Origin of the sequence: Rhodococcus sp. BP-261 (genome assembly GCF_019835205.1) — a bacterium.
GTDB classification, from domain to species: Bacteria; Actinomycetota; Actinomycetes; order Mycobacteriales; family Mycobacteriaceae; genus Rhodococcoides; species Rhodococcoides kyotonensis_B.
Window position 1 is genome coordinate 1 of record NZ_JABUCO010000030.1, and the last position, 55,105, is coordinate 55,105.

General features: G+C 63.5%; 52 protein-coding genes and 2 pseudogenes. 28 read left to right on the forward strand and 26 right to left on the reverse strand.

What is annotated here, in order from left to right; genetic code table 11:
- The 9 genes and pseudogenes from HQ354_RS22580 to HQ354_RS22620 all read right to left on the reverse strand — a co-directional run.
- A pseudogene (locus tag HQ354_RS22580) lies at positions 1-166 on the reverse strand (NAD(P)(+) transhydrogenase (Re/Si-specific) subunit alpha); the annotation flags it as partial.
- A gap of 162 nt (positions 167-328) precedes the next feature.
- Entirely contained in the window at positions 329-529 is a 201-nt protein-coding gene (locus tag HQ354_RS22585) for a hypothetical protein (protein ID WP_222635651.1), read from the reverse strand.
- Between the two features lie 76 nt (positions 530-605).
- Complete coding sequence (locus HQ354_RS22590) at positions 606-1,610, reverse strand: sugar phosphate isomerase/epimerase (protein ID WP_222635652.1); 1,005 nt, start codon at positions 1,608-1,610, stop codon at positions 606-608.
- The gene (locus HQ354_RS22595) at positions 1,607-2,746 is read right to left on the reverse strand and encodes a Gfo/Idh/MocA family protein (RefSeq protein ID WP_222635653.1); all 1,140 of its coding nucleotides are present in this window, start codon (positions 2,744-2,746) and stop codon (positions 1,607-1,609) included. The genes HQ354_RS22590 and HQ354_RS22595 overlap by 4 nt, the downstream gene beginning before the upstream one ends.
- 70 nt (positions 2,747-2,816) lie before the next feature.
- On the reverse strand, positions 2,817-3,821 hold the full coding sequence (gene iolC, locus HQ354_RS22600) for a 5-dehydro-2-deoxygluconokinase (RefSeq protein ID WP_222635655.1): 1,005 nt from the start codon (positions 3,819-3,821) through the stop codon (positions 2,817-2,819).
- Entirely contained in the window at positions 3,818-4,711 is an 894-nt protein-coding gene (locus HQ354_RS22605) for a hypothetical protein (protein ID WP_222635656.1), read from the reverse strand. Before HQ354_RS22605 ends, iolC begins: the two co-directional genes overlap by 4 nt.
- Positions 4,708-5,691 (reverse strand): cyclase family protein, encoded by a 984-nt coding sequence (locus HQ354_RS22610; RefSeq protein ID WP_222635657.1) that lies wholly within the window; start codon positions 5,689-5,691, stop codon positions 4,708-4,710. Before HQ354_RS22610 ends, HQ354_RS22605 begins: the two co-directional genes overlap by 4 nt.
- 106 nt (positions 5,692-5,797) lie before the next feature.
- Positions 5,798-6,673, reverse strand: coding sequence for a Gfo/Idh/MocA family protein (locus HQ354_RS22615; RefSeq protein ID WP_222635658.1), 876 nt, complete (start codon positions 6,671-6,673; stop codon positions 5,798-5,800).
- 85 nt (positions 6,674-6,758) lie between these two features.
- A complete protein-coding gene (locus HQ354_RS22620; protein ID WP_222635659.1) occupies positions 6,759-8,267 on the reverse strand; it encodes an APC family permease in 1,509 nt (502 codons plus the stop codon).
- Positions 8,268-8,517: 250 nt separating this feature from the next.
- Here HQ354_RS22620 and HQ354_RS22625 point away from each other — a divergent pair, with 250 nt between their 5' ends.
- The 8 genes from HQ354_RS22625 (at position 8,518) to hisD (ending at position 18,661) form a co-directional block, all read left to right on the forward strand.
- Complete coding sequence (locus HQ354_RS22625; protein ID WP_222635661.1) at positions 8,518-9,798, forward strand: FAD-dependent oxidoreductase; 1,281 nt, start codon at positions 8,518-8,520, stop codon at positions 9,796-9,798.
- A 64-nt stretch (positions 9,799-9,862) separates the two neighbouring features.
- Positions 9,863-11,521, forward strand: coding sequence for a cytochrome P450 (locus tag HQ354_RS22630; RefSeq protein WP_222635662.1), 1,659 nt, complete (start codon positions 9,863-9,865; stop codon positions 11,519-11,521).
- Positions 11,522-11,659: 138 nt separating this feature from the next.
- On the forward strand, positions 11,660-13,204 hold the full coding sequence (locus HQ354_RS22635) for an NAD-dependent succinate-semialdehyde dehydrogenase (protein ID WP_222635663.1): 1,545 nt from the start codon (positions 11,660-11,662) through the stop codon (positions 13,202-13,204).
- A gap of 97 nt (positions 13,205-13,301) precedes the next feature.
- On the forward strand, positions 13,302-14,003 hold the full coding sequence (locus HQ354_RS22640; RefSeq protein ID WP_308115275.1) for a TetR/AcrR family transcriptional regulator: 702 nt from the start codon (positions 13,302-13,304) through the stop codon (positions 14,001-14,003).
- A gap of 129 nt (positions 14,004-14,132) precedes the next feature.
- Complete coding sequence (locus HQ354_RS22645) at positions 14,133-14,657, forward strand: VOC family protein (protein ID WP_222635666.1); 525 nt, start codon at positions 14,133-14,135, stop codon at positions 14,655-14,657.
- Between the two features lie 142 nt (positions 14,658-14,799).
- On the forward strand, positions 14,800-15,999 hold the full coding sequence (locus HQ354_RS22650; protein ID WP_222635667.1) for an MFS transporter: 1,200 nt from the start codon (positions 14,800-14,802) through the stop codon (positions 15,997-15,999).
- Positions 16,000-16,097: 98 nt separating this feature from the next.
- Positions 16,098-17,237: an ROK family protein gene (locus HQ354_RS22655; RefSeq protein ID WP_222635668.1), complete on the forward strand. Its 1,140-nt coding sequence runs from the start codon at positions 16,098-16,100 to the stop codon at positions 17,235-17,237.
- Positions 17,238-17,296: 59 nt separating this feature from the next.
- The gene (gene hisD / locus HQ354_RS22660; protein WP_222635670.1) at positions 17,297-18,661 is read left to right on the forward strand and encodes a histidinol dehydrogenase; all 1,365 of its coding nucleotides are present in this window, start codon (positions 17,297-17,299) and stop codon (positions 18,659-18,661) included.
- 179 nt (positions 18,662-18,840) lie between these two features.
- On the opposite strand, the gene HQ354_RS25970 is transcribed toward hisD, so the two are convergent.
- Together HQ354_RS25970 and HQ354_RS22670 are read right to left on the reverse strand one after the other, a co-directional pair.
- Positions 18,841-19,188, reverse strand: coding sequence for a site-specific integrase (locus HQ354_RS25970; RefSeq protein WP_308115274.1), 348 nt, complete (start codon positions 19,186-19,188; stop codon positions 18,841-18,843).
- A gap of 1,391 nt (positions 19,189-20,579) precedes the next feature.
- The gene (locus HQ354_RS22670; protein ID WP_206030977.1) at positions 20,580-21,317 is read right to left on the reverse strand and encodes an IclR family transcriptional regulator; all 738 of its coding nucleotides are present in this window, start codon (positions 21,315-21,317) and stop codon (positions 20,580-20,582) included.
- 47 nt (positions 21,318-21,364) lie between these two features.
- On the opposite strand from HQ354_RS22670, the gene HQ354_RS22675 reads away from it, so the two are divergent.
- From HQ354_RS22675 to dmpG (HQ354_RS22685), 3 genes are read left to right on the forward strand one after another with little or no spacing between them, the layout of a single operon-like run.
- Positions 21,365-22,156, forward strand: a complete 792-nt coding sequence (locus HQ354_RS22675) for a 2-keto-4-pentenoate hydratase (protein ID WP_167677077.1) — start codon at positions 21,365-21,367, stop codon at positions 22,154-22,156.
- A gap of 38 nt (positions 22,157-22,194) precedes the next feature.
- Positions 22,195-23,139, forward strand: coding sequence for an acetaldehyde dehydrogenase (acetylating) (locus tag HQ354_RS22680; RefSeq protein ID WP_222635673.1), 945 nt, complete (start codon positions 22,195-22,197; stop codon positions 23,137-23,139).
- Complete coding sequence (gene dmpG / locus HQ354_RS22685) at positions 23,139-24,191, forward strand: 4-hydroxy-2-oxovalerate aldolase (protein ID WP_222635674.1); 1,053 nt, start codon at positions 23,139-23,141, stop codon at positions 24,189-24,191. The genes HQ354_RS22680 and dmpG (HQ354_RS22685) overlap by 1 nt, the downstream gene beginning before the upstream one ends.
- A 556-nt stretch (positions 24,192-24,747) precedes the next feature.
- Here the strand turns inward: dmpG (HQ354_RS22685) and HQ354_RS22690 are convergent.
- From HQ354_RS22690 to HQ354_RS22715, 6 genes are all read right to left on the reverse strand, one after another.
- The gene (locus HQ354_RS22690; protein WP_222635675.1) at positions 24,748-26,337 is read right to left on the reverse strand and encodes an ATP-dependent acyl-CoA ligase; all 1,590 of its coding nucleotides are present in this window, start codon (positions 26,335-26,337) and stop codon (positions 24,748-24,750) included.
- Between the two features lie 11 nt (positions 26,338-26,348).
- The gene (locus HQ354_RS22695; protein WP_222635677.1) at positions 26,349-26,657 is read right to left on the reverse strand and encodes a zinc ribbon domain-containing protein; all 309 of its coding nucleotides are present in this window, start codon (positions 26,655-26,657) and stop codon (positions 26,349-26,351) included.
- Position 26,658: 1 nt separating this feature from the next.
- Positions 26,659-27,807, reverse strand: a complete 1,149-nt coding sequence (locus HQ354_RS22700; protein ID WP_222635678.1) for a thiolase family protein — start codon at positions 27,805-27,807, stop codon at positions 26,659-26,661.
- Positions 27,804-29,144 carry an MFS transporter gene (locus HQ354_RS22705; protein ID WP_222635679.1) on the reverse strand — a complete coding sequence of 447 codons (1,341 nt, stop codon included), beginning with the start codon at positions 29,142-29,144 and terminating at the stop codon, positions 27,804-27,806. The genes HQ354_RS22700 and HQ354_RS22705 overlap by 4 nt, the downstream gene beginning before the upstream one ends.
- Before the next feature lie 107 nt (positions 29,145-29,251).
- Entirely contained in the window at positions 29,252-30,886 is a 1,635-nt protein-coding gene (locus tag HQ354_RS22710; protein ID WP_222635680.1) for a thiamine pyrophosphate-binding protein, read from the reverse strand.
- Between the two features lie 2 nt (positions 30,887-30,888).
- Positions 30,889-31,698, reverse strand: coding sequence for a cyclase family protein (locus HQ354_RS22715; protein WP_222635681.1), 810 nt, complete (start codon positions 31,696-31,698; stop codon positions 30,889-30,891).
- A 100-nt stretch (positions 31,699-31,798) separates the two neighbouring features.
- Here HQ354_RS22715 and HQ354_RS22720 point away from each other — a divergent pair, with 100 nt between their 5' ends.
- The 8 genes from HQ354_RS22720 to HQ354_RS22755 all read left to right on the forward strand — a co-directional run bounded on the left by HQ354_RS22720 (position 31,799) and on the right by HQ354_RS22755 (position 38,642).
- Positions 31,799-32,755 carry a LysR family transcriptional regulator gene (locus tag HQ354_RS22720; protein ID WP_167677094.1) on the forward strand — a complete coding sequence of 319 codons (957 nt, stop codon included), beginning with the start codon at positions 31,799-31,801 and terminating at the stop codon, positions 32,753-32,755.
- 134 nt (positions 32,756-32,889) lie between these two features.
- Positions 32,890-34,365 (forward strand): 2-hydroxymuconic semialdehyde dehydrogenase, encoded by a 1,476-nt coding sequence (locus tag HQ354_RS22725; protein ID WP_167677096.1) that lies wholly within the window; start codon positions 32,890-32,892, stop codon positions 34,363-34,365.
- 20 nt (positions 34,366-34,385) lie between these two features.
- Complete coding sequence (locus tag HQ354_RS22730; RefSeq protein ID WP_222635683.1) at positions 34,386-35,165, forward strand: 2-keto-4-pentenoate hydratase; 780 nt, start codon at positions 34,386-34,388, stop codon at positions 35,163-35,165.
- Entirely contained in the window at positions 35,162-35,620 is a 459-nt protein-coding gene (locus HQ354_RS22735; RefSeq protein ID WP_167677099.1) for a RidA family protein, read from the forward strand. Before HQ354_RS22730 ends, HQ354_RS22735 begins: the two co-directional genes overlap by 4 nt.
- A complete protein-coding gene (locus HQ354_RS22740) occupies positions 35,617-36,138 on the forward strand; it encodes a 3-hydroxyanthranilate 3,4-dioxygenase (RefSeq protein WP_222635685.1) in 522 nt (173 codons plus the stop codon). The genes HQ354_RS22735 and HQ354_RS22740 overlap by 4 nt, the downstream gene beginning before the upstream one ends.
- 1 nt (position 36,139) lies before the next feature.
- Positions 36,140-37,150, forward strand: a complete 1,011-nt coding sequence (locus tag HQ354_RS22745) for an amidohydrolase family protein (protein ID WP_222635687.1) — start codon at positions 36,140-36,142, stop codon at positions 37,148-37,150.
- Between the two features lie 449 nt (positions 37,151-37,599).
- Positions 37,600-38,067 (forward strand): nuclear transport factor 2 family protein, encoded by a 468-nt coding sequence (locus HQ354_RS22750; protein WP_222635688.1) that lies wholly within the window; start codon positions 37,600-37,602, stop codon positions 38,065-38,067.
- Positions 38,067-38,642: a TetR/AcrR family transcriptional regulator gene (locus HQ354_RS22755; RefSeq protein WP_222635689.1), complete on the forward strand. Its 576-nt coding sequence runs from the start codon at positions 38,067-38,069 to the stop codon at positions 38,640-38,642. Before HQ354_RS22750 ends, HQ354_RS22755 begins: the two co-directional genes overlap by 1 nt.
- On the opposite strand, the pseudogene HQ354_RS25780 reads toward HQ354_RS22755, so the two are convergent.
- Both HQ354_RS25780 and HQ354_RS22760 read right to left on the reverse strand, forming a co-directional pair.
- Positions 38,636-38,770: pseudogene (locus HQ354_RS25780) on the reverse strand (S-(hydroxymethyl)mycothiol dehydrogenase); the annotation flags it as partial. The gene HQ354_RS22755 and the pseudogene HQ354_RS25780 overlap by 7 nt on opposite strands.
- Positions 38,771-38,859: 89 nt before the next feature.
- Entirely contained in the window at positions 38,860-39,942 is a 1,083-nt protein-coding gene (locus HQ354_RS22760) for a VOC family protein (RefSeq protein WP_222635690.1), read from the reverse strand.
- A 200-nt stretch (positions 39,943-40,142) separates the two neighbouring features.
- Between HQ354_RS22760 and HQ354_RS22765 the strand changes: the two genes are divergently transcribed.
- The 5 genes from HQ354_RS22765 to HQ354_RS22785 are packed head-to-tail and all read left to right on the forward strand — an operon-like array spanning position 40,143 to position 44,665.
- On the forward strand, positions 40,143-41,021 hold the full coding sequence (locus HQ354_RS22765; protein WP_222635691.1) for an acetaldehyde dehydrogenase (acetylating): 879 nt from the start codon (positions 40,143-40,145) through the stop codon (positions 41,019-41,021).
- Positions 41,021-42,046 carry a 4-hydroxy-2-oxovalerate aldolase gene (gene dmpG / locus HQ354_RS22770; protein WP_167677115.1) on the forward strand — a complete coding sequence of 342 codons (1,026 nt, stop codon included), beginning with the start codon at positions 41,021-41,023 and terminating at the stop codon, positions 42,044-42,046. The genes HQ354_RS22765 and dmpG (HQ354_RS22770) overlap by 1 nt, the downstream gene beginning before the upstream one ends.
- Before the next feature lie 3 nt (positions 42,047-42,049).
- Positions 42,050-43,504, forward strand: a complete 1,455-nt coding sequence (locus HQ354_RS22775; RefSeq protein WP_222635692.1) for an aldehyde dehydrogenase — start codon at positions 42,050-42,052, stop codon at positions 43,502-43,504.
- The gene (locus HQ354_RS22780) at positions 43,505-44,251 is read left to right on the forward strand and encodes an SDR family NAD(P)-dependent oxidoreductase (RefSeq protein ID WP_222635693.1); all 747 of its coding nucleotides are present in this window, start codon (positions 43,505-43,507) and stop codon (positions 44,249-44,251) included. It abuts the gene before it with no gap.
- Positions 44,252-44,260: 9 nt separating this feature from the next.
- Positions 44,261-44,665, forward strand: coding sequence for a tautomerase family protein (locus tag HQ354_RS22785; protein ID WP_222635694.1), 405 nt, complete (start codon positions 44,261-44,263; stop codon positions 44,663-44,665).
- A gap of 54 nt (positions 44,666-44,719) precedes the next feature.
- Here HQ354_RS22785 and HQ354_RS22790 read toward each other — a convergent pair whose 3' ends face one another.
- Genes HQ354_RS22790 through HQ354_RS22805 form a run of 4 tightly spaced genes read right to left on the reverse strand, consistent with a single transcriptional unit; the run spans position 44,720 to position 47,328 of the window.
- The gene (locus HQ354_RS22790) at positions 44,720-44,905 is read right to left on the reverse strand and encodes a tautomerase family protein (protein ID WP_114332514.1); all 186 of its coding nucleotides are present in this window, start codon (positions 44,903-44,905) and stop codon (positions 44,720-44,722) included.
- A 1-nt stretch (position 44,906) separates the two neighbouring features.
- Positions 44,907-45,689, reverse strand: coding sequence for a 2-keto-4-pentenoate hydratase (locus tag HQ354_RS22795; RefSeq protein ID WP_222635695.1), 783 nt, complete (start codon positions 45,687-45,689; stop codon positions 44,907-44,909).
- Positions 45,686-46,504, reverse strand: a complete 819-nt coding sequence (locus HQ354_RS22800; RefSeq protein ID WP_222635702.1) for a 2-keto-4-pentenoate hydratase — start codon at positions 46,502-46,504, stop codon at positions 45,686-45,688. The genes HQ354_RS22795 and HQ354_RS22800 overlap by 4 nt, the downstream gene beginning before the upstream one ends.
- 5 nt (positions 46,505-46,509) lie before the next feature.
- Entirely contained in the window at positions 46,510-47,328 is an 819-nt protein-coding gene (locus HQ354_RS22805) for an IclR family transcriptional regulator (protein WP_222635696.1), read from the reverse strand.
- 63 nt (positions 47,329-47,391) lie between these two features.
- On the opposite strand from HQ354_RS22805, the gene HQ354_RS22810 reads away from it, so the two are divergent.
- The 3 genes from HQ354_RS22810 (at position 47,392) to HQ354_RS22820 (ending at position 50,797) form a co-directional block, all read left to right on the forward strand.
- Positions 47,392-48,384: a helix-turn-helix domain-containing protein gene (locus tag HQ354_RS22810; RefSeq protein ID WP_114332511.1), complete on the forward strand. Its 993-nt coding sequence runs from the start codon at positions 47,392-47,394 to the stop codon at positions 48,382-48,384.
- 168 nt (positions 48,385-48,552) lie between these two features.
- Positions 48,553-49,767, forward strand: a complete 1,215-nt coding sequence (locus HQ354_RS22815; RefSeq protein ID WP_222635697.1) for a cytochrome P450 — start codon at positions 48,553-48,555, stop codon at positions 49,765-49,767.
- A 1-nt stretch (position 49,768) separates the two neighbouring features.
- The gene (locus tag HQ354_RS22820) at positions 49,769-50,797 is read left to right on the forward strand and encodes a 2Fe-2S iron-sulfur cluster-binding protein (RefSeq protein ID WP_222635698.1); all 1,029 of its coding nucleotides are present in this window, start codon (positions 49,769-49,771) and stop codon (positions 50,795-50,797) included.
- A 62-nt stretch (positions 50,798-50,859) separates the two neighbouring features.
- Here HQ354_RS22820 and nphA read toward each other — a convergent pair whose 3' ends face one another.
- Both nphA and HQ354_RS22830 read right to left on the reverse strand, forming a co-directional pair.
- On the reverse strand, positions 50,860-51,342 hold the full coding sequence (nphA, locus tag HQ354_RS22825; protein ID WP_114332550.1) for an NADH-dependent flavin reductase: 483 nt from the start codon (positions 51,340-51,342) through the stop codon (positions 50,860-50,862).
- Positions 51,343-51,364: 22 nt separating this feature from the next.
- Complete coding sequence (locus HQ354_RS22830) at positions 51,365-52,927, reverse strand: 4-hydroxyphenylacetate 3-hydroxylase family protein (protein ID WP_222635699.1); 1,563 nt, start codon at positions 52,925-52,927, stop codon at positions 51,365-51,367.
- Positions 52,928-53,002: 75 nt separating this feature from the next.
- Here HQ354_RS22830 and HQ354_RS22835 point away from each other — a divergent pair, with 75 nt between their 5' ends.
- Positions 53,003-53,998 carry an AraC family transcriptional regulator gene (locus HQ354_RS22835; protein WP_222635700.1) on the forward strand — a complete coding sequence of 332 codons (996 nt, stop codon included), beginning with the start codon at positions 53,003-53,005 and terminating at the stop codon, positions 53,996-53,998.
- 475 nt (positions 53,999-54,473) lie between these two features.
- Here HQ354_RS22835 and HQ354_RS22840 read toward each other — a convergent pair.
- The coding region (locus HQ354_RS22840) for a biotin/lipoyl-containing protein (protein WP_222635701.1) at positions 54,474-55,105 on the reverse strand (632 nt) is incomplete at its 5' end.

Genomic DNA, 55,105 nt, shown 5'->3' on the forward strand with positions numbered 1-55,105 from the left:
ACAACTCGTCCGGAATCAGGGCCTGTACACCAGCGCCCGACTCGACGACGACGTGTACACCCTTGTTCACCAGCGAGGACACGACCTTCGGAACCAGCGCCACACGACGCTCGCCGTCACCCGACTCACGGACCACGCCGACGACGACGTGGACCTCTTCTTGCACATCCTTCACACGTAGATCTTTCTGTGGATAGTCCTATCCGAACCCGCCCGTAACGTGCGGGAACGGCTGCAGATACGACAGAGTGCGCGATCACCTTGTCCTGCAGGTGGTCGCGCACTCGACTCGATCGGCCCCTTAGGGCCTACTGTCGGTTCGTAGTTCTCAGTGGCGAGTTCCGAAGATGCGCCACAGCTTTCGTTTCGTCCGCGGATGTGGGCTTTCCAGCGAGAGCCACGATTCGAGTAGACGAATGTCGTCTTCGCTGGTGTCGGAGCAAGGGGAAACTCCCTCGGGCCGAGCACCTGCACCCTTTTCATCCAAAGCGCGCATCAGCCTGTTGATGACGATGTCTTCGTATGCCATCGAGGTCCACCTTTCCCCGTGCTCGGCACGTGCTCCGCAGCGCGACGTTATCGAAACGCTTTGCGGCAGAGCGGTTTCAGAGATTGGACAATTCGTTGTCGTAGTACTCGATACCTTCGCGGATCTCGCGGAGCGGGTCGATGGACATGTCGATTTCGGCGACGCCCCATCCGCTCCACTGCTTCGCCTCGAGGATTCGGGTCCATTCGTGCCAATCGACGACACCGCCGGATCCCATGACGCGGAAGTATTTGATCATCTCATCGTGGCGGACCATCGGCGGTCCGCTGAGTGTGTGCGGGGGGAGATGAACAGCGCAGTCTTTCCAGTGCAGCACCGGTGCGCGGTCCGCGTGTCCGCGCGCGACAGCCAGCGGGTCACCGCCGTCGAGGGCTATGTGCCCGGCGTCGATACACAGCTTGACGCGCGCTGGATCGGTCTGCGACATCAGTGCGTCGATGTCGGCAGTGCGTGAGGCGAGGGAATACGCATCGGTATGGATGGCCAGGTGCAGACCGGATCTCGCCACGACCTCGCCGATGCCGTTCAGCTCCGCGGAGACCTCCGCCATCAGCTCGGGATCGGTGGGTGCGTCGAAATCGGCTGCTGACGCGTCGATTCCTTGAATCTCAGAGAACTCGGCGCGGGGGATCGTGCTGGTGATCAGCGTCGGGCAGCCCACCTCACGGAGAAACTCGGCGTGCGCGGCGGTGTCGTCGTGAAGCTGTCGGCGGGCAGCTCGCTTGGCTGACTCGTCGGATGCATCCAGCACTGCTTTGAGGTGAACGGGTAGTGCGTAGCTGGACGAGAGCACAAGATTGCGCGTGTCGAGTTCTTTCTTGAATGCTGCTGCGGACCCGTAGGAGGTCAGGGCGTTCGCCCACCCACCAGGAGCTGGGGCGAGTTCGATACCGCTGAGGCCGGCGGTGGCTGCGCCGTCGAGCATGCGGTCGAAGAAGGGCTTGGGGTCGACGTCGACGCGTTTCTCCCACTCGGGGTAGGGGAGATCGGCGGGTAGATCCCAGTAGGTGGGGTTGAAGAAGGTGACGATGTCGGTGCTCCACCGCAGGTCCAGGCTCATGCGGTCACCTCGTCGATCGTGACCCACTGGTGGCTGTCGGCGGACTGCATGACCGCGGAGATGACGCGCTGGGTGCGGGTGGCGTCGGCGAAGCTGGGAGAGCCGGCCTGCTTGTCGACGATGGCGCGGACGAACTTCTGCAGCTGCAGTGCAGCGTCGTCGACGTAGCCCGACCCCATGCCGCCGAGCGGGTAGCGGTAGTCCTCGTGGCTTTCGTTCAGCGTGATCGTGCGGAAGCCCTGCTGGTCGGGGTTGTCACTGACCAGGCTGAGCTTGATGTGATCGGAGTGATTCCAGTCGAATTCGACGGTGCCGCCGGTGCATTCGAGCTCGAAGAACATGCGGTTCTTGCGCCCGGAGGCGTAGACGGTGCAGGCGAAAGACCCGATGGCGCCGTTGGTGAACTTAGCCATCCACAGGGCGGCGTCGTCGAGGTATTCACCCTGGCGGCGTTCGTCGTCGGGCAGCCACGCGGTGTTCTCTGCGGGATCTTTGGCGCCGATGATCGCGGTGACGGAGTCGATGTCCCCGACAAGGTAGGACGCGAGATCGATGATGTGCGAGCCGATGTCGCCGGTAACTCCGGAACCGCCTGCGCCCTTCTTCGCACGCCAACCGCTCAGGACGCGGCCGAGCGCGCCGACGTCCTGGGTGTAGTGGGCACGAAACTGCAAGGGGTGGCCGAGGGTGCCGTCGTCGAGCATGCGCTTGACGAACGTCATCGCTGCGGCGTGACGGTAGTTGAACCCGACCTGGCTGACGCCGGTGCTGGTCTCGGCGGCGGCTTGCATGAGGTCGGCTTCGGCGAGATCGTTGCTGATGGGCTTTTCGACGAAGACGTGTTTGCCCGCGGCGAGTGCGGCGATGGCGATCTCGGCGTGCACGGCTGGAGGAGTGACGATATCGATGATGTCGATGTCGTCGCGGGCGATGACTTCCCGCCAGTCCGTGGACCAGTCTTCCCAGTTGAGTCGCTCAGCCGCGGTCTTCGCGCGTTCTTCGTCAGCTTCGACGAGGACTGCCTTACGAATGGTGGCGCCGGTGTCAGCGGTGATCGGCGCCAGCGCCCACCCGAGGCTGTGGGCGTAACCCATGAAGCCGCCGCCACCGATGATGGCGACTTTCAGTTCGGTCATGTCGTTGCTCTCCTTCACGTGCACCTGCCCGAGCTGGACGCGGGCAGAACTGATTCAAGTCGGATCGGTACTACGGGGTTGCCGGCTCGGCGTGTACCGCTTGGGTCTGGGGTGATCGGGTTGTGCGCGAGGCGAATTCGTTCAGATCTGCCAACGTCGGCATGGCCAGCGAGCACTGAGGTCGAGTCGCGACGAGTGCGCCGGCCGCGTTCGCCAGATCCAGTGTCTGCTGTAGCGGCAAGCCGTGAAGCAGGCCGTGGCACAATGCTCCACCGAACGCGTCGCCTGCGCCGAGTCCGTTCACGACGTCGATCGAGATCGGTTCGGAGACTGCGCGTTCGGTGCGTGTGCGAGCCATCACCCCGCGCGGCCCCATCTTGACGATAGCGAGTTCGACGCCACGGTCGAGCAGAGCGTCTGCTGCACGGTCGGGATCAGATTCGCCGACCGCGACCCGGCATTCTTCGAGGTTGCCGACTGTGATGGTGACGTGGTCGAGCGCCTCGGACACGGCGGTGTGGGCGTGGTCTTCGTTGTCCCAGAACATGGGCCGGTAGTCGAGGTCGAGGACGGTATTCGACCTGCGTCTACGGGCCGCCCATGCGGTGTAGTGGGCAGAGCGGCTGGGTTCGCGGGACAAGCCGGTGGCGGTGGCCCAGAAGATGGGCGCCTGCTCGATCAGATCGAGGGGCAGGTCACTGTCTTCGATGTACATATCAGGGGCGGTGGGCTTGCGGTAGATGTAGAGCGGAAAGTCATCGGGAGGGAACACTTCGCAAAACGTGATCACCGACTGCAATCCTGGGACCGGGGTAATTCCGGTGTTGTCGACACCGAGGCGCCCGATCTCGGTGCGTGCGTATTCACCGAAGGGATCATCGCCTGTGCGCGTCACCAGACGCACCGAATTGCCCAGTTGGGCAACGGCGACGGCGACGTTGGTGGCGCTGCCTCCGATGGATTTGCTGAAGCTTTCGATATCGACGAGCCCGACGCCGAACTGCTCGGGATAGATGTCGATGCAGACGCGCCCTACAGCGACAACGTCGGGGATGGTGTTGTTCGGTGCGTTCATGCTTGGGTCGCCCAGACTCGGTCGGTGATCTTCTGCAGATTTTTCGCGGCATGGCCGTTCAGATAGTCGCCGGGATGCGGCGCTTTCGTGGCTTCGCTCCACACCGCGCGGCCAGCGAGGAAGCCGCTGGCTCCGCCAGTAACGGCAGACGCTGCGGCGTCGGGAAAATTTTCCCCGCTGACGCCGGAAGACAACACGACCCACGGGCAGTACAGCTGCTCGGAAATCGCGCGCGCGGTGGTCGTGGCGAGCTCGCGGTCCTGTTCGCCGGTGTAGACGACCTCGGTCTTGTACAGATCGGGCTGCGTCGCGGCGAGATCGGCCGCGGCGGTGATCAGGGCGTCGGCGAAACCCTGCGGCGAGACGGTGTCACCCTCGCGCGGGCGAACCACTCCTTCGAGGACACCGGGCAGACCGAGTTCACGGCAGCGCTCCATGAACGCGTGGGCGAGGTCGACAGCTTCGCTGCGTCGTGCAGGGTGCCAGGGCAGCAGGAACTTCAAGGCCTTGGCTCGGAACTGCTCGACGGTCTCTGCGGTGACGGCGTCGTCGAGGACGGCGATGTCGACGGGGCCGCCGACCTCGCTCGAGGACAGGATGTCTGCGGCGAGGATGACCGGGCAGCGTGAGCTTTGTGCGGCGGCGAGGCCGAAGTCGCTGTCGAGGAGTACACCGCTGGCGGCGTCGCCGACCGCGTCGATGACCTGGGCTTTGAATGCGGTCAGGTCGTCGTCGGTGACGGCCGCGTTTCCGCGGCCGGTGCTGAGCATGTGCCGCAATGATCCGCGTTGGTCGACGGCGACCATGGTGAACAGGCCGCGTGAGTCGCGGAAGACGTCGATAGGGTTGGCGGAGCTGGCTTTTGAAGTGGTTTGGGTTGGGCTGTTCATCGAATTACCACCGGGTTGACGGGGGCGCCGCTGGCGCCGGAAATCTTCAAGGGGGCTGCGGTGTAGAGGAAGCTCCACCGCTTGTCGGCTGCACAGGCGTCGGCGAGTGCATCGAGTTGGCAGAGCTCGGTGAACGTGACACCGAGGTTGCGCATGAGCGCGCAATGCAGCGGCAGCTGCAGTCCACCGGGGTAGAAGCTGAGTTCGTTGGCAATGGTGTCGGTGACGAGGTTCGGAATTTCCATTCGCTGGAACCAGTCGACGAGTTCGCGGCTGTATACCAGGCCTGGTTCGTTCCAGTCGCGGTAGAAGTCATCGCCGGAGCTGCGGTAGTAAGAGCCGATCCAGCCGGTGCGGATGATCAGTACGTCGCGCGGCTCGATCGTCGTGCCCTGAGCCTCGGCGGCCGCGAGCAAATCGTCGAGTGTGATCGGTTCGCCGCTGTCGAGGACCTCCTTGCCGCGCGCTCGGGCGATGTCGATGAGCACACCGCGCCCGACCACGCCGCGTTCGGCGATCGGAAGCACCGATGCCTTCTCGAGCTCACCGACGGTGCTGTCGGCGGGGTAGCCGTTCCACACCTGGTCGCCGTACCAGTAGTGCGCGAGTGCGTCGTACTGGGTCGAGCCTTGGGTGAACATTTCGATCTTGTCGTCTGCCCAGTGATGGCCGTCGCTGGGCTCGGGCTCCTCGCCGCGGGCGAAGAAACCTTCGTCCATGACAGCGGTGCGTACCGCCGGTTCGCGGCCGGGCCAGACAGGGTCGGGTCGCTCTGGATCGCCGATGGGCACCTGCAGGGTGAACACTTCGCCGCTGCTGACCGCAGCCATACCTCGAAGTACTTGTGCTGCATCGAGATAGTTGAGACTGCCCACCTCGTCGGCTGGGCCCCACTTGCCCCAGTTCTTCGGGCTGTCGGGGCCGAGGAGGGCTTCGATCGTGGTGGCGGCAGGGTTGTCCGACTCGGTTCGATCCGACACAGGATTGTCCTTTCGTGCTGTGGGACAACGACGATCGCGTGTAGTCGTTGTCCTCGGGCCGTGGCGCTCGGCTGTGGGGCCGAGCGCCACGGCGCTTGTGGCCTGGCTAGTTCTTCGGTGCGGCTTGTTCGAGCAGTCGCTGGATGTAGAGGGCGCGGTGGACGTCGACCTCGTGCGATTTGCCGGACTTGACGACCTCGGCGAATTCACGCCGAATGACGTTCGGCGCCTCGGGATCTCCGTCTTTGCCGACGAATTCGCAGGAAAGTTCGCCCTGCTCGGTATAGACCTTGACGCCGGCGACGTCCTCGACAACAGGGCTTGTCAGCGACAGCTGCGCCTGACTGATCACGCCGCCCTCGTGAGTGGCAGTGAGGATGTACCACCGCTTCAGATCACCCTCGCCGCGGACCTCGACGATCGGTCCGACTGCGGCATCGAGAGTGTCGAGGACGTGCGGACCGAGATCGAGCAAGTTTCCTTTCTCGAGTCGCCACGGCGTCGCGAACGTTCCGCCCGGCAGTGCGGCTTGGTTGATGTAGTAGCCGACCGCACCGATCGGGGTCTGCGCGCGAGCTTTGTCGAGGAAGTCGCGGATCTTCGGGCTGTAGCGGTTGGTGAACATGACCTGCGTGGGAACGCCGGCCTCGTCGATCGCCTGCACGAGTTTCTCTGCCTGTGCCAGGTCGATGCCGAGTGGCTTCTCGAGCAGCATCGGCTTGCCTGCGGCTGCAGCCTGTGCGGCGAGATCGGCCTGAATGAACGGCGGGACCGCGAACACCAGAGCGTCGACGGAGTCGAGCAGATCCTCGAACGACGGCGCGACCGTGCCGCCGAATTCGTCGGCAATTTCCTGTGCCGCTTCGGGTCTGCGTGCCCACGTGGCTGTCAATTCGGTTTCGGGGCCGCCGGTGATCATCGGTGCATGGAAGATCTTGGCCCACGGGCCCGCTCCGACCAGTCCTACTCGTACTGCTGACATCGTGTGTACCTCTTTCTCGTAGTGCAGTGGAACGTCTTGCTGGGTGGTGGTCTGATCGGAACAGGGCGTCGGCGGGTGGTCGAGATCAGTGCTGCTGAGCCTGCGCCTCGCCCGTGGGGTCGGTCGCGGCGATGTCGCCTTCGGCGCGGCCCAGGCGGGCGTACACCTCTGGCCGGTTGCGCTTCATGTATTGCGCAACAACGCATCCGACGGCGAGGAAGGCGACGAGGACGAGAAGCATCCAGAGATTTTCGCCGGGCTCACCGCCGACGAGCAGGTCGAACCGGACGACTGCGAAGATCACCACTGTGCCGAGGATGACCAGGGCGATCAGCGGTGCGATCGCCACTCGCCACAGGCTTTCCCCTGCGGGGCGGCCGGTTCGGGCGAAGTAGCGGAAGACTGCGAAGCTGACGAGAGCCATCAGAGTGAGCACACCGGCGGTGCCGATACCGCTCCCGCCGCCGATGATCTGATTTTCGTCGGGAATGGTCAATGCCGCGAGAACGAGCAACACACCTACGATGATTGCGTTCACGGCGGAGGCCCGGTACGGAGACTTGTGCTGGGGGTGCACTGCAGCGAGGAAGGGCGGCAGCGCCTGGTCGGCGCCGAGATTCTGCAGGTAGCGGGCGACGACATTGTGGGTGGACAACACCGCAGCCAGAGCAGAAGTCGCCACGAGCACGAGGGTGATGTTGGCCAGGCTAGGGCTGACGTAGGTGGCCATGGCGGTGTCGAACATCGACGTCGGTTCGGAGTTCGCACGATCCGCAGCGCCTGGGCCGTAGGCGACGATCAGCGAGTAAGCGGACACCGCATAGAAGCCACCGATCAAGACCACGGCCATGTACGTCGCGCGCGGAACAGTCCTGCTGGGATCACGAACCTCGTCGCGATACAGCGCGGTCGCCTCGAATCCGACGAAATTACCGAAAGCAAAGAGCAGCGCCAGTCCCGTGCCACTGTTGAAGAAGTTGGTCGGGTCCAGCGGCGCCGCAGACAAACCACTGTCACCGCCCTTCGCGAGGACGAAGACATTGAAGATCGCGACCAGGATGACCTCGAGGACCATGACTGCGCCGAGAAACTTGGCGGACAGTTCGATCTGAAAGTGGCCGAGCACTGTTATCAGCACCCAACCCGCAGCGGTACACGCCCACCACGGAACGGATGGACCGCCGAGGCCCTCGATAGACGAGGAGATCATAACGCCGGCGAAGGTGTAAATGCCGACGTTGAGCATCATGTACGACACCGTGGCGAGGTAGGCGCCGCCGACCCCGAATGTCTTGCCCAAGCCCACGCTCATATAAGCGTAGAACGCACCCGGACGCTGAATGTGCCTGGTCATGGTGGTGTAACCGACGGCGAAAATCGCCAGCCCGATCGTGGCGGCGACCCAGGCAAGGGGAGCAGATTCGCCGACGAAACCGATCGCGAACGCAATGTAGCCGGAGACTGTGACGATCGGCGCCGAGAATGCGAGCACGCTCAGCACCAGCGACGTCGCGCCGAGATTGCCCGACAGGCGCGTCGACGACGCGCCTGTACCGTCGGCAGCCGCCGGGGGGAGGTTGGAAGCTTTGGTCACGGTAAATCCCTTAGGTGGAGGGGAGAGTGTCTGTCGCTAGTTCTGTCGATTGTTGCGCAGGTCACTAAGCGATAGACGTACGCTACCTAACGTTCGTAAGCTTGTGAAGAGGAATCGGGATTTCGGTCACACGATGTTTACAAGACTCAGTGAATCACACTCGACTTACTAACGATAGTTAGGGTAGTGTGCGTCACATCGCATTGTTGACCAGTGCAACCGCCCTTCCTCCGCTGTCCAGGAGACTGCCATGTCGCTCGACCACGGTTCGACTGCCGCCACCACCCCTGTGGCCGAACCTCGCCCCCAGCATCCCGGTGCCCGTCATGTAGCCATCGTCGGCTGCGGACCGTCCGGGTGCTACACAGCTCTGGCCCTGCGGCGGTCACTACCGGATGTTCACGTCACTATTTTCGACGTACGCCCGACGCCGTTCGGGCTACTTCGTTACGGCGTTGCACCCGATCACCAGGGTATGAAGAACGTCAGCCGGCAATTCGATCGGTTGTTCGGCGCCGAGAACGTGCGATTCGTCGGCAACGTCCGCGTGGGACAGGATCTGCCGTTCGCAACCCTCGAAGAGCATTTCGATGCAGTCGTGGTGGCGACCGGGTTGGCGGTCGACCGCCCGCTCGCAGCACCGATCGATGCCGGGGCGAGCGTGGTCGGTGCCGGCCAGTTACTCAGGCTCCTCAACGGCGACCCCGACAGCGTTCTGCGCGGTACGACCCCGTCGCAGCTCGGATCCGAGGTCTTGATCGTCGGAACCGGGAACGTCGCAATGGACGTGGCACGACTGTTGTGCAAATCCGACGAGGGCTTCGAGGGCTCGGACGTCGACGACGACGCGCGACAAGCATTGGCGACCAACGCTATCGAACACCTCGTTCTCCTGTCCCGGGGACCGAAGGAACGGGTGCGATGGGATGCGTCGATGTTCGCCGAGCTGTGCGCCCTACCAGGAGTCACGGTATACCTCGACGGCGAGCTCGAATTACGATCCGCGGCAACAGATCGTCCCGACGCCGGCCGTTCCGTTCGAGTCGATGTGCGATTCAGAGAAATTCCGACAGCCATCGCCACCGACGGACAGCGCACGATCGTGCGGACCCGGTTCAACGACGATCCCGCAGCCCCCCAGCCGGATCGGTCGGGGGAGGCGTTCACCCATCACGTCGACACCGTCGTCACCGCAATGGGTTTCATCGACGCACCCAGCGGCTTCGACCAGACACTGAACGACCGCGTGGTGAAGGTCGGCGGGTGCGAAAGCGGCGCCCTGGGCAACCTCGCCGAAAATCGCGCCCTCGCCAAAATCGCCGCACAACAAGTCATCTCGCTTCTGAAACAAACAACCGACGCTCGTGACGGATGGCACGGCATCGAACAAGAATTACCGGACAGCGCGATCACCTTCGACGACTGGACACGGATTGATCGCGCCGAGATCGAACGCGCACGTCCAGGCCGCGTACGCCGCAAGTTCACAGCCTGGTCGGACATGACCGACCACATCGCCCGCTCTACCTAGTCATCGGTTGTCGAACCGACAACCACTCTCGAGACAACAGCCCCACCGAAGAAAGGACACCTCCGTGACTCTGGTTCACGTTTGGTACGGCACCGAATCCGGTAACGCCGAAATGGTCGGCGACGAAATCGTCGACGCACTCAAGAGCGCCGCAGTCGACGCGCAGCTGCGCGAACTCAGCGACCTCGAGGCCAGCGACGTCGCCGACACGCAACTCGCCGTCGTCATCACCTCCACCTACGGGGAGGGCGGACTACCGGCCGGCTCCGAGCCGTTCTACGAGACGCTCGACACCGAGCGACCTGACCTGAGCGGATTGCGGTTCGCCGCATTCGGCCTAGGCGACAGCAGCTACGACAACTACAACAACGCCATCAAGACCCTCTCCTCGCTGCTCGTCGAACTCGGCGCCACCCAGATCGGCAATACCGGCAAGCATGACGCCACCACCGGGCTGGATCCGGTGACGGTCGCCCGCGAGTGGGCCGACAACGACGCCCTCCCGATCCTGATTCCCGCATCGGAGCGTGCAGTGACCACCACGACCGAGTACCGGGCCGACCTGTTCCCCTGGAGCAACAAAGAATTCCAAAACGATCCACACCCTTGGTACGACAAGGCCCGCGAGATGGGCCCGGTCCATCAGACCGACGAACGAACCTTCGTCGTCCTCGGCTACGAGGAAGCGATGAAATTCGTCAAGGCCCCGAACATGAGTATCCGTGAACCGGGCTGGGTCGAGGAAAACCCGTGGTTGGCGTTCGGGCACACCGTTCTCTCGCTCGATCCGCCGGAGCACACCCGTGCGCGCCGCCTGTTCTCGAAGTGGTTCACCCCCAAACTGATCAAGCAGTGGGTCGAAGCCACCCGTACCTCGATGAACGAGATCCTCGCCGGCTACGAAGCAGGACAAACCATCGACGCGCACTACGACCTCGGGGTGCTGCCGACGCACACCACGATGGCGCAGGTCCTCGGGTTCCCCGACGGTGAGGTAGAGCCGCTGTTCTGGGCGCTGTGGAACGCCATGCTCATCCAGGCAACCGACCCGGCACCGGGCATCCGTGAGAAATCCATCGAAAACCTCGACTACATGTTCAACACCACCGCAGCGCTGCTCGAGGAAAAGAAGGCCAACCCCGGCAACGGTCTAGCCGATGAGATGCTCGCCGCCGCCGCACGCGGTGAGGTCACCGACCGCGAGGTACTCGAAAACATGGTGCTGTTCTACATGTCCGGTGCCCCCAATCCTGCCTACCTCGTCGGTGCCGGCTTCGAAATCTTCGCAGAACGCCCCGACGTGCTCCGCGACTTCCGCGACAAGCCCGAAACCCGCGAACGCATCGTCAACGAAATCGCGCGGCTGAACCCGGTCGAGCTCCTGCTGACGCGCTTCCCGACCGAAGACGTCGAGATCGCCGGCACGATCATCCCGGCCACATCCATGGTCAAATTCCCCATCGGCGCGGTCAACCGTGACCCCGCAGTCTTCACCAACCCGCATGAATTCGACTACCACCGCCCGATCGAGACCAGCCGCAACCTCACCTTCGGGCTCGGAACCCACAGCTGCGCAGGACAGATGATCGCCCGCGCCGAAATCGACGTCATCTTCACGATGATCGCCGAGCGGTTCTCCACCGTCACCCTCGCCCAACAGCCCACTCGCGTGATCACCGACCGCCTCGTCGCATACGACAAGATGCCGATCACGCTCAGCTGACCCACCCGCGTCGGGCTGGGCGGCCCAACGGCCGCCCAGCCCGACCCGAATACTCGCCGAAGCCCCCGGTGGTTTCCGTTCCAACCACCCTTGATCCGGCCGCCAACCCTCCGGCGGCGTGCCCACCGAAGGACTCCCATGCCCCTCTACACTCCCGAATCACCGAACCCCACGCATCAGCAGCGGGAAGTGGACGTCGAACGTCTCCTGCAGCGTGTCCCCACCGGAATCTTCGTCGGCGGGTCCTGGCGAGAATCCTCCGACGCGAGCACCCTCGCAGTCGAAAACCCGGCAACGGGCAAGACGCTCGTCGACATCTCCTCCGCCACCGTCGCCGACGGAGCAGCTGCACTAGACGCCGCCACCGCTACCGCCCGCAGCTGGGCTCGCACCGCCCCCCGCGAACGGGCAGAAATTCTGCGCCGTGCGTTCGATCTACTCACCGAGCGCACCGAGGATTTCGCTACCCTGATCTCTCTCGAGATGGGTAAGCCGCTCGCTCAAGCCCGCGGTGAAGTCACCTACGGTGCCGAATTCTTCCGGTGGTTCTCCGAGGAAGCAGTGCGCGTCGACGGCCGATGGGCCGTCGCCCCCGATGGCCGGACACGGTTGTTGACCATGCGTCAGCCCGTCGGTCCCACCTTGATGATCACGCCCTGGAACTTCCCGCTCGCCATGGGAACTCGCAAGATCGGACCGGCGGTCGCCGCCGGGTGCACGATGGTGATCAAGCCGGCCTCGCAGACACCGCTGACGATGCTCACCCTCGCCGACCTACTTCGCGAAGCCGGCGTCCCCGCAGGTGTGCTCAACGTGATCCCCACCAAGACCAGCGGTGCGGTGATGACGCCGCTCATCACCGATCCCCGACTGCGCAAGCTCACCTTTACCGGATCGACACCGGTGGGCAAGAACCTGATTCGACAATCCGCGGACCAAGTCCTCCGAGTGTCCATGGAACTGGGGGGCAACGCACCGTTCCTGGTGTTCGACGACGCCGACCTCGACGCCGCCGTCGACGGCGCCATGCTCGCCAAGATGCGCAACATGGGTGAAGCCTGCACCGCCGCGAACAGGTTCTTCGTCCACGAATCGGTCGCGCCGGAGTTTTCACGCCTGCTCGCAGACCGTATGAGCAAGGAGGTGCTCGGGCCCGGCATCGACAACGGTGTCACCGTCGGACCGCTGATCGACGCCAAACAGCGCAGCAAGGTCGCAGAGCTCGTCGACGACGCCACCTCACGCGGCGCCGACATCGCCACCGGCGGCACCGTCCTGGACGGACCCGGCTACTTCTACACCCCGACCGTCCTCACCAACGTCCACCCGGCAAGCGCAGTCCTGCGAGAAGAAATCTTCGGGCCGGTCGCGCCCATCGCCACCTTCACCGACGACGACGAAGCCATCGCACGCGCCAACGACACTGAATACGGACTTGCCGCCTACGTGTTCACCGGGAGCACAAGTCGCACCATCGCAGTCAGCGAAGCACTCGATTTCGGGATGATCGGCATCAACCAGGGCATCATCTCCAACGCCGCAGCACCGTTCGGCGGCATGAAGCAGTCCGGGTTCGGCCGTGAAGGCGGATACGAAGGAATCGACGAATACGTCGAAACCAAGTACGTCGGTATCGATCCACATGTCAGCGGCGCCGTGCGATACCGCCCCACTGTCCGCTGATCCAGGTCACCGAAGGATTAAAAATGACGACCCAGCGAGCAGCTTGCCGATACGCCCAGGCGAGGCGTGCACAGATCCAGCCGCTACGATCATGACGGTGAGCACACACAGGTCGGCGACATCGGCATCTGCCGCGCTCGGCCCTGTCGACACCGCTTCATCGCGGCACTACGCGCTCGACGAGTTCAGCCGTCAATTCGACTCCACCAGTCGCGACGGAATGTCCCCGGCGAAGCGAAGGGTGCTCGAAGCATTCCTGAACCTGTGTGTCACTCACGGCATGTACTCGGTCAGTATGCGCACACTGGCGAAAGAGCTCGACATCAAAGCGCCCAGCATTTACACCCATTTCCCTGGGGGGCGAGACGAAATCATCACCGAATCACTGCGGTGGCAGTTCGGACAGTTCAGCAACGCTCTCGTCGACGCGGTGACAGGCGCACCGGACGCGTCCACCTTCTGGGATTCGATGGTGCGCCTGCACTTCACCCGCCAGATCGAGCTGCCCGAAAGCAACCTCTGGGACCTCATCGTGGCCACCGACCGCACGGCCCACGTACTGCCGCCCGAACTCAGTGAGCGAGTGACGCGCTGGGTCGAGTTGTACGAATCGCTGTACATCGCGGCGGCCTGGGACATGGGCGTCGCCGACACCGCCCGGCGGGTCAAAATCGTGATGACACTGCTCGAAGGCGCGTCCCGCTGGTTCGATCCAGGTTCCGGCGCCGACACCATCGACACAGGCGCCGACCAGGCCGTGCTCCTGAGTCGTCAAATCTTGTCTCTACCAATCACTTAGCGAACTACACCAGTGCGGAAAACCCGCACTGCTCGCGTCGCCCTGCGCTACTGTCTAGCTAACGATCGTTCGTCAGTGCCATCGCGTGATGCGCCCCGTCCAACCACAACCCACACACGGAGTAAGCACATGATCAACGTCAAACGAGCATTCGACCATCTGGGAATGGCGGTACCGAATCTGGAACAGGCGGTCGACTTCTTCGTCGACGCGCTCGGCTTCGACGTCGTGATCACCGCCGGACCCTATGACGATTTCGGCTACATCTGGCCCGGTGAAACCGAGCCAGAACCCGGCACGCTTCGACAGGCGAACCTGGTACTCGGAGACTCGTTCAATCTCGAACTGCTCGAATACACCAACCGTACCGCCGAACTGCCGAATGCGGCGCCGCGCCCTGCCGACCCCGGGGGATGGCACCTGTGCATGCATGTCGACGACATCGACGCCGCCAGTGCAGAACTGACCGCGCGGGCCGACACCGAATCGATCTCGCCGGTCATCCGCGAACAGGACGACATGGACGGTCTCAAGTGGGCGTACTTCCGCACCGATTGGGGCCTGGTTCTCGAACTCATTCAATGGCAGCCCGGGATGCCGTACGAGCGGAGCACCAGCCACCGCATGGCGCTACCCCGCTGGGCTCCGGCCTGACAGACCTCTCTGCACCACGCACACTTTTCGACCCCGGCGTCTGCGTCGAACTTTCGCGTGGTGACCCCACTGTCCAGCAACCGAAGTGCACCCCACCGGTGGACTGACACCACCAGGTACCGGCCTTACAGAGGAATGACGAATGGAAACTACGCTCGCCGAGTCCAGACGAACGTTGGCCCGCGAACGCGTGGCGGTGTTCGCTGTCTTCGTATCGTTCGGTCTCGTGCTGGGCACGTGGGCGGCGCACCTGCCGTCCGTGAAATCGGCCGTGGGTGCATCGTCGTCGAGCATGGGCGCGATCCTGCTCATCCTCGGCGTCGGGGCTGTTCTCGGCATGCAAGTAACCGGATACGCGGTGGACCGCTACGGCAGTGGACCGGTGGCCGTCGTCGGGGCGGCGGCGATGTCGCTGGCTGTCATACCCCCGCTGGTGCTGACGACATGGTTGACCGTCGCAGTCGCCGCCCTGGTGCTGGGCTTCGCCGTCGGCATCAGCGAGGTAGGAATGAACGCCGCAGCGGTCGAGGTCGAACGCGACTATCAGCGGCCCATCATGGCCGCGTTCCACGGAATGTTCTCCATCGGAAACGTCATCGGCGCCCTCGTCGGCGCTGCGGCATTCGCCCTGAACGTCGGAGTGACCGCAACAGCAGTAGTCGTGGCAGCACTGTCGTCGATACTCGCGATCGTTGCGACACCGACCCTTTCGCGGCGTCGCAGCGGCGCACCGAATTCCAGTAGCGACAACGACACCGCTGACAACGGCCCCGGGCGTGCACCCCGCCAACGGTGCCGACTGATCTTATTGGGGACCTTGGCCTTCCTGTTGTTGCTGACCGAAGGCTCTGCGATGGACTGGAGCAGCTTGCACGCCCAACAGCACCTCGGCGGAACGCCTAGTGCCGGCGCTCTCGCATTAGCGTGCTTCGTCTCGGCGATGACGGTGGGCAGATTCACCGTCGACCGGGTCGCCGAAAAAGTCGGCCCCGTCGTGGTACTTCGCGGCGGCTCTGTCCTCGCGATGGCCGGCCTCGCCGTGGTCGTTCTGTCCCCCGCACTTGCGGTCACATGTGCCGGATGGGTGCTGCTCGGATTGGGTCTTTCGGGCTGTGTGCCACAGGTCTTCACCGCAACCGGCAACCTGCAGGGAACCTCTGCGAAAGACCTCTCCCGAGTCGTCGGCGCAGGCTACCTCGCAGTCCTCGCCGGACCCGCCGTCGTAGGATGGCTGGCCGATGTCGTCGGCCTCAACAACGCGTTCGTTCTCCCCATCATCGCCATGGCGATCTGCCTCGGTGCAGCCAACGTGCTCGCGGTACCGAAACGCACTTCTGCCTGATGCTCACGCGCGGAGACGGAGACGGTTACCGGACAGACCATAAGCGACATCGCCGAACGGCGACTCGATGGACATCAGCATCCGCCGTACTAGAGCTGATGTACAGAACACCGAAGACGACGCGCGCATCGGCCTCGAAAGCGTTGAATCTCAGCACAGGAGCTGCAACGAGCCTCATTGCGTTCATGCGGTCCGCCTACCTGCTGGACGAAACTCCCGTCGCCGAGAGCCGGCGGGGTAGGCCCACGACCGAGTCGTCGGCGCACCCGAACGGCCCCGTCGCGCTACTCCTCGATCTGCAGCACAACGGCTTTCACGCAGCAATTGCGAACTTGGAGGGTGCCCTGCGCCCGGTCAGCGACCACCGCAACGGGTCCATTGACTCGTCGTTCGCCGCAGCTCGCGCCGCTATCACCGCCGTGGCCGAGCAGTACGGGAGCCGCATTCGGGTGGTCGTGGTCTGCGACCGGGAACGGCCCAGCCCGGCAGGAGAGGGACAGTCGGTCATCGACTGGGTTCGTTCGATCGATGGCCTGAGTTCGATTCTGTCTGAGGATATTTCGGCAATCTTCGTCGGCAGGACCTCGTTGGAAGCGCAGGCGGAAGCCTTTACTGGAGCCGCGGCGGGCTCGCACAGGTCACTGCATCTGGTGGTCTCAGACGAAGCCACCGGGGCACTCGTCACCGACGGCAACGTGGTCGGCGACGTCCACGGATATGGACACCTCCCGTTCGGCTCGTCGTCGCACCGATGTTCATGCGGTGCGCGAGGGTGCTGGGGAAGTGCAATCGACGGATATGCACTTGCCGCACTGTGCGGAGATCCGCGCCCCGCCGACCCCGACCTGTATGTCCGAGAGGTCGCTGCCTCACTCGACCGAAATCCACCCCGTGCAAACCTGCAGTATGCGGCATTCGAATCAGCGGCAGCTATATTCGGCAAAGCCGTTGCCGCACTGGTCAATCTGTGCGATCCAGACGTCGTTACCTTGGGTGGTGTAGGGCCGATTCTTCGGCGAACCTGTCCGGGCGCTTTCACCTACGCGTACACCAACGGCCTGATGTCCGCCAGAAAGCAGGGGATTGCGAACAGGATTCTCGACTCCGTTCACGGCCCACACGGCGGGATGATCGGCGCTGTCGACATCGCGCTGCGTCATCTGCGGGCACCGGCCGCGTTGGAGGCATGGTCGAGACGGGCCGAAACGGCGAATACCTCTACAAGTGAACCAAATTGAAGACGTCGAACCCCCGAACGCTCTGCGCGCTTTGGACCAGACCAGAAGAGGACCTGAACATGGCTGCTTCCCGCATCGAGCTCGCCCGCGTGGATCTACGCGGCCGAACTCCATCCACCGCCGAACTACGCGGCGCTCTCCCACGAGGCGGAGTGGATGTCGACGCGGTGCTGCATCATGTTCGCCCGGTCGTCGACGCGGTCCGCGATCGTGGTGTCGACGCGGCCCTCGAGTACAGCGAGCAGTTCGACGGTGTCCGCCCCGATCGGGTGCGGGTGCCGGCCGAGGCGCTGGTCAAGGCGCTCGACGAGCTCGATCCCGCGGTGCGCGAGGCGCTGGAGGTCGCGATCACGCGTACCCGCGTCGTGCATGCAGATCAGCGCCGGACGGACACGACGACCGAGGTCGTCCCCGGGGGCACTGTGACCGAGCGTTGGATTCCCGTCGACCGCGTCGGGCTGTACGTGCCCGGTGGTAACGCCGTCTACCCGTCGTCGGTCGTCATGAACGTAGTGCCCGCGCAGACCGCGGGCGTCGGCTCGCTCGTCGTCGCATCACCTCCGCAGGCGGAGTTCGACGGTCTGCCGCACCCGACGATCCTTGCTGCCGCGCAGCTGTTGGGTGTCGACGAGGTGTGGGCTGTCGGCGGTGGCCAGGGCGTCGCTCTGCTGACCTACGGCGGCACCGACACCGACGGTACCGAGCTGGCCCCGGTGGATCTGATCACCGGCCCCGGAAACATCTACGTCACTGCCGCGAAGCGGTTGTGCCGTGGCGTGGTCGGTATCGACGCCGAGGCGGGCCCGACGGAGATCGCGATCCTGGCCGACGCGTCGGCCGATCCGGTGCACGTAGCCGCCGACATGATCAGCCAAGCCGAGCACGACGTCATGGCGGCGAGCGTGCTGGTGACCACGAGCACCGAACTCGCGGACGCGGTCGACGCGGCGTTGTCGGCCCAGCTGGAGTTCACCAGGCATGCCGAGCGAGTGACGACGGCGCTCTCGGGTGCGCAGTCGGGCATCGTGCTGGTCGACGGCATCGACCAGGGGTTGCGCGTCGTCGACGCCTATGCCGCCGAACACCTCGAGATTCAGACCGAGGACGCGTCGGCGGTGGCTGCTCGGGTACGAAGCGCCGGAGCGGTGTTCGTCGGCGCCTGGTCGCCCGTCAGTCTCGGTGACTACTGCGCAGGGTCCAATCACGTGCTGCCGACCGCCGGGTGCGCACGGCACTCGTCGGGGCTCAGCGTGCAGACCTTCTTGCGCGGCATTCACGTCGTCGACTATTCGGAAGCGGCCCTGAAAGATGTTGCAGGTCACGTGATCGCCCTGGCGAACGCCGAGGACCTGCCCGCTCACGGCGAAGCCGTCCGCCTCCGATTCGATTCTGCACACCTGTCGGCGGACCCGTCCGCCGAGTGAAGCGTGTTCCGGACCGCTCTGCTGTGACCAGACCGGTAGGACGCGATCGATGGCACCGCGGCGTCGTGGTGGTCCGCCGCGGTGCCATCTCATCTCGCGAACGCTCCGGAACGGCTTACTCTTGCTCAGTCGACAATGCTTGCACGACTGCGCTTCTGCGTGTTCGAGCTGACACTCAGTTATTCTCTGTTCCACTCGTAGAGGGGATTCGTTGCGTAGTCCAGGAACAGCCTGACATCGGATTGATAGGCACGGATCGTTGCGTGGGAGAGGTTCCGCACCCCGCGCAGATGTGCGAAGAACTCGTCGGCATCATGCGGGGGCCATTGCCAGGGTGGGGATCCCACGAAGTCGATCATGCGGTGGATGAGTTTGATTCGTCGATCGGCAGTGCCTGCTCGGAAGTTCTGGATGGCCTGTGCACGTCTCCAGCCGGTGAGTACGTCATCGAGGAACGACTCGGCGAGAACAGGACCCGGGTCGGACGGTAGGTAGATCAACCGTCCACCAACATCTCGTCGATCCACGCATACACCCTTCGTCGGCCTGCGTATCTTGCAGCCAGAGAGCAGAAACCGCATTGGATGCCGGCGTAAGCCCAGCTCATGGGCGCACCCGCGCAGCAGGGCCGTCGCATGCGCGCACTCGCCGCAAGCATCCGCCGCAGGTACGGACCGAGCGTGTTTGGGCAGGTAGGCGTAGATTTCGGAGACACGAGGGCTCGTTACACGCAGAGGAGCTATTCGCAGAATATGCGAATGGCGGAACTATTGCTGGTAACCCTGCATATTCGCATTCGTCGTATTACCCGCGGGCCCACACCGCGCGCCTCATGTTGTGGTTTGTCGTGCTGCAGATGATGAGCGATACAAAAACCTTTTCGAGGCATCGACACCGATCCTGCGGTAGTCGGTGGCGGCAGGTGGTCAGCTGTCGGCTGACCTCGCGCCAGCGGCGCTGTCCAGGTCGAGACGAGAGGGTGATGACGGTCCTCAAGAAACTGTCCATGCCCCAGCGCCCGACAGAATCGTAAGAGTCGAGGCTCCGGCGATGCTGACGGTGGCCACCAACACTCCGGACCCGGTGACGGTGGGAGCCGACGGGCTTACGTAGGCGGGCGCATCGCCGACGTCACCGGTCGAGAGGTTCCGCCAGTGGACGACGCACGCTGTACAAGCTAATCCGACTGATACGAAATGGGTAACGCCAGGTGTGGACGGGTCGGTCTTGGCGATGATCCATCCGCCGGCTGGACCTGGTGTACGCCAAATGGGGTCGGGGGGAGTGAGGCCGAACGCGGGGACTATCCACTGTCTACTCATTGCTCCGCAGTCCGCGAACTACAGACACCTTCGACCACACCCTGGAACACTCGTGTGCCCGAATCGAGCCGACCTGGTCGAAAGCCGCGCTGCACATTTCGCCGATCCAACCGCGCCGCACCTGCTGGTCCGGCGGGTGGGACGGCACTAGATCCGTGCGCGGATCGATCGACTCGCCCGACCGGCCTCGAAAGCATATCGGTGAACCCGCACCGTTGTCTCGGACGGACAAACACTAGATTCTGTTGCTCTCGAAGCGCGTCTGCGCGATAGCATCTGCCCCCCGGGCTCGAAGCATCTGCTCTCACGGACGCGTTGTGGAAGGCACACGACCGAGGCGTGACCTTCACCCTGCTCGACGACGGCGCACTCGACGAACTGTCGTCGAAAATCATTGCACAACTGAATTATTCGATAGTCGAACACGTTGATTCCGCTCACGTGGGGACAACGATGACCATTCGCATCGCACTCCCGGAACGGGGATACCTGGCCACCGTCACCATCACTGCACGAAAAGCCTTGCAGACAACTGCAATGCGGGTCCACCCGCCCGCGCCTGAATACACCTCGCGGGACTTGAAATCCGCACAGTGTCACGGGCGGGAGAGTGCGCGGCCTAGCGCTAACGCACCAGTTCGGACTGCGGGTGCGAGAAGTTCCGGCCGGAATTGATCAGCAGGTACCGATACCGAGAGGGCGGCGATGGGTTCCGTTCCGACCAGGATGGGTGATGCGAGGCAGCATCCGCCGTCGGCGGCTTCGCCACGTTCGACGGCGACGCCGGAGCGTCGGATTTCGGTGAGTTGCCGTTTCAGGGTGGCGGGATCGACGATGGATTTGTCGGTGTATCGGCGAAGCGGCTTTGCGAATACGGCGTCTCGGAACGCGTTGGATTCGTGCGCGAGGATGGCTTTGCCCACACCTGTGCACGTCAGGGGTAGTCGGCCACCGATTTGGGACGGCAGCGGCAACGGCTTGTGGCCTTGCAGTTTCTCGATGTACACCACGTCGTGGTCTCTGCGTACCCCGAGGTGCACCGTGTGTCCGGTGACAGCGTGCAAATCGTGCATGAATGGCATGGCAGCAGAACGCAATTGATGCTTGACGGGGACACGTTCACCGAGTTCGAACAACCGCATTCCCAGCTCGAACTTGGTCCCGGCGCGCTGTATCCAGTGGACGGTGACCATATCGACGAGCATGCGGTGCACGGTCGATCGCGGCAAACCTGTCCGAGTGCACACCTCGGCGAGCCCCAGCGCGCCGCCGGCCGGGAACGAGTCCAGGATGAGGGTGTAACGCTCGAGCAAGGACATGTCATCCCGTTTCATGAGATGAATCCTATGCGCAGGTGGCCGTCGGTCCTAGCGTCGCCACCATGACAGTTCTCGAACCACATGTCCTCGACGATGCAGCGGAGCGGCTGGCCCAGGCGTCGAGCACGGGCGTTCCATGTCCGCCCGTACGCGACTTGATCGGCCGTGACGACGTCGATGCGGCCTATCGGATACAGACGATCAACATCGATGCGTCGGTGCGTGACGGACGCCGCGTCGTCGGCCGGAAGATCGGGTTGACCTCTCCCGCGGTGCAGAAACAGCTAGGAGTCGATCAACCCGACTTCGGTGTGCTGTTGGACCACTTCGACGTGTCCGGTGACGCTGCTATCGATTCTTCGCGACTGTTGCAGCCGCGGATCGAGGCAGAAATAGCATTCAGGGTGGCCGCGCACATCGACCATACGATCACAGCGGACCAGGCGCCCCAGTACGTCGATCGGGTGTATGCGTCGTTCGAGATCGTCGACAGCCGTATTGCCGACTGGGACATCAGTCTTGCGGACACTGTGGCCGACAACGCCTCTTCCGGGTTGTACGTTCTCGGGGATTGGCTACCTGTCACCGACGCGCCGGAACTCGCCGGCGTCGCAATGACACTGACAGCAGACGGCGAACAGGTGTCGACAGGGAAGGGATCGGACTGCCTGGGCAGCCCGTGGGAAGCGCTGGTCTGGCTGGCGAATACCAGCCTCTCGTACGGTGCACCGCTCCGAGCGGGCGAGGTCGTCCTGTCCGGTGCGCTCGGCCCGATGGTCCCGGTGACACCCGGATCGCGCTATACCGCCTCGATCTCCGGTCTCGGAGATGTCACCGCAACGTTCACCCTCTGAACCTCGGCCCAGTTGGCCACGAACGAAAGCAGCGCATCATGGAACGCACGAAGGTAGCGGTGATCGGATCGGGCAACATCGGAACCGATCTCGTCATCAAACTCGAACGGGTAGCACGCAACGTCGAGATCGCCGTCTTGGTCGGTATCGATCCCGCCTCGGACGGGCTGGCTCGGGCTCGTCGCCTAGGAATCGAGACCGTCGATTCCGGTGTGCAAGGGCTCATCGAGCATCCGTTGTTCGATCAGATCGACATCGTCTTCGACTCGACCTCCGCCAAAGCGCATGTCGCAAACGCGGAAGCGCTCCGTCCTTACGGCAAGAAGCTGATCGATCTGACACCCGCAGCCCTCGGCCCGTACGTAGTCCCTGCCGTGAACCTCGATGCACACCTCGGGGCTCCGGATGTCAACATGGTGACCTGCGGCGGCCAGGCGACCATTCCGATCGTCGCCGCCATCTCCGCGGTGACTCGGGTGCACTACGCGGAAATCGTCGCTTCGATCGCGTCGAAGTCCGCAGGTCCTGGAACTCGGGCGAACATCGACGAGTTCACCGAAACAACCTCTGCGGCAATCGAACAGGTCGGTGGCGCTGCACACGGGAAGGCCATCATCGTCCTCAATCCTGCCGAGCCGCCGCTGATCATGCGCGACACCGTGCTGGCGTTGGTGTCCGATCCGGATCAGGCGGCGATAGAGCAGTCGGTTATCGACATGGTCGACGCGGTCTCCACCTATGTTCCCGGGTATCGCCTCAAGCAGCGAGTGCAGTTCACCGCGCTCGACGACGCCGAGTCGGTGGCGACTCTGACCGGGGGAGTGGAGAGAGGACCTGGTTTGTGGAAGGTGTCGGTGTTCCTCGAAGTCGAAGGCGCCGCGCATTATCTCCCCGCATACGCGGGAAATCTCGACATCATGACCTCCGCGGCCCTGCAGGTCGCGGAAAAGATCGCTGAAAACACCGTAGTGGGGGCTGTGTGATGACCGATCGATCTTCAGTCCTCGACGGAGCGGCGCTCTACATTCAGGACGTCACCCTGCGTGATGGTATGCATGCGATGCGGCACCGCATCAGTCCCGAGAACGTCGCTCGTGTGGCGGGCGCCCTCGACCGCGCCGGAGTCGATGCCATCGAGGTCACGCACGGTGACGGGCTTGCAGGCCACAGTCTGACCTACGGGGCAGGAAGCAACACCGATTGGGAATGGATCGAAGCGGCCGCCGCGGTGGTGCACCGCGCCAAGCTGACCACGCTGCTACTGCCGGGTGTCGGCACTGTCGCGGAGTTGAAGCGTGCGTTCGCTCTCGGGGTGACCTCGGTGCGGGTGGCCACCCATTGCACCGAAGCCGATGTCGCCGCGCAGCACATCGACACCGCCCGCGGGCTCGGTATGGACGTGTCCGGATTCCTGATGATGTCGCATCTCGCCGAACCCGCGCAGTTGGCGGAGCAAGCGAAATTGATGGAATCGTATGGTGCGCATTGCGTTTACGTCACCGATTCCGGTGGGCGTCTCACCATGGCGGGCGTGCGCGAGCGGGTGCGGGCATATCGTGATGTGCTCGACCCGCATACCCAGATCGGTATCCATGCCCACCAGAATTTGTCACTGTCGGTTGCCAATTCGGTGGTAGCTGTGGAGGAAGGTGTCACTCGCGTCGATGCGTCCCTCGCCGGTCATGGTGCAGGAGCAGGTAATTGCCCGATCGAACCGTTCGTCGCGGTAGCAGATCTGCACGGCTGGAAGCATGGGTGCGATCTGTTCGGCCTGCAGGACGCAGCCGACGACATCGTCCGCCCGTTGCAGGACCGTCCAGTGCAGGTCGACCGAGAAACGCTGACTCTCGGCTACGCCGGGGTGTACTCGAGCTTCCTGCGTCACGCCGAGGCAGCTGCGAGGCGGTACGGACTCGACACGCGTGCAATACTTCTCGCGGTCGGAGAACGCGGCTTGGTCGGAGGCCAGGAAGACCTGATCACCGACATCGCATTGGACCTGGCAGCAGCAGACCCAGCAACTGGTCGGTCGTAAGTCGATCGTCGCCGTCACCCGTCACACAGCGCTTCTGCTGTGTGGCGGGTGCTTTTCGCTGCTACGCCGTTGCTTTCGCAACGCCCCGGTAGGACAGTCATTATCGACGTTGCCATCCCTCGGGCGCGATGTTCTGCGGTGGCGATGCGGAGTAGCGCCGACACCAGGGCTTCCACGACGAGTGGGCTCACGCCGCGGTCCATGTCGCGCACGTCCGAGCCGTGGCTCGGTGTTCCGCGGGTCCGACGCGGACTGTGTCGGTCGCGTGTACTCGGATGCGGCGCCGGAAGCCGAGACATTCGTTGCGGAAGAAATGGTTTCGCCGAAGACCACCGCCGTGTGCAGAGCGCCCTCGCCTCGATCGAAAACGACCGGTGGCGTGACCTGCAGTGAAATTGCAGATCACGCCACCGGTGGGTGGTGCGAATATTCGATGTGACGTGGTGGGTCCGTTCAGCAATCGACGGGTGCCCCGAAGAGATGGTGTGGCTGCTTCCATCTCACAGCCACCAGTGCATATTTCTCGACGGGTATCAGATGGATCAGCCCGGTCGGGTCAGTTGAGCGCGTCTCGATCCCACGTAGTAGTCGTTCGCCCACGCTCTCGCAGCAGAACTTTGCGAATTTTGCCATTTTCGGTCGTCGGGAGGGTTTCGACGATGTCGACGAAACGAGGAACGGCGAATTTCGCCAAGCGGCTGCTGCAGTGGTCGACGACATCACGTGGGCTGAGTACGGCGCCAGTTTTGGGGACGATCGACACCATGACCTCGTCTTCCGCCATCTCCGATGGCACCGGATATGCGGCTACAGTTTCCACCGCGGGGTGTGATCCGATGACTTGTTCGACCTCGAAGGAAGAGATGTTTTCACCGCGCCGACGGATGACGTCTTTCATGCGGTCGACGAACCGGAACCAGCCGTCGGGTTCGCGCACTACGCGGTCCCCCGTGTGAAACCACAGGTTCCGCCAAGCTTCGGTGGTTTTGTCGTGCATGCCGTAGTAGCCGGTGGCGAAGGCGTACGGCACCCGGGAGCGGAGCAGTAGTTCTCCCGGCGTGCCATCGGCAACAGGGGAGTCGTGCTCGTCGACGACGACCGCTTCGAAGTCTGGTTGAACGTGACCGATGTACCCGGGTCTGGGCAGATCCGGCGCTGAGGTCAGTACCGAGTTGGTTTCGGTCGAACCGAAACCGTCGACGAGTCGAATGCCGAACCGGTCGAAGAAAGGCTCGGCCAATGCTGCCGGCGTTGCAGGCGACAAGGCACAGCGGACAGTGTGTCGACGCTCGACCGGTTCGCTCTCCCGGGACCAGAGAATGTTGATCATGGCTCCGAGGAGATAGGTGACGGTCGCGCCCGAGTCGTTCAGCTGGGACCAGAATCGGCTCGCGGAAAAGCGGCGTCCCACAACGATCGTCGCTCCCGCGACGAGGGTTTGAACGAAGGCGTTGAGGGCGTTGGTGTGGAACAGCGGAAGCACCGTGAACAGGGTGTCCTCTTCGGTGATGCCGAGCTGCTCGGTGACCGTTATGCCCCACCAATAGAACTGGGCGTGTGGACAGCAGACGCCTTTCGACACTCCGGTAGTGCCGGAGGTGTACAGCAACGCGGCCGTGTCGCCGGGTGCAACTGGGCAGGCTGGGACCGTGCCTGCCGGCGTGGGGAAGGGCCGCACGTCATAGCCCGCCACACCCGCGTCGGTCGAATCCAGCGTCCAGACCTGCTCGAGGTGAGAGGGGGCTGACACAGATTGCAAACGGGCGAGCAGGTCGGACTCGATGACCAGAATCTTCGAGTTCGAGTTTTCCAGCGCATGACGAAGTTGGGTTCCCTGCAGCGCGGCGTTCAACGGTACGGCGACGGCCCCTATCCAGGCGCAACCGAGGATGGTCTGAATCAGCTCGAGTCGGTTTTCCGACAACGTCGCGACGGTGTCCCCGCGCCGAATTCCGTTGGCTTGCAGTACGCCTGCGGTGGCCGCGGCCAGATCTCGGACTTCGGCATAGGTCAGTGCCGCATTCCCGATCTTCAGCAGGGTCTTGTCGCCGTAGAGCTCTGCCTGGCGTGTGAGCAGGGCGGGGATAGTGCACTCTTTCATGGGGAGACCGCGCAGTGGTGCGATGCGGTCGATGGTGCTCTGCATGTTCTTCACTCCTAGACGGTGGGCTGCGGTACTACCGCCATCGGTCCGCCAGTTCGCTGCGTATCCGGTGCTACCAGGTCGATTTCGGCTCCGGGAATTCCGCCTTCGCCGACTACTTTCCCGACGACCGTCGGCCCGAGGTCGGTGCGGATGGTCGCGTACAGGACGGGCGGAGTGCCGCGCTGGAGGGAAGTTTCCTCGATGACACCTCGGTGAGCTGTCGCGGGCTCGAACAGGCTGTTGTGGCAGTGCGGGCACAGCGGTCGTGGGGGGAAAACCGCCGCCGCGCATGTCGTGCAGCGTTGCATCGTGATGGTCATGTCAGACCCTTTCGAGAATTGCGAGGTTGGCGCAGGCGCCGTAGCGGTAGGTGACCATGCCGTAACCACTGACGACGGCAGTGCGTGCGTCAGGGACCTGCCGGTTGCCGGCGTCGCCGAGCAATTGAGTCACGGCTTCGACCAGTCCGTGCATTCCTGCTGCCGAACCTGCCTGCCCCGCGGACAGTTGGCCGCCGGAGGTATTTACCGGCCAGTGGTCGCTCAGTAGGCGGTCGGCGATGTCGCGGACGTTTCCTGTTGGCGCGAAACCCATGTCGGCCAGCTGGATCAGTGCCATGACCGGGTAGTCGTCGTAGACGCTGACCACGTCGACGTCGGAGGGATTCAGACCTGCACGGTTCCACAATGCGGGAGCGATACCGGCCAGCCCGGTACGCAATCCGTCTCCTTCGTGACGATCCCAATTCACAGACCCACCGATAGCGCTCACACGCACGGAGGATTGCCCTGCTCGAACGTTCTCCTGGCGTGTGATGACGATGGCGTCCGAGCCCGTGACTGGTGGAACGCAGTCGAACCGGCGCAGCGGTGAGGCGATGATGGGGGACATCAGGTAGTCGTCCATGGTCATTTCCGATTGATAGACCGCGCCCGGATTCAGTGTGGCCCAACGTCTCTGAGCAACCGCTACCGCACCGTATGCTGTTTCGTCGAGGCTGTGCTGCCGCATGTGGCGCTGGGTGAGCATGGCGAACATGGCGTTCGGTCCGCCCATGCCCAACGGGGTTACGTAATCGCGTGTGATGACGTTGTAGTCGTCGACGACCGACCGAAAGTCCGAGGCTGTCATGCGGTCGCCGGCTACGAGGACGATGGTGTCCGCATCGCCGGCCTCGATCGCGCGGACGGCGTGCTGAAGCATGTTCACGCCGCTGGCTCCACCGTTGGTGTCCTCCATCAGCCAGCGCAGCGACAGACCGCTACGGAGGGCGAGGTCGACTGCGTGATCGGGCTTGAGAGTGAAGCTCGACACGCCAAGCCCATCGACATCGGCGAGGGTCATGCCGGCCTGCGAGACGGCGCGAGCGATCGCGGTGGTCAGAAGTTGCTCGGTGGTGTCGGTGTCGTCTGGATGCCGGGTGTAGGGAACTTCGACGGCGCTGACGATGGCTGCATCGATCGCGTTCATACGGGCTCACCGATCCCGTTCAAGGTGCGCACATTCGAGGCTCCGGGGGGCATTCCGGACAGCGAGTCGATGCCTCTGGTTTCTGGAGCCTTGATCACGGCGATGGTGCTGAGGACGCCGAAGAGGGCGAGGTACACAGCGATGGGCCAGTACGTTCCGGACCAGGCGAGCAATGCTGTTGCAATCAGCGGGGCAACGCCTCCGGCGAAGATCGCGGCAACTTCGTGTCCTATCGACAAACCGCTGTAGCGAACCTTGCCGGTGAACAGCTCACTGAAGAAGCTCGGCTGCGTGCCGATCATCGCGCTGTGGCAGATACTGATGGCAACGATGATCGCTACCCAGATCAATGCAGTGTTCTGGGTGTTGATCAGCAGGAAGAAGGGTGCGGCCCACACGATCACGCCGACTGCACCGATGAGGTATACCGGGCGTCGTCCGATGCGATCGGACAGAGCGGCGAACCCGACCATCGTGAAGGTTTCCAAGATGTTGGCCACGATGATCGCGGTCAGGATCACTCCGCTTGCGACACCGATATGGACGCCGTAGGCGAGTGAGAACACCGCGAATATGTACGATCCGCCGTTTTCGGCCATGCGGGCGCCGACGGTCACCAGGATCGAGCGGCGCTGCGTCTTGATCGCTTCCAGCGCCGGATAGCGGACCTTGGCCTCGTCCGCTTGAAGTTCTTCGAATACGGGAGTCTCTTCGACCTTCATGCGAATCACGAGACCGGCGATCATGAGCACCAAGCCCAACAAGAACGGAATCCTCCAACCCCAGGAGAGGAAGTCGTCTTCGGGCAGGAGATTGACAAGAGCAAAAACCGACGAGGACAGGATGAAGCCAAGGGTGACTCCGACTTGACTGAAGGCGGAGAAAAATCCGCGTCGCGCGGGCGGTGCGTTTTCACTGATCAACAGGACCGCGCCGCCCCATTCCCCGCCTACTGCGATGCCTTGAACGACGCGCAGTACGACCAGCAGAACCGGGGCCCAGATGCCGATTTGGGCGTGCGTCGGAAGGAGACCGATCAGGGCGGTGCACACACCCATCATCATGAGTGTGATGACAAGCATCGATTTGCGTCCGACGCGGTCACCGAAATGCCCGAAGATCACTCCACCGATAGGCCGGGCGACGAAGCCGATGGCGAACGTTCCGAACGCGGCGAGCGTTCCGACGAGGGAGTCGTCCCCGGTGAAGAACAAGGGTCCGAAGACCAGGGCCGCGGCGGTTCCGTACAGAAAGAAGTCGTACCACTCGAGGGCGCTACCGACGAGGCTTGCTGTGGCCGCCTTACGCGTCCTGGTTTGTACTGATTGATTGGGCATGGCAGGAATCCATTTCCTATTGTGCGTAATTCATACGTCGAGGAAGCACGTCAGCGGGCCATCGATGTGCAGTGCGGGAATGCCGGCGTACTGGAGGGACATGACGGCTAGTGGCCGAAGGCTTCGACCAGCCACCACGACCCTTCGTCGGAGATGATCTTGGCGTCCAAGACCATGGGGCGGTCGGGTTGGTCGAGCCACGATTTGATCGGGAGTAGATCGTCGAGGCCCCTGACGGTGATCGCCTCGCACCCGTAGCCGCGGGCGATGGCAGCGATGTCGGTGTCGGGGAAGGTCACTGCGTCGAGGGCGACGTCTGTTCCGAAGTGGTGGACTTCCGCTCCGTACTTGGCGTCGTTGTAGACGACGACGAGCATCGGCAGGTTCATCCGGACCGCTGTCTCGAGTTCGCTGATGCCCATCAGGAAGCCGCCGTCGCCGCAGGCGGCGATCGGTACCCGGTCCGGTTGAGCGATCGCGGCGCCGATCGCCGTTGCGAGGCCGAGGCCGACCGACTGGAACGCCTGCGTGAAGCAGAAGCCGTACTCGTCCGGGACATCGAGATACATACTCGGGTAGCCGAGGAAGTTGCCGGAATCCACTGACAGCACGCGCGAACGCGGCAACAGCCGATTCAAGTGTGCGCTCATCGCCCGTGGGTCGATGCGGTCGTCGGTGCTCGCATCGTCGAACGGAACTTGATGCCATCGGCCTTCGGCCTGGATGCGTTCGAGCGTCGCGTTCGTCCTGTAACCCACCTTCTCCACCATGGCCTCCGCCAGCAGAGCCGACGCATCGGCAGCCGTCTCTGCGACGCCGGCCCAGACACCGAGGTCGATCGGCCGATTCCGGCCGATGGCGCCCTGGTCGATGTCGACCTGGACCACCTTGGCGCTGTCTCCGATCAATCGGCCATGGCGCATGGTCCACATGTTGAGGGTGCATCCCCAGCCGACGATGAGGTCGGCGTCGGTGATGAGCTCTGCAGCGAGGGGAGTGGAGAAACCGCCGGCGACGTCGATGCTCCATGGCTGGCCCTCGAACATTCCGCGTGAAACGGCGGATGTCGCGAGCAACGCTCCGCATCGATCTGCCAGCTCGGCCAGAGCGTGCTTCGCTCGACCTCCGCGGGCGCCGCGACCAGCGACGAAAACAGGCCGTTCCGCTTGCTCGAGCAACGCTGCGAGCTCTTCGAGGTCCGCTCGCTGTGGACGAGGAGCCATTCTCGCAACGGTCGGTGACAACGAGACGGTCCCCGGGAAGAGACAGTCCTGAACGTCGATCGGAATGTTGAGCACGACCGTGCGTCTCTGCAACGCGCAGATGTCGTAAGCATGAGTGAGGTCGGAGACTGCGGTCGCCGCGGAACGAATCCGCAGTGCCACTGCCCCGCACCCGCGTGCAATCGACTCCTGGTCGATGTAGAAGTTCGACTTCGGATCGGTGGCTTCCGCTGTCAACACCAGCAGCGGACTTCGACTCTTTGCGGCCTCGACGATGCCGGTCAGCGCGTTGGTGTAGCCGCAACCCTGGTGTAGAGACAGCACTGTGACCTGCTCGCTCATACGGGCGTGGGCGTCCGCCATAACAGCAGCTCCGCCCTCGTGGCGTGCTGCAACGAAGCGGGCGCCGGCATCCACCAGTGAGTTGGTGTAGTGGAAATTCCCACTTCCAACCACACCGAACGCTACGCGGACACCGAGGTCGTACAAGGCTCGACCGATAACTTCGCGAACGTACATGATCAATCCTTCTTTTCGGATTCGGTGGAGGTGGTAACGATTGCCATTACTCGGGCGGGACTTCCCGAACCGCCGACGATCTTCAGCGGCGCCACGATCAGCACGCCCCCTGTCAGGGGGAGTGACGCCAAATTTCGCAATTGGGTCACTCCGTATTTGCCGGCGCCGAGTAGGTAGTGATGGCACGGAAAGGGCGGGTCGAAGGCGAACGCTTGACCGGCGTCGATACCGACGGTCTCCACTCCGACGCCCCGGATCGGACTGTTCTCGGCCAACCACCGGGCGCATTCGACCGATATACCCGGCGTGTGCGGGCCGTCGTCGTCTGCGTTGATGAACCGCTGCGGGTCAGAGGACCGGCGGTCCCAACCCGTGCGGTAGAGCAACCACCCGCCCGCCGGCAACGGGCCGTGGCGTTGTTGCCACTCCTGCACATCGCTTACGTCGAGCAGGAAATCGGGGTCGTCGGCAACCCTCTTCGATTTGTCGATGACAACGAATGGGCTGACCAGGTCGCTGACCGGGACACGTGCGACATCGGCGAGGTCCCGCCCGGTGATCCAGTGACATGGGGCATCGAAGTGAGTTCCGACGTGCTCACCGGTGTGAATGCCGTTCTGGTAGGAGGTCTCTCCTCGTTCATCGTAACGAGCCAGCTCCTCGAGGGAGAAGTGCGGAATCGGCTCCATACCCTCGGGAAGGGGCAGCACGGGGGTCTCGGGCGACAGCGGGGCGGTGAGGTCGACGATGCTGATCGTCTTGTTTCTCAACCCCTCTGCCAGATCGGTGATGGAGGCAACAAGCTCGGGCATGCCGTAGATACTTCAGTGTGTGGGCTGGTCCACATAATGCCCTTCTTGCACGCACTATGCCCATACAGGCATCGCTGCAGCCTGCGGCTATGCTCACGTCATGGAGCGTCGACTGAAACACCTGCTGGACGGCGGATTCAAGCTGCGCCACCTCCAGTTGATCACCGCGATAGCGAACAATGGCACCATCGTCGGCGCGGCGCGAGACTTGTATGTCACACAACCCGTCGTGACACGGGGTTTGCGTGAAGCGGAAGAAATTCTGGGAGTCGAACTCTTCGACCGCAGCTCGCGGGGAGTGACCCCGACTGCGTACGGGACGTTGCTACTCGAACACGCCGAAATGATCCTCACCAGCATGGAGCGTCTGGCCGAGAACATCGATCACCTCCAGACGAGCGGTACCCGGCCCATCCGGGTGGGGACGAACATGACCGGTTCGTACGCCTTGCTTCCTCGCACTTTGATATCGGTCAAGGCCGCGAACCCCGCGCTGAAAGTGTCGGTGGTCGAGGGCACCGACGAAGCGCTTCTGGAGTTGCTGGCGCACCACAAGCTCGACGTTCTGATCGGGCGGATGATGAACGACAGTCCTCCGACTGTCGTTCAGCGACATCTGTACGACGAACCCATCCGCATCATGGGACGGGTCGGCCATCCTGTCTTCGCGATGGACGACCTCGAGCCGGAGCATCTCGCGGCCTTCCCGTGGGTGCTGCCGCCACCTACAGCCGTGGCGAGCCGACTCGGCGGTTCGTTCGGCGAAACCGGATCGTGGGTGCCAACCAATGTCATCGAATGCACCTCCATCTTGACGATCCGGTCGATCCTTCACGCAACCGATTCGTTGGCTCCACTGCCCGTGTTGGTCGGAACCAACGATCCAGGACTGCGCATCGTCCCCTGGGCGCTCGATACCCTTCCCCGCGCCCTCGCCGTCACTCATTCGACGGAGTCGGAACCGAGTGAGAGTGCGCGATTGTTCATCGAACACCTCCTCGGCGAAGCCAAAGCGATCGAGATCGAGCTCTCCGAGGCGCGCATCGACCTCGCCTAGCACCAGACGGGCGCTCCGGCGTTCGGCTTGAGCCCGTGTTGCGGATCGTCGATGCGGCAGCTATGTCCGAACAGGCATGGAATGTTCGGATTCGGTATTTGTTCGGCATAGCGCCCTGGGTCGACCATGAGTTCATGACATCAACCCCCGGCGGCTGGATCCGCAATTTCGTCGACGGTGCATTCGTCGAGCCCGATCCGCAGCGCGGATTCGATCAGATCGATCCGGCGACCGGGCGCGTACTGGCCCAGGTACACGAGGCCGACCAGAAGTTGGTCGATCGCGCCGTTCGTGCCGCTCGTCGTGCCCTCCACAACGGTTGGGCCGACACCCCGGTACGCGACCGCGCCGCGGTGCTGCGCCGCGCTGCGGACCGGATCGAGGAGCGCTTCGAGGAATTCGTCGCCGCCGAGATGGCGGACACCGGCAAACCGATCACGCAGGCGCGAGAGCTGGATGTGGCGCGGGCACTCACCAACTTCCGGACATTCGCCGACGTCGCCGCCGCCGCCGGCCAGGAATCGTTCATGACCGACCTGGCGGGCGGTCGGCAGGCTCTGAACTACGCAGTCCGCAAGCCGCTCGGCGTCGTCGCGGTGATCGTGCCCTGGAACCTGCCTTTGCTTCTGCTGACTTGGAAGGTTGCGCCGGCACTGGCGTGCGGCAACGCTGTGGTGGTCAAGCCCAGTGAGGAGACACCCGCGACCGCAACCCTGCTCGCGGAGGTTCTGGACGAGGTGGGGTTGCCTGCCGGTGTGTACAACGTGGTACACGGCTTCGGCGGCAACTCCGCCGGCGAACACCTCACGACCCATCCCGGGATCGACGGGGTGACCTTCACCGGTTCGTCCGCGACCGGCTCGCACGTGATGAAAACTGTTGCGCCCCGGGTACGGCCGGTGTCGTTCGAGCTCGGAGGCAAGAACGCTGCGATCGTGTTCGATGACGTCGACATCGACGAGGCACTTACCGGACTCACCAGGTCCGTTTTCACCAACACCGGGCAGGTGTGCCTGTGCACCGAGCGAGTGTATGTGCACCGCAACGTGTTCGACGACATCGCCACCGGCCTTGCCGAGCGAGCCGAGCAACTGAGGCTGGGCGACCCATCCGACGCCGCCGTCACCACCGGGCCACTGATCTCGCAGGGACATCGGGAAAAGGTGATGAGGTTCTTCACTCTGGCCGAGCAGTCCGGCGCCAAAATCCTTACCGGCGGCGGTATCCCAGATGTCGGCAGGGAGTTCGCGTCGGGCTCATGGGTCGAGCCCACGCTGTGGACGGGACTGACCAACGAGGATCCGGTGCTGCGTGAAGAAATTTTCGGTCCAGTCGCGGCGCTGGTGCCATTCGATACCGAAGCGGAGGCGATCGAGCTCGCGAACGACACCGAGTACGGGTTGGCTGCGTCGGTGTGGACCAACGACCTACGGCGCGGCCACCGCGTAGCGCAGAAGATGAACGTCGGAATTTCCTGGGTCAACACATGGTTCACACGCGAACTGCGTTCTCCCTTCGGCGGTGTCGGACTGTCCGGCATCGGCCGAGAAGGTGGCGAGTCGTCACTGCACTTCTACACCGAGCCCACCAACGTCTGTGTGGCGCTGTGACTTCGGGGAGAACAGAAGCGATGAAAGCAAAGATGTTGGACCGCAGAGAGATCGACGTACTCGCCGGTCGATTGGACGACGCGCGGGTGCAGGTTCTCGACGTTCCCAGCCTCGCAGACGACGTCGAAATTCACATCGACGACGCCTACCGCATCCAGGACGAGCTGGTGGCCAGGTATTTGCGCCGCGGGGAAGCACTCGTCGGTGTCAAGCTCGGATTCACCAGCAAGGCCAAGATGGCACAAATGGGTGTTTCCGAGGTGATCGTCGGCAGGCTCACCGACGCGATGAGCGTCGACGACGGTGGCCGCGTGGAGCTGCACCGGTTCATCCACCCGAAGATCGAACCCGAGGTCGCATATCGTCTGGCGCTCGACGTCGACCTCGACGATCCCACGGTCGACGTCGAATCCTGCGTCGACGCAGTCGCTCCCGCGTTGGAAATCATCGACTCCCGCTACCGGGACTTTCGATTCACCTACACCGACGTCGTCGCCGACAACACCTCGGCGGCCGCGTATGTGATCGGGCCATGGCAGCCGATGCGCGCCATCGGCGATCTTCCTGTACGGCTCGAGGCAGGCGCACATACCGTCGACGGATCGACCGAGGCGATCCTCGACGACCCCATCAATGCCCTCCATTCATTGCTCGAGGTAAGCCGCCGTCGGCGTATCCCGTTGCGCCCCGGCGATGTAATCCTCGCGGGGGCTGCTACCGCAGCCGTCCCCTTGACGGCCGGTCTCGCGCGATGCGAGATCGACGGGTTGGGCGTGGTCTCCGTGGAGGTGACAGCATGAGCGCTGACGCTGCCAAGGTGATCGAGCGGCTCGCCACGCCCCGCGGCCGCTTCCCCCACGTGAGAATCGCCGGCGACTTCATCTACGTCTCCGGAACGAGCTCGCGCCGACCGGACAACACGTTCGTCGGCGTCGAGGTCGATGAGATGGGAACGACGAACCTCGACATTCGAGCACAGACGCGCGCAGTCATCGAGAACATCGAGTCGATCCTCGCCGAGGCAGGCGCAGAGCTGACCGACCTCGTGCAGGTCACCTCCTACCTCGTCTCGATGAACGACTTCGGCGGATACAACGAGGTATACGCCGAGATGCTCGACGAATCCGGACCCACCCGCACCACCGTTGCGGTGCACCAACTTCCACACCCGCACCTGCTCATCGAAATCCAGGGCGTCGCCTACCTGCCCGCTCACCGCCGCGCCGACACCCCCGACACGAAGGATCACTCATGACCACCATCCCGCCCGTCATCGATTTCCAGAAGTGGATCGTCGAGAACAGGCATCTACTCGCACCGCCGGTCAACAACCAAACCATGGCGTTGGGCGACGACTTCGTCGTGCAGGTCGTCGGCGGCCCCAACCAGCGCACCGACTACCACCTCGATCCGTACGAGGAGTGGTTCTATCAGCTCGAAGGCGACATTCACGTCGACGTCATGACCGAAGACGGACCGCAGCGCGTACACATCCGGGAAGGTGAAACCTGGCTGCTACCAGGCAACATCCCACACTCGCCACAGCGCCCCACCGCAGATTCGATCGGCCTGGTCATCGAACGCGTACGGCGAGAAGGAACGCTGGAGAAGTTCCAGTGGTACTGCCTCGACTGCAACCACCTAATCCACGAAATCGAACTACAGGTGCGTGACATCGTGTCCGACCTGCCACCGGTTTTCGTCCAGTTCTACGAAGACGAGAAAGCCCGCACGTGCGACAAGTGCGGCGCCCTCCATCCCGGGAAAGGCTGACATGGGCGGCATCATCGACGTCCACACCCACTATGTCCCCAAGGGGTGGCCGGACCTGACCGCCGACGCCGGACCTGACGCCCCTTGGCTGCGGGTCGAAACCGAGTCCGAGGCCGTCATCATGATGGGATCCAAACAATTTCGTCGAATCCAGGCCGACGCCTGGGACGCGCAGATTCGACTGCGGGACATGGACGCCGACGGCGTTCGGACCCAAGTCGTCTCTCCTACACCGGCATTTTTCAACTACGGTCGCACCGGTGCACAGGCGGAGCGGATCGCTCGTATCTTCAACGACCTTGCACTCGACATCGTCGCTCCCGCCCAGGACCGGCTGATCCCGTTCTGTCAGGTGCCGCTGCAAGACCCCGACGCGGCCTGCCGTGAAGTGGAACGATGCATGGCAAACGGACACCGCGGAGTCGAAATCGGCAACCACGTGGGCGACTACGACCTCGACAGCGAGGGCGTGGTGACGTTTCTGCAGCACTGCGCCTCCCTGAACGTTCCGGTGTTCGTCCATCCTTGGGATATGGACTCCACGCCGCGCCTGAACCGCTGGATGGCGCAATGGCTTACCGCGATGCCCGCCGAGACGCATCTGTCCATTCTCGCGTTGATCCTCGGTGGTGTCTTCGACCGCATCGACGATCGTCTGAAGATCGGCTTCGCTCACGGCGGAGGCTCGTTCGCGTTCTGGCTCGGCCGAGTGGAGAACGCCTGGCACCGCCGCAACGACATCATCGGCACCTCGGACATGCCACCGTCGCACTACCTCGGCCGCTTCTACGTGGACTCCGTTGTATTCGACGACCGCGCGTTACGCCTGCTCGTCGACACGGTCGGAGTCGACCGAGTAATGGTGGGCAGCGATTACCCGTACCCGCTGGGGGAGCGACCGGTGGGCGAGGTCGTGCGCAAGAGCGAATTCCTGGATGAGTCCTCACGGAACCTCGTTCAACGCGGCAACGCCGAGCGATTCCTCGGGCTCGTCGAAACATCGACGGTGTGAACGATCGAGATTGCGGACGGCTGCAATTGGTGCTGTGGCCAGCGGCGTGTTCTGGTCGCCGCTGGCGCTACGGCGCGTAGTGCCGGCGGCGACGACCGGGACCACCGAAACGATCGTCGTGGTCAGTGTCGTTGCGTCGCTGACTGATTCACTGAGCAGCGCCGCGGGGAGCTGATGGCGTACTCGGTCGTGATCGGTGCGGTAGCGGCACTGGCCTCGAGCCTCTACTCCCGTGGCCTGTTCGCCGGTGTCGAGCGGCCGCCGAACCAGCCGTCAGAAGTAGTAGTTGTCCCTCGCGACCGTACGAAGAGCCGCCCCCTGGTGGCCCGAGACGCCAGCGCTCGGCAGGAAAGACCGTCGGATGGCGTTGACAGGCCGGCGCATTCTCTGTACCTTTTGGTACAACTTGTACTGATCGGTACAAGCAATGCTCCAGAAAGAAGCCTCTCATGCCCCGTCCTCCGCTTCCTCCGTTCACCGAGGCCACCGCGATCCAGAAGGTTCGCGCTGCCGAAGACGCATGGAACACCCGTGATCCCGAGCGCATTTCGCTCGCGTACAGCGAGGACAGCTGGTGGCGTAACCGCTCGACCTTCGTCCAAGGCCGCGCCGCGATCGTCGATTTCCTCACCGGCAAGTGGGAGCGCGAGCTCGACTACCGGCTCATCAAGGAGCTGTGGGCCTACATCGGCGACGTCATCGCAGTGCGTTTCGCCTACGAGTATCGTGACGTCACCGGCCAATGGTTCCGCGCCTACGGCAACGAGAACTGGCACTTCGACGAGGACGGCCTGATGACCCACCGCCACGCGAGCATCAACGACCTCGAGATCACCGAGTCCGACCGCAAGTTCTTCTGGGACGCCTCCGGCCCCCGACCGGCCGACCACCCCGGCCTGAGCGATCTCGGTCTGTGATGGCCCGAACCGTCCTCGATCGTTCCGATGCGATCCGCGCCCTCGCTGGAGTCTTCCGCAAACGAGGCTTCGAAGCCGGCTCGCTATCGGTCATCCAGCAAGAGACCGGACTCGGCCGCGGCAGCCTCTACCACTTCTTCCCCGACGGGAAGACGGACATGGCCCGCGCCGTCCTCGAGCAGGTGGGCGAGTGGTTCGAGGAACGGATCTTCGCCCCCCTGCGCACGGCCGAGAACGCCGCGCACGCGGTCGAGGCGATGTCGCAGGAGGTCGCCGACTACTTCAGGTCCCGCGAGAGCGTGTGCCTGTTCGCCGCAATTACGCTGGGCCAGGAGAAGGAGACCTTCGCCGAGGCGGTTCGGCAGTACTTCACCGATTGGGTCGACGCCCTCGCCGAAGCACTGCGACGCGGCGGACTCTCGACCCCAGAGGCGACAGACCGCGCCCTGGACGCGGTCGCGACGATCCAAGGCGGGCTGGTCTTGGCCCGCGCCTACGGCGACTACGCGACCTTCCTGCGGATCCTCGACCGCACTCGGCAACACCTACTCGCCCCCGCTACGAACACGCGGTAATGCAGATCGGTATGACACACCCCGTACGCGGAAATCTTCGTGACCACGTCGTTCGGACCCGGATCAGGAACGACGATGGTCTCGACCGAGACCGCCTCGCCCTTCGCCTTCGCGACGACGGCACGCACCCGCTGTGGCGTTACTACTCCGTCGGCGACAGCTACCCCGGTCGTCCAGCCCCATGAGACTCGACGACCGGGAAGCGCCGCGCTTCGCGTCAGACCGGTGCGCCTGCGACGGCGCGAGACTGCTCGATCTCGTCGGGAACTGCGGCCGCGACGCTCTCGGCGTCGGGAGACGGTGGGCCGAAGTGTGCGTACTTCTCGATGTGCTGGTCGAGGCTCAACGGACTGGGCGTGCCGTAGGTGAAGTATGTCTCCCAAGGCAGAGCAGCGCCGCCGACGGCCAAGCCGGTGTCGATGTCCGACATCTGCCAGGTCTTCGTTTCGGCATCGGGTTCGAGGTGCAGGTAGCCGGCCTCGCCGAACAGTTCGATGCGGTTTCCACCCGGCTCGAACACGTACAGGAACTGGCCCTGCGTGATGCCGTGCTTGTCCGGCCCGGCCTCGATCCGGATGTCGTAATCTCGGAACATCTCGACTGCGTCCGAATTGTGTTGGCCGGTGCCGTAATAGAACGCGACGTGGTGCATCTTTCCGCGGCCCCCGGTCATGTCACGCATGCAGGCGACTTCGTGGCCGAGGATATTGGAACTCATCCAGGCACCGATCTCGACGTCCCCATCCACGACGCGTTCGGTAGTTCGGAAACCGAGATGACGCTCGAAAGAGTTCTTGACGGCGGTGACGTCGGATGCCATCAGATTGAGGTGGTCTATCCGCTTGACCGGAACGCCCTGCAGAGGCTTCTTCGACTTGCGCGTGAGGATCTTGCTTTTCAGTTCGGGCGGAGCGACATACGTCTCGGCTTCCCAGAGCAGCTGCAGGTTGTGGCCGTCGGGCGACTTGTACTCGAATGTCTTGCCGTAGCCGAACTCGTCCTCGCTCCACGCCCCTTCGACATTGCCCTGTTTCAGCGATTCCGCGCGCCGATTCAGTGATTCGGGCGAGCTGGTGCGCAGAGCGGCGTGGCCCATACCTGCTTCGGGCGACTCGGTGATCTTGAGGCTCCACTGGTACGGGTCTTCGTAGCCGCGGAGATAGGCGGACTGGCCTTCCGTGCGGGTGACGTACATCCCGAGGAACTTCGTGAAGAAGTCCAGAGTCTCCTGCGGTTTCGGGCTGAAGAGTTCTACCCGGGCGAGGTGGGCGATCTCATGGCGTGAATCGTTGTCGCTCATCGGTTCTCCTGCATGTCCGTGATTGGTGATGCCTCGAGCATGGACAGCCGAAGTGCCCCGAGTCACGCCCGTTCGGAATGCCCGAACAGTGACACCCTCGAACGCCGACGGCGTCCGCGCCTGCCGGATCGCAGCCCGCCGCCTCCGCACTGTTTCTAGCGTCGGGGCATGACTTTCACGCCGCACAAGAAAGGCCGCTCATGAGTCGATTGACAGCTGCGATAGTCGGGTCCGGCAACATCGGGACCGATCTGATGTACAAACTGCTGCGTTCACAGCACATCGAACCGCGCTACATGGTGGGCATCGATCCCGCGAGTGACGGCCTGTCACGAGCACGCGACGAGGGACTCGAAGCGTCGGCTGGCGGAGTCGACTGGCTCCTGGCCCGCCCTGAGCTGCCCGATATCGTCTTCGAAGCCACGTCCGCGGCGGTGCACAGCGCTGCGGCGCCGAGGTACGCCGAGGCGGGAATCCGTGCAATCGATCTGACGCCCGCGTCCGTCGGCCCGTACGTCGTGCCTGCAGTCAATCTGCACCAGCACCTGGATGCACCCAATCTCAACATGGTCAGCTGCGCCGGCCAGGCGACGATACCGATCCTTTACGCCATCAACGAAGTCGCCGACGCGTCGTACGGCGAGATCGTCGCCGCCATCGCGTCCAAATCTGCTGGACCCGGTACCCGACAGAACCTCAGCGAGTTCAGCGAGAAGACCGGTCGCGCACTGGCTTCGGTCGCGGGGGTCCCCAGCGCCAAGGCAATCTCGGTGGTGAATCCGGCTGAGCCACCGATGAACATGCGCGACACGGTCTACGCCAAGGTGCGCAATCCCGACAGCGACGCGATCGAGCGCGCGGTCGTCGACATGGTTGCCCGCGTCCAGGAATACGTGCCGGGGTACTCGCTCCGCCTCGTGGATGTCGACGGCGAACTCGTCACCGTGATGCTCGAAGTAGTCGGAGCGGGCGACTACTTGCCCACGTACGCAGGCAACTTGGACATCATCACGGCCGCAGCAGTACAGGTCGCCGACGTGATCGGCCAACGGTCGGCCCTGGTCGAAGGAGTAGCATGATGAACAACAGGATCACACTCGTGGACACCACGCTTCGCGACGGAATGTCAAGCGTGTCACACCGATTCACCACACAGAACGTTGCCGACATCGCACGGGGACTTGCTCGTGCGGGCATACCCACCATCGAAGTGGCTCACGGCATCGGTTTGGGAGCATCGTCCATTCAGTACGGCTATGCCGCCGCGACCGATCCCGAGTACGTCGCCGCCGCGGTCGCCGCGGCACCCGATGCTCACATCGCCGTGCTGTACGTGCCGGGTATCGCGACGCTCGCGGGGCTACAGGGCGCGATCGACGCCGGCATCGACACCGTGCGAGTTGCCGTTCATTGCACCGAGGCGGACTGCGGACAGCAACCCATCGAATGGGCCGCAGAGCGTGGGTTGACGGTGATGACGTTTCTCATGATGAGCCACAAGCTGTCACCCGAGGCGCTGGCCGAACAAGCGATCAAGCTCGAATCCTACGGTGCAGACGTGATCTACGTCGTCGACTCGGCCGGCGCCATGGTTCCCGCGCAAGCAGGCGCGCGTGTGGCACGGTTGCGCGATGCCGTGGGTACCGACATCGGGTTCCATGCGCACAACAACCTCGGGGTGGGAATCGCCAACGCGCTCACGGCTGCTGAGAACGGAGCCACCTTCATCGACGGGTCCTTGCGTGGGCTCGGCGCAAGCGCCGGCAACGCTCAAACCGAAGTTCTCGCAGCGGCTTTCGAGCGTGCCGGGTGGGAGACGAACGTCGATCTCTTCCCGCTGATCGACACCGCCGAGAACACGGTCGCGCCGCTGATGTCCGAACCGCAGATCGTCGACGAGACCGCACTGGTCCTGGGATACGCAGGGGTCTACTCCACGTTCTTCCATCCCACCAAGCGAGCGGCGAAGAAGTTCGGCGTCCCGGCCAGGGACATCCTCCTCGAGCTGGGGCGCCGCGGCGTCATCGGTGGCCAGGAGGACATGATCGTCGACGTCGCCGCCGAGCTGGCCGGTCGCACCTCTCACGTCCCCGCAGGAGTCTGACCCGTGACCCACACCATCCACCATCTCATCGGCAGCGAATGGCGAGCAGCCTCCGACGGCGCGTCGTTCGACAGTCACGACCCCCATGACGGCTCCCACCTCGCCACCGTCGCCCGGGGCACAGCAGAGGACGGCGACGCCGCAATCAGCGCCGCTCGTACAGCATTCGACGAAGGTCCGTGGGCGCGTATGGCGCCCAAGGAACGCGCGAAGATCTTGCATGCCGTCGCGGACGCAGTCGACGACCATCGGGCTGAACTCTCCGACCTGGAGACGCGGGACGGCGGCAAGACCATCACTCAGTCGTCACACGCCGAAATCCCGCGCGTGGCACACAATCTGCGCTTCTTCGCGGATTACGCCGCGATGGCGGAGAACGAGGCGTATCCCGACGGCGATCTCCTTTCCTACACGCTGTACCCCCCAGCTGGAGTCGTCTCGGCGATCAGCCCGTGGAACGCGCCTCTGATGCTCGCGACCTGGAAGATAGCTCCCGCGTTGGCATTCGGCAACACCGTGGTCTTGAAACCGGCGCCGCAGACACCGTTGACCGCCAACCGATTCGCGGAGCTCGCGCTCGAAGCAGGTCTGCCGGAGGGCGTCCTCAACGTCGTGCACGGATTCGGCGGCGAGGCAGTGGCCGGACCGCTGACGTCCGACCCCCGGGTCGATCGCATCACCTTCACCGGGTCGAGCGCAACGGGTGTGAAGATTCTGCAAGCTGCGGCAGCGAACCACACACCGGTGTCGGCGGAGATGGGCGGAAAGTCGGCAAACATCGTGTTCGACGACGCGGATCTGGATATCGCGGTGCCGATGTCCATCCGGGCGATCTTCGGCGGAAACGGGCAGGTCTGTCTGTCGGGTTCTCGGTTGCTCGTACAGAACGGGATCATGGACGCTTTCCTCGACCGATTCGTCGACGCAGCCCAGAACCTGGCCGTCGGTGATCCGAAGGATCCGGCCACCGTCGTCGGACCGCTCATCGAAGAGAAACATCTCGAAAAGGTCCACGGCTACGTCGAACTCGCGCAGGAGGAGGGCGGAAAAGTCGTCACCGGTGGGAGTCGACTCACCGACCCCGCCCACGCCCCAGGGTTCTACTACCCGCCGACGGTCATCACCGGTCTGACGAACTCGTCACGCACTGCACGGGAAGAAATCTTCGGTCCGGTGGAAACCGTACTCGGGTTCGACACCGAGGACGAAGCACTGCGAATCGCGAACGACTCACCGTACGGCCTCGCCGGAATTCTGTTCACTCAGAATCTCTCTCGTGCCCACCGTATGGCTGCGCGATGGCGTGCAGGCACCGTGTGGATCAACACGTTCTTCGAGCGTGATCTGCGCCTGCCGTTCGGTGGTGAAGGAATCAGCGGCCTCGGACGAGAGGGCGGGCGATACTCGCGAGAATTCTTCACCGAGCCTCGCGCGGTGACTATCCGATTGAGCCGTTAGATGAGCAGCCTGTGCGTGGTCGTCGGGGCCACCGGTGCGCTCGGAACCGCCGTCACACGCCGACTCGTGACTGCAGGGCACCGGGTGCTTGCGGTGGCACGCAGCGCCGACGCCCTCGACGCTCTCGCGTCTCGGCATCCCGCCGTGACCCCGTGCGTGGCAGACATCGGTTCCGACGACGCGATCGAGGCGATCTCGACGGCCGTCGACGCGCCTGTGCGACTGGTGCTGTTCGCGGCGGGGCTCCCGGTGAAAGGATCCGCCGATACGATCGATCCGTCCGGCCTTGCGATTGCGGCGAACATCAAATCCGGGGGCGTGGTCCGGTTGCTGCATGCTGTTCGCGATCATCTGCAGGAAGGAGCGCGGTTCGTGGCCGTCGCGGGCTCGCTCGGTGTGGAGCCAGGTCCGTTCGACGCCGGCCCCGGCACCGCGAACGCTGCGCTGTTCAATCTGATGCGTCAGATCGGGGCACTCTATGGACCGAAGGGCGTCACAACGCACACCCTTGCCCCTGGCCCGATCGACACACCGAGGCTCGACGCATTCATCGAGCGGGAATCGAGCGAGACCGGGGCCTCGCCCGACACGATCCGCGAGAGATACTACGCCGCAACGTCATTGGGCCGCTTGCCAACGCTGGACGAGGTTGCGTGGATCGTCGAGATGTTGCTCGCACCGGAGGCTTCGGTCCTGCACGGCAGCATTCTGACCGTCGACGGCGGCACCCGCCACGGAATCTTCTAGGAGTATTCGATGCCTGTCGCGCATTTTCATCTGGTCGACGGTTCGTTCAGTGCCGACCAGGGGCAGCGCTTGCTCACCGAGGCGAGCCGCCTGTATGCAGACATCCTGAACGCGCCGATCGACAGGATCCGCGCGTTCATCGTCCGATACGGTGCGATGGACGTCGCGGTGAGCGGAGCGTTCTACGCGTCCAGTTCGCCGTATTTCACGGCCATCGTGTTGGCGGGCAGACCCGCGTCGCAACGACAAGAACTCCTGACCCGCTTCACCGATCTCGTGGTGGACGTGTTGGACGTCGACCGACGCGGGGTTCGCGGGCGCATCGTCGAGGTGCAGCCCGAGAATTGGGCAATCGGCGGCACTCCGGCTGCGGTGGCGCGTGCCGACGAAATTTCGGCACGCGCCGTGAACTAGGGATCGGCTCCGCTGAGCATCATTGCCGAACTGTGCCTGCGGGCAGACCTGCTGTCACCGTTCGGCGATGGTCACGTCCCCTGCAGCGAAGTGCGTCTTCCGGACCTCTCGGATGATCACGCGCACGGTGCTCACCGGCACACCGAGGGCGCGTTGTGCGCCCTCGGTGAGCTCGTGAATCAACGCACGCAGTTGTTCAGGGCTGCGGCCCTCTGCAATCGTCACGTCGATGATCGGCACGTTATTCTCCCGCCACCGTGACGGAACCGAGAGAAGTGAAGTGCGCCGCGATACGTGAACCTGGTTGCACGGGAACGGCATCGGTCATGCCGCCCGTCAACACCACCCATCCCGGTTCGATGGCCAACCCGCGTTCCGCGAGAGTGTTCGCGGCGAACGCCAAGGCCTCCGCAGGGTGCCCGTGCACCGCTGCTCCGGTAGCGGAATCGACAACTTCTCCGTCCACTTCCAACAGGCACGCCTCCAACGCGAGATCCAGGTCCTCGGGGCTGCGTCCGATCGGTCCGGTGACGTAGCGTCCCGACGAATTGTTGTCTGCGATGGCGTCCATCATCGTGAACTCGTACCCGGAGAATCTACTGTCGATGATTTCGATGGCGCCGACCACATGGTCGACCGCAGCGAGGGCCGTCGCGGCGGAAACCCCAGGGCCGCTGAGGCGTCGGCCCATGACGAACGCGATCTCGGGCTCGGCCCGTGCGTGAATGTGGCGCCCTAGCGGAACGGGCGCACCGATCGGCAGAATCATCGCGTCGGTGAGCCAAGCCGTCGACGGCGAATCCACGCCTACCTGAATCTGTTTGGCGCGTGACGTCACCCCGAGCTTGACGCCCGTCACCGTCTGTCCGCCGGAGATGCGCATGCGGAGCGCTACGTCCTGCGCGTCGTATGCGGCACGGAGATCGAGTCCGTCCCACTCCGCTCCGATGGATGTCTGTGGTTCCGCTCGCCGCTCCGCTCCTAGCAGAGTTTCAGCGATCTGCGCGACGCTCCACTGCGTCATGACTCTCCTTCCTCGTCGAAAATTGCAGTGACCGAGCCGATTCCACCGATGTTCGCCACTACCGACTGGCCTGGAGCGAGGGCGAACGCCCGGGTCATGGAACCGGGCAGAACGACATGCCCGGGTTCCAATGTGACGCCCAGCGGGCCGACCGTGTTGGCGAGCCAGACCAGCGCGTTGATCGGTGAGCCCAGTACGGCGCCACCTGCGCCCGTGGCGACGAGTGCGCCGTCCATGTGCAGCGTGCAGCCGGCGAGCCGCAGATCGACCGCGTTCAGCGACATCGGCTTGCTACCGAGGATCACGCCACCGGACGATGCGTTGTCCGCGATGGTGTCGACGATGCCGATTTTCCAGTCGCGGATTCGCGAATCCACCACTTCCAGGGCGGGGAGAACGAAGTCGACGGCGCGCACGGCATCGGCGACGGTGACGCCCGGCCCCGTGAGGGGCTTACCGAGCACGAAAGCAATTTCTGGTTCGATGCGGGGCTGCAGAAAGATTCCTGACGGAATGGGTTGGTGCTCGAGGTGGAACATTCTTCCGGTCAGATGTCCGAAGTCCGGTTGCCCGACGCCCATCTGTCGCTGGATTGCTCGGGACGCGAGTCCCACCTTGTGACCCTTGATCACCTCGCCGTCTCGCACCCACTGCTCGACCTGCGCTTGCTGCACTCTGTAAGCGAACTCGACGCCGGCCTCGGGGTAGCGGGGCGAGAGCGGCTCGATCGGCTGACCGGTTCGATAGACCTCGAGCAGCAGGTCTGCCGCGTCGTGTACGGCGTTCTCGTCGGTAGCTGCGCTACTCCCTGTCACAGCGGTCACGACGCGAACCTTCCCTGCACTGGATCGGTCGTTCGGTTGCGACCGAGTGGCACGACGGCCTCGGCTACCTGGGCGAGTGCCCTGGTCACTTCGTTCGCGGCACCGACGACGGCTCGGTGGAACTCGACGCGGTTGGCGACGAAACGTGACGCCGGAACGCTCATGCTGATGGCGGCGACCACCTGGCCCATGTCGTCTCGGACCGGGGCTGCGACACAGTCGACGTCGGCGACCGCCTCGCCGAGATCGAAGGCGCAGCCTGCCGACCGCACCGCGTCGAGCGCCTCTACCAGTCCGGCCGCGCTGGTGATGGTGGTCGGTGTTCTACGACGGAGCGTGGTCGTGTCCAGAAAGCGTGCGAGCTCGACATGGTGCAGTTGAGCGAGCAGTACTTTGCCCACCGCGGTGCAGTATGCGTCGAGCCGTGTTCCCACACGCGCGCCCTGCACCGTGATGTTGTGTGTGCCGAGCACCTTGTCGACGTACAACACTCGGTTTCGTTCCATGACCGCGAGATGTGTTGTCTCGCCGTAGTTCTCGACGAGCCTGTCCAGGACGGGGGCTGCGCAGGTACGAACGTCCACGGTGCCGCGGAGCGCTTGACCGAGTTCGACCACACGCCATCCGATCCGATACCGCCCGCGTGCTCGGCACTGGAGCAGCCCGATGTCCACGAGCGAGGACAGCAAGGCGTGTGCACTCGATCGCGGGAGATCGATGGTATTCGCGACCTCCGATACCCCCCACTCCGGTCGTTCGACCGTAAAAAGGTCCAGTACGGGACCGATCTTCTGCACTGTCTGCAGCGTCGCCACGGTATCTCCTCGTTGTCTTCCTTCTGTGATCTGCAACACTAGGAACCGAAGGAGGATCCGACCATGACCGCCGACGCACGAAAAGATGGCTCGGAGCGCACGGACACGTCGGTGTACATCGACACCAGTGGTCTCGGATCTCGCGAAGGCCGTGACACCTGGGCTAGTGCGCTCGAATCGACGTACTGCGAGATGGGCCTCGAATGGGGTTCACCGCACGCACATTTCGACGCGGAACTGGTCGGACGTCCGTTCGGCGATCTCTACGTCAGCACCGTGCGCGCCGATCCGCACACAGTCATTCGGACACCTGCGATGATTTCCGGCGACGACGACGACTTGTTGTTGTGCCTGGTCATGCGGGGCCGTGGCCACGTCGAACAGGACGGGCGGTCGGCCGACCTGCGGCACGGCTCCTTCGCCTTTCTCGATCCTTCGCGACCGTTCGTGTTCGCTTCTCCGACCGAATTCGAGCAAGTGGTGGTGCGCACCCCGCGACGCCTGCTCACGTCGCGGCTGCCGTCTCACATCGTCGATGCAGTTGCGGCTCAGGGCGTATCGGCGGGTGAGGGTGTAGGTCGCGTCGTGAGCCGTCTCCTGCAGGAGATCGCCGGTCTCGATCCCGGCGTAGCGCCCGGCGCCGCGTCGTCGTTGTCGGCGTCGATGATGGACATGTTGGTCACCGCACTTGCCGACGGGACGGTTCTGCAGAGCCACACCGAGCTCGCTCATGTGCGAGACCTCCGGCGCGCTCAGCAGCTCCTGGGGTCACGAATGCACGACCCGGACCTCACGATGTCCGACGCTGCTCGCGATCTCGGCATGTCTGTTCGCCATCTTCAGAACTTGTTCCGACGAGCCGACGCAACACCCATGAACTGGTTGTACGCCGCAAGGCTCGACCGGGCGCGCGGCCTGCTCATCGGCTCCGATGCCACCATCAACGATGTGGCGGAAACCGTGGGTTTCCGAGACGTCTCGCATTTCAGCCGAACGTTCCGCAAGCGCTTCGGAGCGAGTCCCGGCGAATACCGCAAAGCCAACTCGACGAGCTGATTTTCCGCCCATCCGAACGGACACGGGACGCACTGCGCCCGATGTTCGGAACTACCGAACGATGTTCGGGTGGACTTCGAGCGCGTCTCAGTCTTGTGATCGCGGACACAACCGAACCACTTCGGGGTCCGCGTTCGACCTGACTACACGCGCCGCAGAAGGAGAATCATGACCGCCACTCTCGGCTTCATCGAAGACATCACGATCGAAGAGCTCGAAAAGGACCCGTACCCGTTCTACGAGCGCCTGCGCCGAGAAGCGCCGGTGGCGTTCGTCCCCGCCCTCGGCATGTACATAGTGTCCTCGAAAGATTTGTGTGCGGAGATCGCGAAGGATTCCGACAACTGGCCTGCGGTCATCTCTGCGGCCGGCGGCCGCACGTTCGGGCCAGGCGCCCTGCTGAACACCAACGGCGAAGAACATCGGAAGTTGCGCGACATGATCGAGCCCCATCTGCAGCCCAGTGCGGTCGACAAGTACATCGACGCACTGGTCCGGCCCTACGCACGCGAGCGTCTCGAAGCCTTCGACAGCGACGGGCGCGCGGATCTCGTATCGGCGTACTGCGAGCCGGTCAGCGTGCGTGCGCTCGGCGACCTGCTCGGATTGAACGACGTCAGCACCGACAAGCTACGGGAGTGGTTCCACAAACTCAGCGTCTCCTTCACGAACGCTGCCGTCGACGACAACGGGGATTTCGCCAACCCGGACGGGTTCGAGCCGGGTGACGAGGCGAAAGCCGAGATCATCGCGCACGTCGATCCCAAGATCGATCACTGGATCGACCATCCCGACCACTCCGCGATATCGCACTGGCTGCACGACGGCATGCCCGAAGGGCAGACGCGTCCACGCGAGGTCATCTATCCCAACCTGTACGTGTTCCTGCTCGGCGCGATGCAGGAGCCCGGTCACGCGATGGCGACCACGGTTGCGGGATTGTTGAGCAGACCCGACCAGCTCGAACGCGTCGTCGACGATCCGACGTTGATCCCTCGTGCCCAGTCCGAGGGAATGCGTTGGGTAGCACCGATCTGGTCGGCGGTCGTCAAGGCTGCGACGAAAGACGTCACCGTCGGCGGTGTCGACATCCCCGCGGGATCGGCCGTCATGCTCTCGTACGGATCGGCGAACCAAGACGAACACGCGTACGACGCGCCCACCGCCTACGACCTCGACCGGCCCGTCACTCCGAACATGACCTTCGGTGCGGGCGCACACGCCTGCGGGGGAACGTATTTCGCGAACGCCGTCATCAGAATCGGTCTGGAGGAGCTGTTGGAGGCCATCCCGAACCTCGAACGCGACGACACTCGTGCCGTCGATTTCTGGGGCTGGGGTTTCCGGGGGCCGAAGGAACTTTTCGTCAAGTGGGAGGTGTGAGATGACCGCCGAACATCGCGTCCGACTTCCGGGCCGCGACATCGAGTGTGGGGGGCAGCAGTCCATCCTCGACGCGACCCTGCGCGGCGGAGGATGGCTGTCGCATTCCTGCACACAGGGAACGTGCGGCACGTGCAAGGTGAAGGTTCTCTGCGGCACCGTCGACCACGGCGCATCTCCCGAGTACACACTGACGGCCGAGGAACGGGAACGGGGCCTGGCGTTGGCGTGTATGGCGAGTCCGTGCACCGACGTCGTCGTCGAACCCCTCGGTGTCGTAGCCGACGACGGCACGCCGCGGTATCCGTTACGCGATTACGAAGGCACCGTGACCGTGCTCGACGACATCGCGTCGAACACCCGTCGGCTGAAAATCCGCCTCGACGCAGCAATGGAATTCAATGCAGGCCAGTACGCCGAGATTCTCGTTCCCGGAACGGGCGTCGGGCGTCAGTACTCCATGGCCAATGCACCGAGCGAGTCTCGCGAACTCGAATTCCACATCAAGCGCACCGACCACGGAATCGCTACCGCCGGTTGGATATTCGGCAACCTCACGGTCGGTGATCGGGTGTCGCTGCGCGGGCCACTCGGGCAATTCGGGATCGTACGACGGCACGACGAGCCCGCGATCCTCATCGGCGGCGGAACGGGGTTGGCGCCGCTGACCTCGATCGTTCGCCACGCCCTCGAACACGACTTGTTGCCGGAGTTGTACCTCTACCACGGGGGAAGGCGTCGGGACGATCTGTACGACGGTGACTACTTCCGCGATCTCGAACGGGCCCATCCTCAGTTCCACTACCGTCCCGCGCTGAGCGAGGAGATCTGGGACGGCGCGTGCGGGTTGGTCACCGATGTCGTGCTCGCCGACTTCGCCACCTGTAAGGGCCTGCGCGCGTATTTGTGTGGGCCACCGCCGATGGTGGATGCGGCGGTGAAGGCGCTCAAGCGACGGCGCATGGCGCCGCGGCTCGTCGCGCGAGAGGAATTCACGGCGTCGACTCCTGTTCTCTCGAGCGTTCTTTGACGACGGTGGAAGCCGGTGCTCTTTCTCGTCGAGAGCACCGGCTTCCACTGACGGTGACCGGTCTAGAAACCCCAGGGCTCGTCTCTACCGACGACCGCGAGCGACCGGAAGCTTCCGGTGTAGAACACCAGGGGGCTGCCGTCGTCGTAGGCGAGTTCCTCGACCCGGCCGAGATGCAACGAGTGGTCTCCGGCGGGATACGTCGCCTCTAGGGTGCACGACAGATGCACGAGGGCACCCTCGAGAAGTGGAACGCCGCGGCGCCACACGAAGCGGACGAGGTCGGGGCGGCGAACAGCGTTCGCGAAGTGCAAAGACAGCGGCTCTTGATCACCGGCGAGTACCGACACTCCGTACTTGCCGGTATCACGAATGCGCGCGTCCATCTTCGCCCGGGTCGAGATGGACACCAATACCAACGGCGGATCGAGCGACACGGAGGTGAAAGCGTTGGCAGTCATGCCGTGTACGGATTCTTCGTTCTCGCTTTCGGCGGTCGTCACTATCGTGACACCGCTGGCGAACCGCCCCAGGGCCTTACGCATGACGATCGGCGAGATTTTCACGTCAGCGCCGCCGAACGATCTCGAGGTCGTCGTTCGAAATCAGATCGGGGCGCGTCCAGCCGTCGACGTCGTATTCGGACATGCACTGTTCTGCAAAGCCTTTGAGCTTCAGGTCCTCGCCCGCACCCTGATACGCGAACAGGGTCTGAAAGCGGACGGCTTCGTGATCGCCGCCGTAGTTGCGCTCGTACAGCTCGTGTCGTCCGCCGAATTCGGTACCGACTGCGTCCCACAGCAACTTGAGCAATTTGACGCGATCGACGGCCTCGACGCCACCGGAACCACGAACGTATTGATCCAGATAGGGACGAATTCGGTCGTCGCCGAAATCGCTGACATGGCTGTTGAGGTAGATCAGTCCGCTGCCGAGGGTCTGCTGGATGATTTCCTTGATTCTCGGGTAGCCGATGCCCATGAAGGTGCGGTAAGCCAAGCCGTATCGCGTATTCGGTTGCACCGCACCGCCGACCCAGTCCTCGGGCGACTTGGCCATGGCGTCCGACAGTCCCCAGAACATGTCTCGCCAGTTGAGTATTTCACCGACCTGCATCTGAACGCCGCGGAAGCTCGCCGAGCCGGTGAGCTCGACAGCCTTCATGACGCAGCCGGCAATGAAGTCGAGCTTCACGGCAAGCCGCGCGCAACCATGAAAGGTGAAGCGCGGCAGGAAACCCGAGCGCATCACGAACCCGTTGGATGCCTCGACGTCGTAGGCGAATATGTTCTCCCAGGGCACGAGCACGTTGTCGAGAACCATGATCGCATCGTTCTCGTCGAAGCGGCTCGACAACGGGTAGTCGAAAGGGCTGCCCATGACAGCCGCGCTCATTTCGTACGACGTGCGGCAGAACAGTTTGAGACCAGGGGAGTCCATCGGCACGGTGAAGATGACGCCGAATTCCTTCTTGCGAATCGGCAGGCCGTAATGCGCGATGAAGTTCGCATTGGTGATGGCCGAACCGGTGGCCACCACCTTCGCGCCGGACACGACCAAACCTGCATCCGTCTCTTTCACGACGTGGATGCACACGTCCGCGGTCTCGTCGGCCGGCTTGTCTCGATCGATGGGAGGGTGCACGATCGCATGGTTGAGGTAGAGCAACCGCTCCTGCGCTTCCTTGTACCAGCGCAGGGCATTCGGCTTGTACTCGCCGTAAAAGTCGGCGTTGGCGCCGAGCGTGCCCAAGAACGACGCTTTGTAGTCGGGCGAACGTCCCATCCAGCCGTACACTTCCCGCTGCCAGGTGACGATAGCGTCCCGGGCGAGAACGAGATCGTCAGCGCTACGCGCAGTCTTGAAGAACGGGTGCGTGAATCCGCCGTTGCCCGTATCCGTCGGCACCGCGAGAACGCCTGCAGCCCCGGGACGGTGAATGGCGTCGTACATGCGGGCAACGGAACGCACCGAATTGCGGAACGCCGGGTGGGTGGTGACGTCGTCCACTCGTTCGCCGCGGAAGTAGACTTCGCGGCCGTCGTGCAACGACTCGATGTACTCGTCGCCCGTCATCGGACGAATGTCGTTGAGCGATTGGGATTCCTGGGAATTCAACACTGCAGTCATGAAGTGGTGTCCTCTTTCGTCAGCCGAAGTTTGTCTGTGATTCGGAACACTAGAAGCGTGAGGTGAGGTTCGACCATGACCAACGACGCACGACGGGATGACTCCGCGCGCACACTTCGGTCCGTCACGTTCAGCACTCGTGATCTCGGTACCAGAGAGGGCCGCGACGCGTGGGCGCGGGCCCTCGACTCGACCTACTGCGAGATGGATCTCGACTGGGGTGACCCGCGTGGTCGCTTCGACGGTGAGCTGACAGGCAAACAATTCGGTGACCTGTTCGTCACCACGGTGACCGCAGATCCCCACACCGTGGTACGCACGCCGGCATCGATCTCGTCCGACGAGCGGGCGCACTACTTGCTGTGTGTCGTGACGGCGGGCCACGTCCACATACGGCAAGACGGGCGTGTGTCGACTCTCGACGGTGGGGCGTTCGCCTTCCTGGATCCTGCGCGCCCATTCGTCTTTCGGTCAGATGCTCGGTTCTCTCAACTGGTGATTCGCGCACCTCGTGAAGCTCTGGATTCTCGATTGGCGATCCACGATGGCTCGACCATTACAGCGCAGGCGATTTCGAGCAATTCAGGAACAGGTTCGATCGTCAGCACGTTTCTGCAGAACATCGCAACATTGGAATCGGACATCGTGTCGAGAGCGGCGCAGTCACTGTCGTTGTCGACTCTCGACATGCTGGTGACATCGATGAACACGGAACTCGCCCGTACCGACAGGCCCACCGAACTACGGGCGCGCCATCTTCACAGTTATCAAACGCAACTCGAAAGCACGTTGCATGATCCGAACGTCTCGCTCACCGACGCGGCGCATGCGACCGGAATGTCGCTGAGATATGTGCAGAACTTGTTCCGCGACATCGGAACTACGCCGTCGGCCTGGCTCGCGTCGCATCGGCTGGAGCGGGCACGGCGACTGCTGACGGAGTCCGATATAACCGTGCAGGAAGTGAGTGAGGCCAGCGGCTTTCGCGACGTCTCACATTTCAGCCGCACGTTCCGCAAGCAGTTCGGCATGAGTCCCGGGCGTTACCGGAGCGCATCGGCCGGTTCATAGGCCTCGATACACGTCAGTCACAACTGCTTTGCAAGTTCCAACGCGATGTTTAGCGCCCGTGCGTCGAGTCTGCGAGGCGGGATTGCGGACAACGCCCGATCCGCCCTCTGCAGCAATCTCGACCCGCGATGCGTGATACAAAGAAGGTGCTGTTGGCGCTTTGCGGGGTTTTGCTGCACTGCAACGTATCCTGCGCTTGCCAACGCACCGGTGGTGACTCCGATACTGGTGCGATGTCGGAGGAGCGATCGACTGAGGGCTGTATAGGTGACCGGTCCATGCGCCTCCAGATGACGAAGAATCTCGTACCGAGCCCAGCTCACCCCGACGACCGTGAGCTGTTGTTCCAGTGAAGCGCGCAACGAGTCCGCGGTACGCAGGAACGCCATGTAAGACGCAACCAAGTCAGAAACTTCGGGTCGCGACGGATCGGGTATGGGTGGCGAATGGGCGACGGTCGTCTTCACTCGGCGCCCTACTTCAGTTCTGCGAGGACGGTGCCTTGGGTGATGGCAGAGCCGGGGGTGACGGCGAGGCCGGTGACGATGCCTGCTTTGTGGGCGTTGACGGGGTTTTCCATTTTCATTGCTTCGAGGACGGCGATGAGGTCGCCTTCGGCGACTTCTTGTCCTTCTTCGACGGCGACCTTGACGACGGTGCCCTGCATGGGTGCGGTGACCGCGTCACCGGACGCGGCACCGGCGCCGCCGCCGCCACGCTTACGTGGCTTGGGCTTGCGGCGGATCGCACCGTCGGATGCTGCGCCGCCGCCGCCGAGGGAGAACTGGCCGGGCAGGGACACCTCGACGCGTCGGCCGCCGACCTCGACGACCACGTTCTGGCGCGGCAGTGCTTCGTCGTCGTCGAGTGCATCTGCTGCGGTGAACGGGGGAACCTGGTTGTCCCATTCGGTTTCGATCCACCGGGTGTGGACGTCGAAGGATTCTCCGTCGCCGATGAACGCGGGGTCGGAGACCACGGCGGCGTGGAACGGGATGACGGTGGCGAGGCCTTCGACCTTGAACTCGGCCAGCGCGCGGCGGCTGCGGGCGAGTGCTTCCTCGCGGGTGGCGCCGGTGACGATGAGCTTGGCGAGCATGGAGTCGA

Coding starts and splice junctions, on each gene's coding strand:
- HQ354_RS22585 (WP_222635651.1), bottom strand. CDS start 529: ATGGCATACGAAGACATCGTCATCAACAGGCTGATGCGCGCTTTGGAT.
- HQ354_RS22590 (WP_222635652.1), bottom strand. CDS start 1,610: ATGAGCCTGGACCTGCGGTGGAGCACCGACATCGTCACCTTCTTCAAC.
- HQ354_RS22595 (WP_222635653.1), bottom strand. CDS start 2,746: ATGACCGAACTGAAAGTCGCCATCATCGGTGGCGGCGGCTTCATGGGT.
- iolC (WP_222635655.1), bottom strand. CDS start 3,821: ATGAACGCACCGAACAACACCATCCCCGACGTTGTCGCTGTAGGGCGC.
- HQ354_RS22605 (WP_222635656.1), bottom strand. CDS start 4,711: ATGAACAGCCCAACCCAAACCACTTCAAAAGCCAGCTCCGCCAACCCT.
- HQ354_RS22615 (WP_222635658.1), bottom strand. CDS start 6,673: ATGTCAGCAGTACGAGTAGGACTGGTCGGAGCGGGCCCGTGGGCCAAG.
- HQ354_RS22625 (WP_222635661.1), top strand. CDS start 8,518: ATGTCGCTCGACCACGGTTCGACTGCCGCCACCACCCCTGTGGCCGAA.
- HQ354_RS22635 (WP_222635663.1), top strand. CDS start 11,660: ATGCCCCTCTACACTCCCGAATCACCGAACCCCACGCATCAGCAGCGG.
- HQ354_RS22645 (WP_222635666.1), top strand. CDS start 14,133: ATGATCAACGTCAAACGAGCATTCGACCATCTGGGAATGGCGGTACCG.
- HQ354_RS22650 (WP_222635667.1), top strand. CDS start 14,800: ATGGAAACTACGCTCGCCGAGTCCAGACGAACGTTGGCCCGCGAACGC.
- HQ354_RS22655 (WP_222635668.1), top strand. CDS start 16,098: ATGTACAGAACACCGAAGACGACGCGCGCATCGGCCTCGAAAGCGTTG.
- hisD (WP_222635670.1), top strand. CDS start 17,297: ATGGCTGCTTCCCGCATCGAGCTCGCCCGCGTGGATCTACGCGGCCGA.
- HQ354_RS22670 (WP_206030977.1), bottom strand. CDS start 21,317: ATGAAACGGGATGACATGTCCTTGCTCGAGCGTTACACCCTCATCCTG.
- HQ354_RS22675 (WP_167677077.1), top strand. CDS start 21,365: ATGACAGTTCTCGAACCACATGTCCTCGACGATGCAGCGGAGCGGCTG.
- HQ354_RS22680 (WP_222635673.1), top strand. CDS start 22,195: ATGGAACGCACGAAGGTAGCGGTGATCGGATCGGGCAACATCGGAACC.
- dmpG (WP_222635674.1), top strand. CDS start 23,139: ATGACCGATCGATCTTCAGTCCTCGACGGAGCGGCGCTCTACATTCAG.
- HQ354_RS22690 (WP_222635675.1), bottom strand. CDS start 26,337: ATGCAGAGCACCATCGACCGCATCGCACCACTGCGCGGTCTCCCCATG.
- HQ354_RS22695 (WP_222635677.1), bottom strand. CDS start 26,657: ATGACCATCACGATGCAACGCTGCACGACATGCGCGGCGGCGGTTTTC.
- HQ354_RS22700 (WP_222635678.1), bottom strand. CDS start 27,807: ATGAACGCGATCGATGCAGCCATCGTCAGCGCCGTCGAAGTTCCCTAC.
- HQ354_RS22705 (WP_222635679.1), bottom strand. CDS start 29,144: ATGCCCAATCAATCAGTACAAACCAGGACGCGTAAGGCGGCCACAGCA.
- HQ354_RS22710 (WP_222635680.1), bottom strand. CDS start 30,886: ATGTACGTTCGCGAAGTTATCGGTCGAGCCTTGTACGACCTCGGTGTC.
- HQ354_RS22715 (WP_222635681.1), bottom strand. CDS start 31,698: ATGCCCGAGCTTGTTGCCTCCATCACCGATCTGGCAGAGGGGTTGAGA.
- HQ354_RS22720 (WP_167677094.1), top strand. CDS start 31,799: ATGGAGCGTCGACTGAAACACCTGCTGGACGGCGGATTCAAGCTGCGC.
- HQ354_RS22725 (WP_167677096.1), top strand. CDS start 32,890: ATGACATCAACCCCCGGCGGCTGGATCCGCAATTTCGTCGACGGTGCA.
- HQ354_RS22730 (WP_222635683.1), top strand. CDS start 34,386: ATGAAAGCAAAGATGTTGGACCGCAGAGAGATCGACGTACTCGCCGGT.
- HQ354_RS22735 (WP_167677099.1), top strand. CDS start 35,162: ATGAGCGCTGACGCTGCCAAGGTGATCGAGCGGCTCGCCACGCCCCGC.
- HQ354_RS22740 (WP_222635685.1), top strand. CDS start 35,617: ATGACCACCATCCCGCCCGTCATCGATTTCCAGAAGTGGATCGTCGAG.
- HQ354_RS22745 (WP_222635687.1), top strand. CDS start 36,140: ATGGGCGGCATCATCGACGTCCACACCCACTATGTCCCCAAGGGGTGG.
- HQ354_RS22750 (WP_222635688.1), top strand. CDS start 37,600: ATGCCCCGTCCTCCGCTTCCTCCGTTCACCGAGGCCACCGCGATCCAG.
- HQ354_RS22755 (WP_222635689.1), top strand. CDS start 38,067: ATGGCCCGAACCGTCCTCGATCGTTCCGATGCGATCCGCGCCCTCGCT.
- HQ354_RS22760 (WP_222635690.1), bottom strand. CDS start 39,942: ATGAGCGACAACGATTCACGCCATGAGATCGCCCACCTCGCCCGGGTA.
- HQ354_RS22765 (WP_222635691.1), top strand. CDS start 40,143: ATGAGTCGATTGACAGCTGCGATAGTCGGGTCCGGCAACATCGGGACC.
- dmpG (WP_167677115.1), top strand. CDS start 41,021: ATGAACAACAGGATCACACTCGTGGACACCACGCTTCGCGACGGAATG.
- HQ354_RS22780 (WP_222635693.1), top strand. CDS start 43,505: ATGAGCAGCCTGTGCGTGGTCGTCGGGGCCACCGGTGCGCTCGGAACC.
- HQ354_RS22785 (WP_222635694.1), top strand. CDS start 44,261: ATGCCTGTCGCGCATTTTCATCTGGTCGACGGTTCGTTCAGTGCCGAC.
- HQ354_RS22795 (WP_222635695.1), bottom strand. CDS start 45,689: ATGACGCAGTGGAGCGTCGCGCAGATCGCTGAAACTCTGCTAGGAGCG.
- HQ354_RS22810 (WP_114332511.1), top strand. CDS start 47,392: ATGACCGCCGACGCACGAAAAGATGGCTCGGAGCGCACGGACACGTCG.
- HQ354_RS22815 (WP_222635697.1), top strand. CDS start 48,553: ATGACCGCCACTCTCGGCTTCATCGAAGACATCACGATCGAAGAGCTC.
- HQ354_RS22820 (WP_222635698.1), top strand. CDS start 49,769: ATGACCGCCGAACATCGCGTCCGACTTCCGGGCCGCGACATCGAGTGT.
- nphA (WP_114332550.1), bottom strand. CDS start 51,342: ATGCGTAAGGCCCTGGGGCGGTTCGCCAGCGGTGTCACGATAGTGACG.
- HQ354_RS22830 (WP_222635699.1), bottom strand. CDS start 52,927: ATGACTGCAGTGTTGAATTCCCAGGAATCCCAATCGCTCAACGACATT.
- HQ354_RS22835 (WP_222635700.1), top strand. CDS start 53,003: ATGACCAACGACGCACGACGGGATGACTCCGCGCGCACACTTCGGTCC.